The organism is Streptomyces siamensis, assembly GCF_039543605.1.
Lineage (GTDB): Bacteria > Actinomycetota > Actinomycetes > Streptomycetales > Streptomycetaceae > Streptomyces > Streptomyces siamensis.
In genome coordinates, this window is sequence record NZ_BAABKB010000016.1 from 230,687 (window position 1) to 286,964 (window position 56,278).

Annotated in this window: 51 protein-coding genes and 1 pseudogene (2 of these 52 cut by a window edge); 16 read left to right on the plus strand and 36 right to left on the minus strand. The window is 69.0% G+C overall.

All coding sequences use genetic code 11. The annotated features are described in order from the left end of the window. Positions 1–684, plus strand: the 3' portion of a protein-coding gene (locus tag ABEB03_RS21615) for a PP2C family protein-serine/threonine phosphatase (RefSeq protein ID WP_345651645.1). It extends 543 nt beyond the left edge of the window; 684 of the gene's 1,227 nt are visible here — the last part of the coding sequence; the start codon falls outside the window, past its left edge; its stop codon occupies positions 682–684. A 76-nt stretch (positions 685–760) separates the two neighbouring features. Here the strand turns inward: ABEB03_RS21615 and ABEB03_RS21620 are convergent, their stop codons facing one another. Further along, positions 761–1,240, minus strand: a complete 480-nt coding sequence (locus tag ABEB03_RS21620; protein WP_345651647.1) for a hypothetical protein — start codon at positions 1,238–1,240, stop codon at positions 761–763. A 91-nt stretch (positions 1,241–1,331) separates the two neighbouring features. Here ABEB03_RS21620 and ABEB03_RS21625 point away from each other — a divergent pair, with 91 nt between their 5' ends. Further along, positions 1,332–1,757 (plus strand): MerR family transcriptional regulator, encoded by a 426-nt coding sequence (locus ABEB03_RS21625; RefSeq protein WP_345651649.1) that lies wholly within the window; start codon positions 1,332–1,334, stop codon positions 1,755–1,757. Between the two features lie 214 nt (positions 1,758–1,971). On the opposite strand, the gene ABEB03_RS21630 is transcribed toward ABEB03_RS21625, so the two are convergent. After that, entirely contained in the window at positions 1,972–2,331 is a 360-nt protein-coding gene (locus tag ABEB03_RS21630; protein ID WP_028801131.1) for an ArsR/SmtB family transcription factor, read from the minus strand. 185 nt (positions 2,332–2,516) lie between these two features. Continuing rightward, positions 2,517–2,891 carry a globin family protein gene (locus ABEB03_RS21635; protein WP_345651654.1) on the minus strand — a complete coding sequence of 125 codons (375 nt, stop codon included), beginning with the start codon at positions 2,889–2,891 and terminating at the stop codon, positions 2,517–2,519. A 477-nt stretch (positions 2,892–3,368) separates the two neighbouring features. On the opposite strand from ABEB03_RS21635, the gene ABEB03_RS21640 reads away from it, so the two are divergent. Beyond that, entirely contained in the window at positions 3,369–3,572 is a 204-nt protein-coding gene (locus ABEB03_RS21640; protein WP_028801133.1) for a cold-shock protein, read from the plus strand. A 151-nt stretch (positions 3,573–3,723) separates the two neighbouring features. Here ABEB03_RS21640 and ABEB03_RS21645 read toward each other — a convergent pair whose 3' ends face one another. The 9 genes from ABEB03_RS21645 to ABEB03_RS21685 form a co-directional block, all read right to left on the minus strand. After that, on the minus strand, positions 3,724–4,299 hold the full coding sequence (locus tag ABEB03_RS21645) for a GNAT family N-acetyltransferase (protein ID WP_345651660.1): 576 nt from the start codon (positions 4,297–4,299) through the stop codon (positions 3,724–3,726). A 200-nt stretch (positions 4,300–4,499) separates the two neighbouring features. Next, entirely contained in the window at positions 4,500–5,474 is a 975-nt protein-coding gene (locus ABEB03_RS21650; RefSeq protein ID WP_345651665.1) for an antibiotic biosynthesis monooxygenase, read from the minus strand. 6 nt (positions 5,475–5,480) lie between these two features. Continuing rightward, entirely contained in the window at positions 5,481–8,198 is a 2,718-nt protein-coding gene (locus ABEB03_RS21655) for a molybdopterin-dependent oxidoreductase (protein ID WP_345651669.1), read from the minus strand. Then, a complete protein-coding gene (locus ABEB03_RS21660; RefSeq protein WP_345651671.1) occupies positions 8,195–9,022 on the minus strand; it encodes an FAD binding domain-containing protein in 828 nt (275 codons plus the stop codon). The genes ABEB03_RS21655 and ABEB03_RS21660 overlap by 4 nt, the downstream gene beginning before the upstream one ends. A 286-nt stretch (positions 9,023–9,308) precedes the next feature. After that, the gene (locus tag ABEB03_RS21665) at positions 9,309–9,977 is read right to left on the minus strand and encodes a shikimate kinase (protein WP_345651673.1); all 669 of its coding nucleotides are present in this window, start codon (positions 9,975–9,977) and stop codon (positions 9,309–9,311) included. A gap of 194 nt (positions 9,978–10,171) precedes the next feature. Continuing rightward, positions 10,172–11,260 carry a MerR family transcriptional regulator gene (locus tag ABEB03_RS21670; protein ID WP_345652680.1) on the minus strand — a complete coding sequence of 363 codons (1,089 nt, stop codon included), beginning with the start codon at positions 11,258–11,260 and terminating at the stop codon, positions 10,172–10,174. 887 nt (positions 11,261–12,147) lie between these two features. Further along, positions 12,148–12,849: a 2-phosphosulfolactate phosphatase gene (locus ABEB03_RS21675; protein ID WP_345651675.1), complete on the minus strand. Its 702-nt coding sequence runs from the start codon at positions 12,847–12,849 to the stop codon at positions 12,148–12,150. 242 nt (positions 12,850–13,091) lie between these two features. Next, the gene (locus ABEB03_RS21680) at positions 13,092–13,589 is read right to left on the minus strand and encodes a hypothetical protein (protein WP_345651677.1); all 498 of its coding nucleotides are present in this window, start codon (positions 13,587–13,589) and stop codon (positions 13,092–13,094) included. Between the two features lie 88 nt (positions 13,590–13,677). Then, the gene (locus ABEB03_RS21685) at positions 13,678–14,148 is read right to left on the minus strand and encodes a GNAT family N-acetyltransferase (protein ID WP_345651680.1); all 471 of its coding nucleotides are present in this window, start codon (positions 14,146–14,148) and stop codon (positions 13,678–13,680) included. Between the two features lie 424 nt (positions 14,149–14,572). Between ABEB03_RS21685 and ABEB03_RS21690 the strand changes: the two genes are divergently transcribed. Then, a complete protein-coding gene (locus ABEB03_RS21690) occupies positions 14,573–15,301 on the plus strand; it encodes a type 1 glutamine amidotransferase (RefSeq protein WP_345651683.1) in 729 nt (242 codons plus the stop codon). Here ABEB03_RS21690 and ABEB03_RS21695 read toward each other — a convergent pair. Next, complete coding sequence (locus tag ABEB03_RS21695; protein ID WP_345651686.1) at positions 15,277–15,402, minus strand: hypothetical protein; 126 nt, start codon at positions 15,400–15,402, stop codon at positions 15,277–15,279. The genes ABEB03_RS21690 and ABEB03_RS21695 overlap by 25 nt on opposite strands. A 151-nt stretch (positions 15,403–15,553) precedes the next feature. Continuing rightward, positions 15,554–16,237: a hypothetical protein gene (locus ABEB03_RS21700; protein ID WP_345651689.1), complete on the minus strand. Its 684-nt coding sequence runs from the start codon at positions 16,235–16,237 to the stop codon at positions 15,554–15,556. 388 nt (positions 16,238–16,625) lie between these two features. On the opposite strand from ABEB03_RS21700, the gene ABEB03_RS21705 reads away from it, so the two are divergent. Then, positions 16,626–17,468: a COG4705 family protein gene (locus ABEB03_RS21705; protein WP_345651693.1), complete on the plus strand. Its 843-nt coding sequence runs from the start codon at positions 16,626–16,628 to the stop codon at positions 17,466–17,468. Positions 17,469–17,615: 147 nt separating this feature from the next. Further along, entirely contained in the window at positions 17,616–18,512 is an 897-nt protein-coding gene (locus ABEB03_RS21710) for a COG4705 family protein (RefSeq protein WP_345651697.1), read from the plus strand. On the opposite strand, the gene ABEB03_RS21715 is transcribed toward ABEB03_RS21710, so the two are convergent. The 3 genes from ABEB03_RS21715 to ABEB03_RS21725 form a co-directional block, all read right to left on the minus strand. Then, entirely contained in the window at positions 18,490–19,860 is a 1,371-nt protein-coding gene (locus ABEB03_RS21715) for a sensor histidine kinase (protein ID WP_345651701.1), read from the minus strand. The genes ABEB03_RS21710 and ABEB03_RS21715 overlap by 23 nt on opposite strands. Next, positions 19,857–20,516, minus strand: a complete 660-nt coding sequence (locus ABEB03_RS21720; protein WP_345651704.1) for a response regulator transcription factor — start codon at positions 20,514–20,516, stop codon at positions 19,857–19,859. Before ABEB03_RS21720 ends, ABEB03_RS21715 begins: the two co-directional genes overlap by 4 nt. 585 nt (positions 20,517–21,101) lie before the next feature. Further along, positions 21,102–21,761, minus strand: a complete 660-nt coding sequence (locus ABEB03_RS21725) for a TetR/AcrR family transcriptional regulator (RefSeq protein WP_345651707.1) — start codon at positions 21,759–21,761, stop codon at positions 21,102–21,104. A gap of 219 nt (positions 21,762–21,980) precedes the next feature. Between ABEB03_RS21725 and ABEB03_RS21730 the strand changes: the two genes are divergently transcribed. Continuing rightward, positions 21,981–22,958 carry a quinone oxidoreductase family protein gene (locus ABEB03_RS21730; protein ID WP_345651710.1) on the plus strand — a complete coding sequence of 326 codons (978 nt, stop codon included), beginning with the start codon at positions 21,981–21,983 and terminating at the stop codon, positions 22,956–22,958. Positions 22,959–23,093: 135 nt separating this feature from the next. Beyond that, positions 23,094–24,512: an aldehyde dehydrogenase family protein gene (locus ABEB03_RS21735; RefSeq protein WP_345651713.1), complete on the plus strand. Its 1,419-nt coding sequence runs from the start codon at positions 23,094–23,096 to the stop codon at positions 24,510–24,512. Positions 24,513–24,662: 150 nt separating this feature from the next. Here ABEB03_RS21735 and ABEB03_RS21740 read toward each other — a convergent pair whose 3' ends face one another. From ABEB03_RS21740 to ABEB03_RS21760, 5 genes are all read right to left on the minus strand, one after another. Beyond that, positions 24,663–24,884 (minus strand): helix-turn-helix domain-containing protein, encoded by a 222-nt coding sequence (locus ABEB03_RS21740; protein WP_345651716.1) that lies wholly within the window; start codon positions 24,882–24,884, stop codon positions 24,663–24,665. Further along, positions 24,884–25,375: a DUF2975 domain-containing protein gene (locus ABEB03_RS21745; RefSeq protein WP_345651719.1), complete on the minus strand. Its 492-nt coding sequence runs from the start codon at positions 25,373–25,375 to the stop codon at positions 24,884–24,886. The genes ABEB03_RS21740 and ABEB03_RS21745 overlap by 1 nt, the downstream gene beginning before the upstream one ends. A gap of 142 nt (positions 25,376–25,517) precedes the next feature. Then, the gene (locus ABEB03_RS21750) at positions 25,518–26,813 is read right to left on the minus strand and encodes a PP2C family protein-serine/threonine phosphatase (RefSeq protein WP_345651722.1); all 1,296 of its coding nucleotides are present in this window, start codon (positions 26,811–26,813) and stop codon (positions 25,518–25,520) included. A gap of 175 nt (positions 26,814–26,988) precedes the next feature. Beyond that, positions 26,989–28,485, minus strand: a complete 1,497-nt coding sequence (locus tag ABEB03_RS21755; RefSeq protein WP_345651725.1) for an FG-GAP-like repeat-containing protein — start codon at positions 28,483–28,485, stop codon at positions 26,989–26,991. 40 nt (positions 28,486–28,525) lie between these two features. Beyond that, entirely contained in the window at positions 28,526–29,944 is a 1,419-nt protein-coding gene (locus tag ABEB03_RS21760; RefSeq protein WP_345651730.1) for a VCBS repeat-containing protein, read from the minus strand. Positions 29,945–30,815: 871 nt separating this feature from the next. On the opposite strand from ABEB03_RS21760, the gene ABEB03_RS21765 reads away from it, so the two are divergent. Then, positions 30,816–31,115 (plus strand): hypothetical protein, encoded by a 300-nt coding sequence (locus ABEB03_RS21765; protein WP_345651734.1) that lies wholly within the window; start codon positions 30,816–30,818, stop codon positions 31,113–31,115. A gap of 175 nt (positions 31,116–31,290) precedes the next feature. Here ABEB03_RS21765 and ABEB03_RS21770 read toward each other — a convergent pair whose 3' ends face one another. Genes ABEB03_RS21770 through ABEB03_RS21780 form a run of 3 tightly spaced genes read right to left on the minus strand, consistent with a single transcriptional unit; the run spans position 31,291 to position 33,841 of the window. Further along, entirely contained in the window at positions 31,291–31,974 is a 684-nt protein-coding gene (locus tag ABEB03_RS21770; protein WP_345651738.1) for a 3-oxoacid CoA-transferase subunit B, read from the minus strand. Then, the gene (locus tag ABEB03_RS21775) at positions 31,971–32,642 is read right to left on the minus strand and encodes a 3-oxoacid CoA-transferase subunit A (protein ID WP_345651743.1); all 672 of its coding nucleotides are present in this window, start codon (positions 32,640–32,642) and stop codon (positions 31,971–31,973) included. Before ABEB03_RS21775 ends, ABEB03_RS21770 begins: the two co-directional genes overlap by 4 nt. Beyond that, positions 32,639–33,841 carry a thiolase family protein gene (locus tag ABEB03_RS21780; protein WP_345651746.1) on the minus strand — a complete coding sequence of 401 codons (1,203 nt, stop codon included), beginning with the start codon at positions 33,839–33,841 and terminating at the stop codon, positions 32,639–32,641. The genes ABEB03_RS21775 and ABEB03_RS21780 overlap by 4 nt, the downstream gene beginning before the upstream one ends. A gap of 83 nt (positions 33,842–33,924) precedes the next feature. Here ABEB03_RS21780 and ABEB03_RS21785 point away from each other — a divergent pair, with 83 nt between their 5' ends. Then, positions 33,925–34,854, plus strand: a complete 930-nt coding sequence (locus tag ABEB03_RS21785) for a LysR substrate-binding domain-containing protein (RefSeq protein ID WP_345651749.1) — start codon at positions 33,925–33,927, stop codon at positions 34,852–34,854. After that, positions 34,851–35,792 carry a helix-turn-helix transcriptional regulator gene (locus tag ABEB03_RS21790; RefSeq protein ID WP_345651750.1) on the plus strand — a complete coding sequence of 314 codons (942 nt, stop codon included), beginning with the start codon at positions 34,851–34,853 and terminating at the stop codon, positions 35,790–35,792. The genes ABEB03_RS21785 and ABEB03_RS21790 overlap by 4 nt, the downstream gene beginning before the upstream one ends. Positions 35,793–35,807: 15 nt before the next feature. On the opposite strand, the gene ABEB03_RS21795 is transcribed toward ABEB03_RS21790, so the two are convergent. The 3 genes from ABEB03_RS21795 to ABEB03_RS21805 are packed head-to-tail and all read right to left on the minus strand — an operon-like array spanning position 35,808 to position 39,568. Further along, positions 35,808–36,719 carry an intradiol ring-cleavage dioxygenase gene (locus tag ABEB03_RS21795; protein WP_345651753.1) on the minus strand — a complete coding sequence of 304 codons (912 nt, stop codon included), beginning with the start codon at positions 36,717–36,719 and terminating at the stop codon, positions 35,808–35,810. Further along, the gene (locus ABEB03_RS21800; protein ID WP_345651756.1) at positions 36,716–37,771 is read right to left on the minus strand and encodes a maleylacetate reductase; all 1,056 of its coding nucleotides are present in this window, start codon (positions 37,769–37,771) and stop codon (positions 36,716–36,718) included. The genes ABEB03_RS21795 and ABEB03_RS21800 overlap by 4 nt, the downstream gene beginning before the upstream one ends. A 3-nt stretch (positions 37,772–37,774) precedes the next feature. Then, a complete protein-coding gene (locus ABEB03_RS21805) occupies positions 37,775–39,568 on the minus strand; it encodes an FAD-dependent oxidoreductase (protein WP_425589290.1) in 1,794 nt (597 codons plus the stop codon). Positions 39,569–40,038: 470 nt separating this feature from the next. On the opposite strand from ABEB03_RS21805, the gene ABEB03_RS21810 reads away from it, so the two are divergent. Beyond that, on the plus strand, positions 40,039–40,374 hold the full coding sequence (locus ABEB03_RS21810; RefSeq protein WP_345651761.1) for a Rossmann-fold NAD(P)-binding domain-containing protein: 336 nt from the start codon (positions 40,039–40,041) through the stop codon (positions 40,372–40,374). A gap of 365 nt (positions 40,375–40,739) precedes the next feature. On the opposite strand, the gene ABEB03_RS21815 is transcribed toward ABEB03_RS21810, so the two are convergent. Next, positions 40,740–41,366, minus strand: coding sequence for a hypothetical protein (locus tag ABEB03_RS21815; RefSeq protein ID WP_345651765.1), 627 nt, complete (start codon positions 41,364–41,366; stop codon positions 40,740–40,742). A gap of 834 nt (positions 41,367–42,200) precedes the next feature. Between ABEB03_RS21815 and ABEB03_RS21820 the strand changes: the two genes are divergently transcribed. Further along, on the plus strand, positions 42,201–45,473 hold the full coding sequence (locus tag ABEB03_RS21820) for a LamG-like jellyroll fold domain-containing protein (protein ID WP_345651768.1): 3,273 nt from the start codon (positions 42,201–42,203) through the stop codon (positions 45,471–45,473). 204 nt (positions 45,474–45,677) lie between these two features. On the opposite strand, the gene ABEB03_RS21825 is transcribed toward ABEB03_RS21820, so the two are convergent. The 6 genes from ABEB03_RS21825 to ABEB03_RS21850 all read right to left on the minus strand — a co-directional run bounded on the left by ABEB03_RS21825 (position 45,678) and on the right by ABEB03_RS21850 (position 52,974). Then, on the minus strand, positions 45,678–46,241 hold the full coding sequence (locus ABEB03_RS21825) for a GNAT family N-acetyltransferase (RefSeq protein WP_345651771.1): 564 nt from the start codon (positions 46,239–46,241) through the stop codon (positions 45,678–45,680). Positions 46,242–46,647: 406 nt separating this feature from the next. Further along, positions 46,648–47,655, minus strand: coding sequence for an ABC transporter permease (locus ABEB03_RS21830; protein WP_425589280.1), 1,008 nt, complete (start codon positions 47,653–47,655; stop codon positions 46,648–46,650). Positions 47,656–47,678: 23 nt separating this feature from the next. Next, positions 47,679–48,641: an ABC transporter permease gene (locus ABEB03_RS21835; protein ID WP_345651775.1), complete on the minus strand. Its 963-nt coding sequence runs from the start codon at positions 48,639–48,641 to the stop codon at positions 47,679–47,681. Then, the gene (locus ABEB03_RS21840; protein WP_345651779.1) at positions 48,634–50,193 is read right to left on the minus strand and encodes a sugar ABC transporter ATP-binding protein; all 1,560 of its coding nucleotides are present in this window, start codon (positions 50,191–50,193) and stop codon (positions 48,634–48,636) included. Before ABEB03_RS21840 ends, ABEB03_RS21835 begins: the two co-directional genes overlap by 8 nt. Positions 50,194–50,268: 75 nt before the next feature. Next, positions 50,269–51,360 carry an ABC transporter substrate-binding protein gene (locus tag ABEB03_RS21845; protein ID WP_345651780.1) on the minus strand — a complete coding sequence of 364 codons (1,092 nt, stop codon included), beginning with the start codon at positions 51,358–51,360 and terminating at the stop codon, positions 50,269–50,271. Between the two features lie 582 nt (positions 51,361–51,942). Then, a complete protein-coding gene (locus ABEB03_RS21850; RefSeq protein ID WP_345651782.1) occupies positions 51,943–52,974 on the minus strand; it encodes a LacI family DNA-binding transcriptional regulator in 1,032 nt (343 codons plus the stop codon). Between the two features lie 747 nt (positions 52,975–53,721). Here ABEB03_RS21850 and ABEB03_RS21855 point away from each other — a divergent pair. From ABEB03_RS21855 to ABEB03_RS21865, 3 genes and pseudogenes are all read left to right on the plus strand, one after another. Further along, complete coding sequence (locus ABEB03_RS21855; RefSeq protein WP_345651784.1) at positions 53,722–54,150, plus strand: AAA family ATPase; 429 nt, start codon at positions 53,722–53,724, stop codon at positions 54,148–54,150. Continuing rightward, entirely contained in the window at positions 54,147–55,040 is an 894-nt protein-coding gene (locus ABEB03_RS21860; protein WP_345651787.1) for an aminoglycoside phosphotransferase family protein, read from the plus strand. Before ABEB03_RS21855 ends, ABEB03_RS21860 begins: the two co-directional genes overlap by 4 nt. 234 nt (positions 55,041–55,274) lie before the next feature. Continuing rightward, positions 55,275–55,772: pseudogene (locus ABEB03_RS21865) on the plus strand (IS5/IS1182 family transposase); the annotation flags it as partial. Positions 55,773–56,036: 264 nt separating this feature from the next. Here the strand turns inward: ABEB03_RS21865 and ABEB03_RS21870 are convergent. Further along, a protein-coding gene (locus ABEB03_RS21870) for a cupin domain-containing protein (protein ID WP_345651790.1) crosses the window boundary here: on the minus strand, positions 56,037–56,278 show its 3' portion. 199 nt of this gene lie beyond the right edge of the window; the window shows 242 of its 441 coding nt (coding positions 200–441); its start codon lies beyond the right edge, outside the window; it ends in the stop codon at positions 56,037–56,039.

The window sequence follows — 56,278 nt, forward strand, 5'->3', positions numbered from 1 at the left end:
GGCAGCACCAGGTGCGTCTCGACCGCGGCGATGGAACCGGCGTACGACGTCGCCGGCGACGCCTTCGACCACTCGGTGGTCAAGAACATCCTGCACACCATGATCCTCGATGCCATGGGTCACGATCTGACCGCCGGCCTGACCACGTCGGTCGCCATGGCGGCGGCGCGCAACGCCCGCCGCGGCGGTGGCCACCTGGCCGACGTCGTCGGCTCCGTCGACCGGGCGCTCGCCCAGTGGCTGCCCGACCAGTTCTGCACCGGCGTGCTGTGTCGGCTCGATGCCGAGACCGGAGTGCTGCGCTGGGTCAATTGCGGTCACCCGCCACCACTGCTGATCCGTGCCGAGCGGGTGCTCGCCGGGGCGCTGGACAGCCCCCCACAGCCGCCGATCGGCCTGGCAGGCCCATTCGCCCCAGCAGGCCGGCAGGTCCACGAGACGACCCTGGAACCGGGCGATTGCGTCCTGCTCTACACCGACGGTGTCGTGGAGGCGCGCGACGCGGACGGTTCGGAGTTCGGCCTCGAGCGGTTCACCGACTTCATCATCCGCTCCCACGCCGCCGGAGAGCGCCCGGCCGAGGTGCTGCGGCTGCTCATCCAGGCCATCCTCGACTACCAGCGCAACCAACTGCGGGACGACCTGACCATCCTGCTCTTCGAATGGCGTCCGCAGACCCGATGACGCGTGGCATCGCGCGGACACGTCCACTGGCGAGCGGCACGGGGTGGGCGTGCTCGCGTGCTCGCGTGCTCCTACGTCACCGACTCGCTGTGCCGAGTGCGCGTCCGTCGGTCGAGCCGGCATCTTTGCCCGCGAGGTCCGCGCTTCGGACCCACCTCCACGGCACGAGCTGGAGGACGCCGAACGCCACCTCGACGCTGAAGAACAGCCACAGGAGTCGCGACACACCGTGGGCCAGGGCATACGCCTGCCATGCGGCGAACAGGGTGCGCGCGAAGCCGTCGAACAGGCCGTGTTCCGGCAGTGGCCTGACGATCCGCAGAACGGCCCAGACGACCACCACCGAGCCCATCAGATCGGCGTACAGAATCTGCCACGGGTCGAGTTCGGGCAGAGCGCCAAGTCCGAGCGCGCTGCCGCACGACGACAATGCGTCGTGAACCACGGCGTAGGTCCAGGGAGTTGCGAATCCGGCTGTGACAGCCAGGTCGTACCAGGCGCTTGCGCGCACGAGGCGGGGATAGCCGGGGTGCGCGGGGGCGCGAAGACGACTCACGATGAGGCTCCTGCTGGTGTCTCGGCAGCGATGCCTCACGCTAAACAGTGGAGTACGGTCCAAGGTCAAGCCCGACATCCGATGGAGGGGCATGCGTATCGGGGAGCTCGCCGCGCAGGCAGGCATGACCAGGGACACCATCCGGTTCTACGAGAAGGTCGGCCTTGTCGCAGGCCGGCGTCTGCCCAACGGGTATCGCGACTTTCCACCCGAGACGGTGGCCTGGCTGCAATACATCCGCACTGCGCAGGCGCTCGGATTCTCGCTGTCGGAGATCGCGCGGAACGGCGAGAAACTGCGCGAGGCACCGGACACCGCGGTAGCGCTGTCCGCGCTCTTCGAGGAGAAGATCCAGGTCGTCGACGCCCGCATCGCCGAACTCGCCGCTCTGCGGGCCGACCTGGCCACGCGCGTCGGCACTGGATGCCCACTGCGGGCGTCCGACCGGCCCGCAGGAGCGGAAGAGAGAAGTGACGCCGTTCCGACCGGTATGCGACAACCGGCGGGACAGCCGTAGGGGTCATGGGCGGCCGGAGAGCCGGAGCGGCGACAGCAAGGTCCTGCTCATTGCTCGAGAGTGTCGCAGCAGCGCCCGCAAGTCCCAGGGATGCATCCCGAGCCGAGCGGACGGGACTCACAGATGACCAGATCGAGTGCCCGACGAGACGGCAGAGCGCTGGGCCGGCCATCGGCTGGACCGGTTCGGCGGGGGCGAGGACAGCCGCCGCCTGTCAGCCGCTGCTGGACGGCACGGCAGTGGGCGGCTCGGCCTGACGAAGCTCGGCGAGGAGTTCGTTCTGTCCCGCCAGCAGCTCCGTCAGGATGCGCCGGGCGGCCCTCAGCAGCTCGGCGACGTCACCGCCGGCGAGCGCGTAGCTGACCGTGCTTCCGTCACGGATCGAGACGACGATGCCCGACCTGCGCAGGACCGCCAGTTGCTGGGAGAGGCTGGACGGCTCGATGTCGATGTCGGCGAGCAGGTCTCTCACGGAGACGGGACCGTGTTGCAGCAACTCCAGCACTCTGATGCGCACCGGATGCCCCAGCATCCGGAAGAACTCGGCCTTGGCCTGATAGAGGGGAACTTGCAAGACATACGCTCCCTGCGCGTCAGAGAGGACCCCGAGAGGGGATGCCGGGGAGGGGCGGGAGACTCGCGTGTCCCGCCCCGCACAACCGATCGTGCACCTGTACACCGCCCGGTTCCGCGAAATGGCGGAATGCGGATATGGAGAGTTGCAGAACTCTTCACATCGCAGGCACGCGAAGATTTCCGTCACACGGCGAGCTGTTGCTCCACGTTCTTGAGCTGATGCCTGGCCATGGCCAGATTGGACCTGGCCCTGTCCAGCACCAGGTACAGGAACAGGCCGTTGCCGTCCCGGCCGGTCACCAGCCGGATGAGGTGGTACTGGTGCCCAAGAGTGATGAGGATGTCCTCGATCTGCCCGCCTAGGCCCACCTGCTCCATGGCCCGGACCTCCGCGCGGATCACGTCGGTGTTTCCGGCTGCTGCGACCATCAGGTCGAGGTCGGCCCCTCCGCCCAGGGTTCCCAGCGCCATCCCGCTGCTGTAATCCACAACGGCGGCCCCCACCGATCCCTCGACGGCCGTCATCAGCTCCTTGAGCGAAACTTCCACACTGGCCACGGTCTGCTCCCCTCCATCGCTCGGCCGGGCGGATGCCCGCCCGCCGTGGCAGACACGGTAGGAGCGTGCTGCCTTCTCACGTCCCAAGTGCCAACTAGTTGCCAGAACCTGACAGGAAGTCCGCCGAATCACTTCCCTCCCCGACCACTTCGGCAGGCGACGAGGCAGGCCGGCCATCGCCGGTGATGCCCGGCCCTACGGCGACTCGTGCCCGTTATGTCGTGCCGCAGGGACCCGGGGCGAGCGGCCGGGCCCTGTCGGGCGGCGGGTCGGCGTGCACGGTCCTGGGGTCCCGCGTGAGCCGCGCAGAACACCCTGTTTCCTGGCCCTCACCAGCGATCGTTTCAACGTGAGGCATGGACCTGCTGTTATGACGAGCAGTGGGTGGTGTAGAACAGACGCGGGGTGTTGCTCGCTCGCGGGCGTCCCCTTTTCATAGACCAGCCGGGCATTCCGGCTATATCGAAGGACAGCAGCATGGCCAGCGGTACCGTGAAGTGGTTCAACGCCGAGAAGGGCTTCGGATTCATCGAGCAGGACGGCGGCGGCCCGGACGTCTTCGCCCACTACTCCAACATCGCCGGGAACGGTTTCCGCGAGCTCGTCGAGGGTGAGAAGGTCACCTTCGACGTCGCCCAGGGCCAGAAGGGCCCCCAGGCCGAGAACATCGTCCGCGGCTGACAAGACGTAGCCAAAGGCAGTGAACGGGGCTCGGCGCATCGCCGGGCCCCGTTGTGCTGCGGGGTGAGCCGGCAAGGAACGGTGAGCCACCTTGCTGCCACGGACACGGATCGACCTCCGGCCCTGCACCAACGCCGCCGACGTCCCCGAACTACCCCGCCGCTGATGTCCGGGCCCCGTCGTGGCCCGCTGGATCGGCAGACCACACGCCGAACCACTGCTCGGCGCCGTACTCCTCGAACCGCTCCACCTCGGTGAAACCCAGCTTCGCCGCGAGGCGCATCGCGCGGTCGTTGGCGGTCTGGGTGCAGAGCACCACCGGCTCGCCGGGAAACGCGCCGCCGAACCAGTCGAGTGCCGCCGCGCATGCCTCAGCGGCGTACCCGCGTCCCCACGCCCGCGGCAGGAACATGTAGCCGAGTTCGGCCTCCCCGCCATCCGGTCGGACGTGGCCCGGCCGCTCCGCGTCGCGCCGATCCAGCGTGATCATGCCGATCATCGCCCCGTCGAGATCGACCACGAAAAGGCCAGGGCGTCGTCCAGGCACCTCGGGCACCGCGCGCTCGACCTCGTCACGCGATCGAGCGCCTCCGATGTAGGTGCCCACCTCGGGCGAGGCGAACAGCTCGATGAACGCTGCACGGTCCCGGGCCCCGGACTCGTGGAGCACGAGCCGCTCGGTCCGGATCGGGGCAGGTGGCCAGGTGCTGGGTCCGAGCTCAGTCATGGCCCGCAACGTATCGCACCCCTGTCGGTGGGCAGCGGCCCGGGAGTTTCGTACCTCGAATTCGGACCGCCGCCGAGTTCGCTGCCCGGGGCGGCGCAACACCCCACCTGCGGACGTACGCCGGAGAGTTCACACACCGGCATCCCCGCAGGACCTCGCCGACAGGTCTCCCGGCAGGTGCCCGTCCGTGCGGGCGCCGGTCAGGGCAGCGTCCAGAACCGGACCGTGACGAGGTAGAAGACGGCCGCCCAGAAGGCCATGGCCACGGCGACGAGGCCGAGGCCGCGGAGGTTGGTTCTCGTCGCCGATTCGTTCGGGGGTGGCCGCAGCCATCGGCCGAGCAGCGGGTTCACGTAGTAGGGCATGGTCAGGAAGCTCATGAGGAAACTCGACAGCAGGTTGCCCACGAGCAGGCCGATCCAGAGGCGCATGTGCAGTGGGGACAGCGCGAGCGTCAGCAGTACGACGGTCGGGTACAGGCCGACCCATATGGCGAGGGAGGTCCTGGCCTCGGAGGGCGGCGGCGGTGCCTCCTTGCCGTTTCCCTGGAAGGCGAACCAGCTGCCGAACGAGTTGTCGATCGTACGCAGATTGAAGTCGCTGAATCTCTCGCCCTCGGCCAGGATCTGCTGGCGTTGGGGCGATGTCAGCCAGGCGTCGAGGTGCTCGGCGCTGTCGTAGCGGTAGAGCGTGGTCCATTCCTCCTGGAGCCCCTCGATGGGGCGGAAGAGCTCGGTCCCGCGAAACCCCTCGAACTTGCTCTCCTCCTGGACCATGTGGTTCTGCCAGTCGAGGAATTCGTCGACCTGGTTCGGGTGGACGCGGTGGGTGACCACCACGGTGACCAGCGGATCCAGTGACTGGGTGCCGCTGCTGACCACCTGCTGCGTGGCCGGACCGTCGAAGTACTTGGCGCCGACGTCGAGAAACGTCTGCCTGGTCCCGCTGTTGATCCACGCCTGCAGATGTGCCACCGAGTCGAACCGGTACACGATGACCCAGTCGGGCTGCAGAGATGTCGGCGGGGAGATCTCGGCGCCGAGGAAACCGGGGTAGTAGGCGGCCGCGGTGTTGAGGTCCTCCTGCCACGACTCGAATTCCTGCTCCATCCCGGGCAGGACTTTCTGGCCGATGATCGCCGTCGCTGCGGCGGCTACGTTCCGTTCGGCGTTCATGGTGGCTCAACCCGCCGACACCGACTGCTCCGCGGGGAGTCGGCCGTAGACGCGTTCCGGAGTCAGCGGCAGGGCCCGGTAACGGACGCCCGTGGCGTCGTGCACCGCGTTCGCGAGCGCGGGGGCGACGGGGTTGATACAGCACTCCGCCATCCCCTTCGCCCGCATGGGCCCGACCGAGTCCGCCGAGTCCACCAGGAGGACCTCGGTGCGGGGGATGTCGGCGTAGGTCGGGATGCGGTAGTTCCGCAGGTTCGGGTTGGTCATGACGCCGTTGTCGTCGACGTGATGGTTCTCGGTCAGCGCGAAGCCGATTCCCTGGGCGACGCCGCCCTCCACCTGTCCTCGGACCTGTACCGGGTTGATGATCACCCCGGCGTCCGCCGCCTGCACGCTGTACAGGATCCGTATCTCGCCCGTCACGCGGTGCACGGCGACCCGGAAGCCCTGCGTGTTGGAGGTGACGTTCCGGGGCGAGCCGTACGCCTTGCGTGCGGCGGTGAAGCGGATTCCGCGCGCTCGGGCCAGCGCGACGAGTTCTGCCAGCGACACCCGCCGGTCCCCGCAGACGACACCGTCGTCGTCCATCGTGCACATCACGACGTGGACGCCCGTGTGTGCCGCGGCGAAGTGCAGGATGCGGTCGCGCACGGCGTTGGCCGCCCGCAGGACCGCGTTGCCGGCCACGAAGAGGCCCGCGCTCGCGAAGGCACCGGTGTCGAAACCCGTGCGGTCGGTGTCGGACTGCACCAGGCGGATCCGCGACGGCGTCGTGCCCAGCTGATGGGCCGCGATCTGGACGTGGGCCGTGGAGGTTCCCTCTCCGAACTCCACGGTCCCGACGGCCAGTTCGTAGATGAGATCGTCGCCCAGCGTGACCCAGGCCTCGGAGAGGTGCTCCGTCGGGGGCGCGGTCTCGTGCAGGGAACTCGCCACGCCGACTCCGACGAGCCACCCGGGGCCGGGAGGCGGCCGGTCGGCCGTCCGGGCCAGTGCGTCCTCCACCAGGTCGATGCACTTGGCGAGTCCGTCCTCGGTGAAGATCACGTCGTCGGGGCCGTCGTCCATCGCGACCAGGGGATCGCCCGGCCGGACCATGTTGCGGCGGCGCAGTTCCAGCGGGTCGATGTGGAGGGCGCGGGCCAGTTCGTCCATCGCCGACTCCACGGCGAACGCCGGCTGCGTCATCCCGTAACCGCGCAGCGCGCCGCTCGGCACGGTGTTCGTGTAGACGGAGTACGCGTCGTACTGCTTGTTGGGGCAGCGGTAGATCATGACGGCGGCTCCGCCCGCGTACAGCGTTTCGCCGCCGTGGTTGCCGTAGGCGCCGGTGTTCGACACATTGCGTACCTGGACGGCGGTGAGCGTTCCGTCGGCCTTCGCCCCGAGCTTGACCGTCAGAGTCATCGGATGCCGCGGCGAGGCCGTCGTGAACTCCTCCTCACGGGTGTACTCGAGGCAGGCGGGCCGTCCGGTGTCCAGGGCGGCGAGTGCGACCAGGTCCTCGGCGATCACCTCCTGTTTGCCGCCGAATCCGCCGCCGACGCGCTTGCAGAACACCCTCAACTGGTCCGGGCGCAGCGCGAACAGATACTCCAGTTTGACCTTGGCGATCGACGGTGACTGCGAACTGGTGCGGACGTTCAGCCGGCCGTCCTCCATCCAGGCGATCGCACCGTGGGTCTCCAGATGCGCGTGCTGCACCCGCGGTGAGAAGTAGGTGCCTTCGTGGATCACGTCGGCCTCGGTGAATCCCGCCTCCATGTCGCCGACGCGCGAGTGGAGTTCGAGCAGGATGTTGTGCACGGGGTCGCGGACGAACGGATCGTGGGAGCCGTGCAGCTGGGGTGCGCCGTCGGCCATCGCCGCCTCCGGGTCGAACACCGCCGGCAGCACCTCGTACTCGACCGTGAGACGCCGGCAGCCCTCCTCCGCCGCCCCGACCGTGTCGGCAAGGACCGCTGCGACGCGCTGGCCGGCGAAGCGGACCGTGTCGTCGAGGATGCGGGTGTCGTCCGGGTCGACCAGATGGTCGGTGTGGATCGCCGTGGTGAAGCGTCTGCGGGGTACGTCCTGCCAGGTGTAGACCCGGTGCACGCCGGGCACCGCGAGGGCGGCCCTCTTGTCGATCGAGAGGATCCGGGCGTGCGCGTGCGGTGAGTGCAGCACCTTGAGGTGCCGCATGCCGTCCATCTGCGTGTCCATGGTGAACTCGGCGTGACCCGTGACCACGTCGTGGCCCGCGGGCGCGCCGACGCTCGTCCCGACGGCCTTGCCCGGTGCTGCCGTCTCCACCGCGCTGACGCCCTTCACGGCGTCCTCGATCGCCCGATATCCGGTGCAGCGGCAGAGGTTGCCCTTCAATGCCCTCGGCAGATCCGCCTTCTGGTCCTCGGTGAAGGTCGCCGACGTCATGATCATCCCTGCGGTGCAGAAGCCGCACTGGAACCCAGGAGCCCCCTCGAACTGCCGCTGCATGGGATGCAGGGCGCCGGGTCGTCCGAGGCCCTCGATCGTGGTCACCTCGCGGCCGTCCGCGCGGAACGCGGGGGTGATGCAGCTGTGTACCGGCGTGCCGTCCAGCCACACCGTGCAGGCGCCGCAGTCGCCCGCGTCGCAGCCCTTCTTGACGCCGAAGTGACCGAGTTCGCGCAGGAAGGTGCGCAGGCACTGGCCGGGGGCCGGCTCCCGGTCGAACTCCCTGCCGTTGACGTGGTAGTTCATGCCAGGTCCCCAGCCGTGAGTTCGCGGCGGATCTCTTCGGCGAAGTGCCGTGTCAGATGCCGGCGGTGGTCAGGGGTTCCGTTGGGATCGGCGAACCAGACGTCGGCGGGTAGGGCGTCGATGCTCTGCCGCAGGGTTCGGGCATCGGGCAGGGAGTCGAAGGCGATGCGGACCGGCCGCGTGGTGCCGGCGGTGATGGTGAGCAACAGGTCTCTCGCTTCCGGCCGTTGCGTGCCGACGAGGAACACGGTCGAACGGCCGAGCCGGGTCAGCGTGAAACGGCGCCGTACGGTCCGTTTGCGCAGTGCGTGCTCCGGAACGGTGATGCGACGGAGGATCTCCCCGGGCGCGAGGACGTTGCGGTGGTCGCCCGTGACGAAATCGAGGGCGTCGACGAAGCGCACGGAGCCGTCCGACGCCCACAGTTCGTACTGCGCCTCCAGCGCCACCGTCAGCGTGATCATCGGGCCGGCGGGCAAGGACATGCAGATGTTTCCGCCTACCGTCGCCGCGTTCCAGACCTTGAACGAGGACAGGAACGCCTCACAGCTCTCCCGGAAGAGACTTCCGGCGGTCCAGCCCTCCGGCCATGGGAACACGTACAGGTCGCGAATGGTGCAGGTGGCGCTCATCTCCAGTCCCTCGTCCGTCGTGACAAGGGACTCCCAACGCAACGCCGTCAGATCGATCAGCCGTCGCAGGTCCGGCTGCTCCGTGGAGTAGAGCCATGTTCCGCCTGCGAGCCAGGCGTCACCCTCGTGCCAGTCCATACCCGGCCGCTCGCACGGTCGGCGGACTACTTCGGTGATGGTGTTGAGGTCCATGAGAGCCGGCCTACGGGGGAGCGGAATGCGGGAAGACGTCTGTCCCCCGGTGATGTAGATCCTGCTGTTCGAGCAAGCGTTGGCCGCCGCTCCGCACCGGTCGGGGCGGCTGCGCCACGAGGGACCGACGGGCCCCAGGTGCGTTTGCCACAGTTTATCCCAGTATGTTGGTCGGAGCCCGATCGGCCGTGACTGAGAGTGGTCGAAAGATCACGGCACGTGACAGGTGACGCGGCGGGACGTCGGCGACCGCGAGGCAGATCGCCACTCGGTGTGCCGGCCGACGTCAGAGCCGGAACGCTGTGGTCACCTGCTCGGCGAGATCATCTTCCGTCATCGTGATGTCGACCTGAACAGTGCGGAGTTGAAGGCGCTCGGTTTCGTCCCGGAGGCGTTGTGTGAACATGCGATCGCGTTCGGCGAGGTTGCGGCCGGCCCGCGCGGGATCGCTGGTCCTCGATACGAATCCTTCTTCCGCAGCCGACCGACTCAGGATGGCCGCCTCGCGGAACTCCGGGGTGGGGAGGAGCCAGACGGCGTGCTCAGGAGCAGCAAGCAGAGGCTTCACGAGGTGCGGGAGCAGCCGGAACCCCTCGACGACGACGCACGGCTCCTGCGGCAGACGAAGGAGATCTTCGACGATCAGACCGAAACCCTCACCCCGGAACCAGTGGAACGTCTCGAGCATGACCTCCGGAGAGCGGTTCACCCATCGCTCGTCCATGCTCATGCCGATGAACCGGTGCAGGAACGGGGCCTCCTCGGACGTGGTCCGCCCCGCGTGCTCGTGCATCACGTCATCGGTCGCGAAGAAGCGCCAACCGTGGCGGTCGGCAAGTCGGCGGGCCGTCGTCGACTTGCCTGCACCGCTTCCGCCCCCGATCCAGTAGACGTGCCGCAGCCGTGCCGCAATCTCTGCGGCGCCGGTCACCTCTTCATACGGCTGGGGCTGCATTCCGCTCCTGTCCACGAGGACGACGAAGGCGAACCTCATTGTGCTCCTCACCATGGTCGACGGACTCGAAGGTCCGCCGCAGTGAAGCCGGCGTGGCCCGATCGGGTGCGGCTCGGCGGTCGGCAGTCCGAGGTGGCCGCTCGGCTACTGTTTCCGGCGGGTCAGCCCGCTTGCGGCGTCTCGCGCACGACGGTTCAGGCCACGAGCAGGCGGAGGCCGAGCTCCGCCGCGTAGAGATCGACGAGGTCGCGGTTGCGCTCGACCCACCGGCCTGAGGACAGGTCGTCTCGGAGCCTGTCCACCGCCCGCTGCTCGGCCTTCGGCCCGACCCTGGTCCATACCGAAACCGCGCGGCGCACATGTTCGTCCAGGTACGCCTCGGGCCGGCGCCAGTACGCCTCGAAGAAGCCGTCAGCGCAGTCCCACGGGATGAGCACCGGTTCGATGCGAGCCCCGATCGCGCGGGCCAGCTGGTCCACCGAGGGGCGGCCGGCGACGAGGTCGGCGACCTCAGGCAGGTAGTCGCGGGAGAGCCAGAACCTTTGACGCCAGCCGGTGTCACTTGAGTCGTGCGTGAACACCACGACGCGGCGGGCCACGCGCCGCATCTCGCGCAGCCCGGCGATCGGGTCCTGCCAGTGGTGAACGGTGCTGAAGGCCATCGCCGCGTCGAAGGACTGGTCCTCGAACGGGAGGCTCTCCGCGGCGGCGGCCACGCACGGCGCCGCCCCCGCGGGACGCTGTGCCCGCATGACCGCCGACGGCTCCACCGCGGTCACGTCGCGGTCCGGGGGTTCGTAGGAGCCGGTGCCGGCACCCACGTTCAGCACCGTCCGTGCGTCCCCGAGCGCGTCCCAGACCCTCGCGGCGATCCGCGGCTCGGTGCGTCGCGTCGCTGGGTAGGCGGACCCGATGGCTTCGTACAACTGCGCCCCGAACACCTTCAGTTGCTCCTCCGGCGTCGTCCTGATCCCCATTGCCCGTGCCTCCAGTTCCCTGTCTATGGCCGTCACCATGGCGGCCGCGCGGTCGCGCTGTTCCAGCAGCAGACCGCGCAGCCGGTGCAGGCGCGCGACCGCGTCGGTGGCCGGGTCGTCGACCAGATCCGCGATCTCGCGCAATCCGAAGCCCAGCCGCCGGTAGGCGAGCACCTCCCGCAGTCGCTCCAAGTCGTCCGCCGAGTAGGCCCGGTATCCCGCCGCGGTCCGCGCGGATGGCCGCGCGAGGCCGATCTCGTCGTAGTGATGCAGCGTGCGGACGCTCACGCCGGCCAGTTCGGCCACGCGCCCCACGGTCAGATGTTCTTCCACGCCACCGACCATGCGGCATCACGCCACGTGAGGGTCAAGCGCTGCGCCACTGGTACCCCGTCGCTCGACCATCGCGTCGGCCAACAGGCCCGCGTTGTCGAGCGGTCAGGGTGCAGGGCGAGATCGACCACGATTCCACTGGGCGGCTCCACCAGGTCCTGAACACCGGCCATACCGCCTCGCCCCCCACCGCGGATCGCAGGCTGACCTCACCACTCCGGATCGGGAGTCGGACCTGCGGTGCAACTCGGCTCCCGACACCGGCGGCGGTGCATCTCGCAGTCAGGGACAAGGCCGACGACTCCCTCGGCTGTGCCGTCATCTGCTGGCGACGTGTCAGGAGTCCTCAGCAGGCGCGGAGCCGTCCCTCAGAGTCGCTGGCCTTGGAGGGGTATCAGGACATGTCACGTTCCTGATGCGGGTGGACACGTTCGATGGTCGGAACCGACCCTCAGCTCGCGACGTCCGCGCAAAAGGCGGAGGCGTTGTACGTAGCCGGGACGTTCGCCGTGTTGTGGATGTATACCTGCCAAGACGTGTTCGATGGAGTAGGCCCTGAGCTGAACGCGATGTCGGCTTCCTGGCCTGCGGGTTGTGGAGGCGTGGCTGGGCCATGACTCGGATGGCGCAAGGCTGGTCTTTCGCCCGTCGGAGTCGGCGCAGGGAGAGAGCTGGGCGCCTGCAAGGTCATGAAGTCGAATTCCTTGGAGCCGCCGCGACCCCGCGCACCTCACCGGCTGATCGCCAACCCGGGCCATCCACGGTTGCCGCAGGCCACTTGGCAAGTTCAGTGCGGCCCGTCGAGCCGCCCGGAGGTTGACTCCCACATGTGCATGGAGAGAGTCGGACCTCACCAACGATCAGAACGAAGTCTCGTCGGCCGGTGAAGGCGCGGCGCACTGACGCAGGACCATGAGCGGGCCCTCCAAGGCCGCCACCATGGCGAAGGGAAAACGGTCGAGCTCGAGGCAGAGTGCGACGTCATCGGGATGGACTCCTTGACGCACCCCCTCCGTCAGCTCGGCAGCGGCGCGCGACTCGGCAGCGCGGCGAAGGTACTCAGCAGCAGGCGTCCCAGCCTCCGTGGCCCTCCGAGCGATGTACTGAGCACACGCCAGATCCTCATCAGCCTGGCCGTCTTCGCCGGTGACCACGAACGTGACCCTGTCACTCTGGCGCGTCCGCAAGACGCGAGCCGTTGCCTCCGCCACCACGAAGCCGGCGCACAGCACCAGCGACGCCTCCTTGACCGCGAGGGCGCCGACCGTTCCAGCCGTGGTCTTCTGCACCACGGTCCGTCCGCCGAGGTCGACCGACCTCAGCAGGCCCGGCGAGTTGACGGCGCCGAACCCGGGTGCGGGCGGACCGTCCTTGAGTGCCACCCAATCCGGGTGGCGAGCTTTGAGCGCCAGGGCTTCGTCCAGCGACTCGGCAAGAACGATCTTCTCCGCTCCCTGGGCAAACGCCCAGGCGGCCACGGTGAAAGCCCGCATGACGTCGACGACGACCGCCACGGACGGAGTTTCGACCAGCTCAGTGATGCCAAGGAAACGAGCGTCCATCCGGACATGATCGCGCATGCTCAACCCGAAGCACCCGCACGGTGATACGCATCACGTCAATGGTCTCGCCAGGCAACACCTCCCACTGAATCGACAACAACCGGCGCGGTCGACAGCCGTCGCGCGAGGCAGGGACACGCATCCCTGGGCCGCAGGGATTTTCGCCCCTCGCAGCCTCGCTGTTACGGCGTACGGCCGGCCTGCATGAGGCGTGGAGGGATAGTCGTCCCGCTCGTGCTGCGTCAGGTGGCGCGGCGCTGCTCTTGGACGGCCTTCATGAGGTCTTCGATGGCGGACCGGGATTCGCGGTCGTGCCGCTCGTCGATCGCCTTGAGCGCGGCGGCCGCTGCCTCGCGAATGTGATGGGGAAGCCCGTCGGCGGCCGTGAGTTGGTAGGCGGCGTTGCGGCGCGCCCTGCGCTCGGCGGCGTCCACCGCGTCGGGGCCGGACAGCGGAAAGACGGAGGCGCTGTACGCGGATATCCCCAGCACCATCATGTCGGCGATGCCGTCCGCGTACCCGAGGGCGGCGGCCTCCCCTCGGCCTTGCCGAATGGTTGCGACGATGCGACGGCGGGACAGGGCCGTGCCCACGGCGGCGCCGCCGCCCAGGGAAAGGCCGCAGGTGACGGCGAGAAACGGCCCGCCCCAGGCGAGGCCGGTGAATCCTCCGAGGACCGCGAGCGCCACCGTCCATGCGGCGGCGGTCCGGGAGCTGATCTGCTCGGGCGTGGTGTCCATGGGAGCAGTGTGTCAGCAGGGACGGACGGCACCGGTGCGGGGCGAGCCTGGGTCGCGCGACCGTCAGGAGACTGTCTGCCAGCTGTGCTCACTGGGCGGGAAGCGCGAGCCGAAGGACGATCTCGCCGTCGTCGATCTCCCCGGTGGGCTCGAAACCGAACTTCTGGTAGAAGGGCCACGGTTCGCCGTCGCCGGGATCGTAGCTGGTCAGCAGCTCGGTGGCGCCGTCGGCGCGAACCAGGGCGGCGATCTGGGTGAGCGTCTCCCGGCCGATCCCTCGCCGCTGGTGCCGCTTGTCGACCAGGAGGCGCCAGATGAAGTGTCGGCCTTGGTAGGGACCAGCAGGCGGCTTCCACGACAGCATCACGAAGCCGACCGGCTCGTCGCCGACATACATGGCGCGGTACCAGGGATTGGTCTCCGGCTTCTTGGCCGCCTCCTTGAGCGATCTGGACACGGAGGCGACGAACTGCTTCTGGCGGCGTCGGACGCGGAGGGCACGAACGGCGTCCCGGTTGTCGTCGGTGATCTCCCGCAGTTCCACGTCCGGGGACCTCATGGCACACCCTTCCTGCACACGGCGGCTGTGCCATCCGGCCCGACGTGAAAGGCCGTCGCCGTGCGGCCATGCACGCAGTATCAGGGACATCAGGTTGGACGTCCTCGCAGCGTAATGGGCACAGCGGACCTGGAGCGGGACTGGCACGCCGGGCTGTGACCGGTCGGGGGCGGCTGCTTGAACCTGGGTGGAGACGACGAGATCCGCCAGGACTGACCCGTAGAGGCTCCGGGCGATCCAGAGGCAGAAGATCTCCTCGAGTATGTCGGCCTCGCCTCCCTGCCGGGTCGCGATGCGGGACATGGCTCTCGGAGCAGGGTGGCGGATGGACCGTTGACGTCGCGTGTCGCACCCTGATCTGCTGCCGTGATCAGCGTAGAGACCGACGCAGGGAACGCAGATGCCGAGCAGGGGAGCTGAGACGATGACGCCCTCGCACGCACCGGGCCCGCCGACCGCCGTGGTCGTACAGAACACCACGAGCGGCGGCCCCGGACGAGTCGGGACCTGGCTGGTCCAGGCGGGAGTCGGCCTAGAAGTGCTGCGTCCCTACGAGGGTGAGGCCCTGCCCCGGACTCTCGACGGCAGGCCGCTTCTCGTGCTCGGCGGCGGCTTCCTGCCGGACGACGACGAGCGCGCGCCATGGCTCCCCGCCACCCGCCGCCTCGTCGCGCAGGCGCTGGACGACGGCACGCCCGTCCTCGGCATCTGCCTCGGTGGCCAGTTGCTCGCACAGGTCGCGGGCGGCAGCGTGCGGGCGCGTCACGGGCAGCCCGCGTTCGGGACCACGCAGATCCGGCTGCGCCCCGAAGCCGCCGACGATCCGCTGCTGCACGGGCTCGGGGCGACGGTGCCCGCGATCGAGCGGCACGTCGACGCGATCACCGAACTCCCGCCGGGAGCAGCCTGGTTGGCCTCCAGCGCGTCCTGCCCCCACCAGGCGTTCCGGGTCGGGGCGCGGGCCTGGGGTGTGCAGTTCCACCCGGAGGCGGAGGCCGAACGGATCGCGGGTTGGGACAGGGAACAGCTGGCCCGCCAGGGCTTCGACAGGGACCGGCTGCACGCCGAGGCCGTGGCCGCCGAGGACGCGGCGGTCTCGACGTGGTCGGTGTTCACGCGGAGGTTCGCTCAGGTGTGCGCGAGGCTGCCGTGAGCGGCTGCGAGGACGGCGGGCCGGCGGCCCGGCGTCGCCATCAGGCCGATGCCGAACGCGGGCACCACCGCCGAGACCCGGACCCCGCTCCTGTGACGCACGCGATGGCCGCCACCTTCGCTTCAGGGGCTCGGGCCCCTCCTGGTTCTGCGGGTTGTGCGATGTCGCGACCACCGCCAAAGCTGTGGGTGCTGCACTGTCCGTGAATCCGCGAAAGGAGTCGAGTACGGGAACCGTCCGAACGCCCTCGGCTCACGGTTCCCGGAGGTCTGGTGTGTCCTGCATGACGGCATCCGCGGAGGCATAGAGGAACTCCAGGAGCTTGCCGTATGCCTCGCCGTGCGCTCTTTCCGACTCCGCCCCGTGCTGTGGTGTTTCTGTCCCATGGTCAATCGCGTGCAACCAGTCCATGACACCGCTGAAATCCGACGCCAAGGCGCCAGTGGCCGCCTGCGCTGCCGCCAGGGCGCCGCTTGCCGCCTGTGCCACGGCCCGGGCGCTGCTTGCCGCCGGCGCCGCGCCGGCCGTTCGGCTCGGACCTTCGACATAAATGACGTGCAGAAGGCGGTTGAGGTGGCGGTGCAGAGCACGTGCTTCATTCCAGAGGCGACGTGCGGCCTGACGGCGCTCTTCGCGTTCTTCGGGAGGGTCGCTTGGCGCGATGCCTCCCAGTTTGATGGCTGCCTCGGCCAATGTCCCATGGACTTGACTCCAGCCTTCAGCGAAGGCCAGGTAGGCGCTCTTGCGTGATTCGCGAAGACCGCGAGTCCGTTCAGCATCCAGTTGAAGGCGTGCTTGCCCCAACTGCGTCTCGGACTGGATCTTTGCCTGTTGCTCTGCCTTCCTTCCGGTGATCCACGCGGATGCCGTAGCGCCGACTGCGCCTACGGCGGCGCCGATGACGCCACCGAGGAGTCCTGCAAGTCCTGCGTCCATGACGTGATTGTGCTGGCCAGGAGGTGCGCGTTGCCAGTGGGGCGCGATGGTTGTGACTGGCTGCTCAACTCGGCCGCGGTGGGCCTGTGCTGGTGAGGGCGGCGCTGCAGGCGGTCTCGGTCACCGCCTCAACGGGCGTCACTCAGGCTCCGTCTGACGCATAATCAATTGCCTTCGGCTCGCGGGGGTCGCTGCACCCAAAGAATCCAGGCAGTGGTAGGACGGCGGGCGGAGCCCGTGCCGATGGTGCTGCCGTTGAGGGCTTCAGGCGCTGATGCCTGTCTGGCGGGTCTGGCGGGAACGGATCAGTTCGAGGCCGATCAGCCGGGAGACGGCGCTCGGCGGCAGTCAGGATGCGTTCAGGTGCGTGGTGGCACGGTCACGTCCCATGACATATGAGACGTCCAATTCCTCGGCGATAGCCGGGGCGGGAAGCCCGGTTGCCCCGTCTTCCGGTCACCGACTGCGTTGGAACAAGGTGCCCGAGGTCACCGCCTACTTCTGGGTGATCAAAGTACTGTGCACGACGGTCGGAGAGACCGCGGCGGACCTGTTGGCCGAGAAGGCCGGACTGGGCCTGACGGGTGTGTCGGTGCTGATGAGCGCGGTTCTGGCGGTGGTCCTGGTCGTCCAGTTCCGCACGAAGGCCTACCGGGCGGGCGTGTACTGGGCGGCCGTGGCTCTGATCAGCGTCGTCGGTACGCTGATCAGCGACAACCTCACCGACAACCTGGGCGTGCCCCTGGAGACCAGCACCACGGTGTTCGCCGTGATTCTCGCGGTGGTCTTCGCGGTCTGGTACCGGCGTGAGCGGACGCTGTCCATCCATCACATCGACACCACCAGCCGTGAGTCCTTCTACTGGCTCGCCGTCCTGTTCACGTTCGCTCTGGGCACGGCTGCCGGGGACCTGGTCTCCGAGCGCATGGATCTCGGCTACTGGCTGTCCGCGGTGCTCTTCGCCCTGGCGATCGGCGCTGTGGCCGTCGCGCACTTCGCGCTGGGCCTCGACGCGGTGTGGAGCTTCTGGATCGCCTACATCCTGACCCGCCCGCTCGGCGCCTCGATCGGTGACTACCTGTCCCAGCCGTCCGCGGACGGTGGCCTGGGCCTGGGCACCGTGGTGACCAGCGTGCTGTTCCTGGCAGTGATCCTCGCACTGGTGGTGTATCTGGCCGTTTCCCGCAAGGACGTCACCGATCCGGAGTCGGGAGCTCGGCAGGTGGCCTGATCCTCCGACAGGCATTCAGGCCGCGTTCAGGCTCGCTGTGTCACGGTCGACATGCTGGCTGCTATGTGTGGTCGGCTCATCCAAGCAGAGCGCTCGCCCGCGTCTCGGGGCGGGCGCTCTGCCGTTCGGCACGATCAGGAGCATCACGTGGAGAAACCAGAGGTTCTCAACGGCGCCGACGCGGCGAGCATGTCGACCACTGCGGTGATGAAGAAACTGCCAGAGGTCACACTGGCATTCTGGATCATGAAGATCGCCGCGACGACTCTCGGCGAGACAGCGGGCGACCTCTTCGCGCAGACCCTGAAACTCGGCTACTTCCTCACCACGATCGCGCTGTTCGCGATCTTTGTGGTGACCCTGGTCGTCCAGCTGCGGTCCCGCCGCTACAACCCGTTCTTCTACTGGACCGTGATCCTGTCGACCAGCATGGCCGGCACCACGATGTCCGACTTCATGAACCGCGACGCCAGCGCCAGGTACCTCTCCGACGGCGCCACTTCGCTCGGCTGGGGACCGCAGGGCCTCGGCCTGGGCTACCCGGCCGGAGCGGCCATCCTGATCTCGATCCTCCTGGCCATCTTCTTCGCCTGGAAACTGAGCGGGATGACGTTCCAGATCCGTGACATCGTCAGTTTCCGCGGCGAGGCCCTGTTCTGGTCCGCGATCCTGGTGTCCAACACGCTCGGCACCTCGATGGGCGACTTCCTGTCCGACAGCTCCGGCCTCGGCTACGCAGGGGGCGCGCTGCTCGTGACCGGCGTACTCGCGCTGCTCCTCGCGCTGACGAAGGTGCCCACGGTGCCGAACGTGCTGCTGTTCTGGATTGCTTTCGTCCTCACCCGTCCTCTCGGTGCGACGGCGGGAGACTTCCTCACGAAGCCGGTCGCCAAGGGCGGTCTTGACCTCGGTACCGCGGGTTCGTCGGCCGTCCTCGTTGCCGTTCTGTTCGGCCTGATGGTCCTTGCCCAGGCGCAGGAGCGCAGGGGCAGCACCGCGGCGGGCACGAAACGGGGGCAGGTCAGCCGCCGGCGGGCAGACTGACGGTGAATCTGGCCCCGGAAGCGTAGGTGGCGTCGTAAAGGACCTCGCCGCCGACGGCACGGGCCAGGCGCCGCGCGAGCGGAAGTCCGAGCCCCGCCCCGTCGTGTCCGTCATCGGCGTCGGCACGCTGCCCCGGCCGGAACAACTCGCCGACGAACGCCTCCGGCACGCCCGGACCGTCGTCGACGACGTCGATGCCCACTGCGCCGGGCATGGTCCGCGCGGACACGGTCACAGTGGACTCGGCGTAGCGGGCGGCGTTGGCCAGCAAGGGACTGAGGATCCGTTCGAGCAGAGCGGGCGCGACCGCCGCCCGCAGCACCGGATCCTCGGTCTCCAGCATGGTCTTCAGCCGCTTCGGATCCTCGGTGTCCTTGAGCAGGCGCTGCAGGACGGGTACGACGTCGGTGGTGCCGGGAACCGTCGCCGGGTTCAGGGCACTCTCGCGGGCGTCGTCGAGCAGCGTGTCGCAGATCGTGCGCATGGACTGCGCGGCCTCGGCCATTACCACCTGGGCCGCACGGATCTCGTCGGCGGAGCGGGGCCGGGCCTGTAGCCAGTCGAGCTCGATGACGATCCGGGTGAGCGGGGTGCGCAGTTCGTGGGACAACTCCCCGGTCAGCTGTTGCTCGTGCCGCAGCACGGTGCGTATGCGGTCCAGGAGGGCGTCGAGTGAGGCGCCCAGATCGGTGAGTTCGGCCGGTTGGTGCGCGGCGCCGAAACGGTCGTCCGAGCCCACGGCACTCCACTGGGCGGCCTGGTCGGTCATGGTCCGCACGGGACGCAGCGCCCGGCCGACGGACAGGCGGGTGAGCACGTACGTGCACCCGAGCATCACGGCGTCCAGGACCAGGGAGCCCAACAGCAGGGTGTCGGCGGAGCTCCGGTACGGGCCGAGGTCCAGGGCGGTGACGACCTCGGCGGCATGGCGGCCGGCCACGGCCAGCGCGCACAGCCGGACGGGCTGACGGTCCTGGACCGTCGTGCAGGCGTACGGGCGCTGCGCGGCCAGCCGGTCCGCGGCCTCGGTCAGCTGACTGTCGGCCCCGGCAGAGGGCGGCTTCTCCAGCAGTCGCCCGCTTGCGTAGACCCACACGTTCGAGTCGAGGAGCCGGTCGTTGGCGGTCTCCAGGACCCGCACCCGGCTGCCGCTGGTGTCGACGGTGGTGGCCACCGCGTCCGCCCGGGTGTGCAGTTCGCTGTCCGCCTGGTGTTGCAGGTGCCGGTCCATCACCACGTTGAACACCACGGTCAGGACCGTCATCAGCAGTGCAGCGGTGGTCAGTGCCACGAGGGAGAGTCGGCCGCGCAGGGTGCGGGGGGTCAGGTGGCGCGGGGGGTGGTTCATGTCAGGCGGTGTCCGATCCCGCGGGCTGTGCCGAGGGTCAGGGTGCTGCCTGCCTGGCGTAGTTTGCGGCGGAGTCGGGTCAGGTACTGGTCGAGGGTGTTGTCGCTGACGTGTGCGCCGTCGGGCCAGCCGGCGCGGACGAGGTCGATGCGGCGCACGATCGCACCGTCTGCGGCGATGAGTGTGGCCAGGACCCGGAATTCGGTGGGGGACAGGGTGACCGGTGTGCCGTGGGCGGTCATGGTGTGGTTCACGGCGTCCAGGACCAGGTCGCCGGTCGTGGCCGGGGTCGGTGGGGTGGATCTTTTGAGTGCGGCTCTGAGGCGGGCGGCGAGTTCGGCGAGGTGGAAGGGTTTGGGCAGGTAGTCGTCGCCGCCGGCGGAGAATCCGGACAGCCGGTCGGTGAGCTGGTGGCGGGCGGTCAGGAAGATCACGGGGCCTGGGAAGCCGTTGGCTCGCATGGCCTGGCATACGTCGCGGCCGTCTGCGTCGGGCAGTCCGATGTCCAGGACTGCGGCCGAGACGGCGGGGGTCGCCAGGCGCAGGGCCATCGCTCCGTCGGGGGCGGGCAGGGGGTCGAAGTCGTCGGACAGTCCGCGGCGCAGTGCGTCGCGCAGGGCGTGGTCGTCCTCAACGATCAGGATCTTGGAGCGCATGGGGGTCTCCCTCGGCCGGGCGGGGAGTCGTGCCCGCGATGAACGATCCACGCGGCCACCGGGCCGACGCGTGCCGAAGGCCGGCCGCACCGCCGTCGCTCGGTGCGGAGCCCTCAGGGTCGCCGAGGTGATCAGCAGACCGGCGGTGAGGGTGCCTGTGATGCTGTGGCCCGAGGGGGACGACCAGCCGGAGGCGCGCGTGGCCCGGTTCGTGTGCGGAGGCCGGGTCCGGTGTGGCCATAGGGTCAAAATCCTTTCCCGCGGACGACCCGATCAGGTCGAACAGGACGACACGACCGACTACAGATAAGTAGACCGTCTACTGCACTGTAGACGACGCCGGCGCCGGAAACGCTCCCGAACGAGCGCGTTTCGAGGCGTGCCGACGCGTTGACGGTGATCGTGCAGCCGCTTCAGCAGGCCACGGCGGGCGGGAACGCGGGGGAGGAGCCCGGGTTCGATGGCCGGCGCGACGGGTCGCCGATCGCAGTGCCCACAAGCGTGGCAGCCGCCGGATTCTCGACGAGGGCCCTCGCCCGGCCCGGCGGGTGTCCGGCGAGTCGGGGTGGGTGAAGAAGGGCCGGCTCAGCTCCCGTTGCGGGTGAGGCCGTCGCAGAGGGCGGTGAGGAGGCGGGTGAGGGTGGGTTCGAAGTCGATGCCGATGTGCGCGACGGCGGGTTCTTCCCGGTACAGCCGGGCGAGGTTCTCCCCCGGATGCCCGGCCTGCCACAGTGGCGCGGTCAGGGCGATGGTGGCGACGACGAGTTCCTGGGCCTGGTCGCGGTCGAAAGTGCTTGCCGTGCAGATGGCGCCGGTGACGACTGCCACGGCGTTGCCGGCGGCGTGTTTGAAGGTGCGGACGCGTTCATAGGTGACCTCGCGTTCGAGGCTCAGGGTGACATGGGTGAGCAGGTCGCAGAACAGGGGACGCTCGGCGAGAGGCGCGACCAGCGCGCGTGTCAGCTCCGCGCAGGTCAGGTCGCTGCGGCGGGACAGCTGCGCTGTGACGGCTCGTGACCAGTCCTCGTAACCCTCTTCGGCGAGGTTGAGCAGGATCTCCTCGCGAGAGGCGTAGTAGCGGCGTACGGCCGAGACGTGGACGCCCGCGTGCTGAGCGATCGCGGTGAGGGTGACCCCGCGAACGCCGTCGCGGGCGGCGAGGGCCCGGGCCGCCTCCATCAGGTCGGCGGCTCGCTGCGCCTTGTGCTCGGAGGAGTAGGCGCGCTGGAAGCCGGGCTTTGTCATGCCCAATACGGTAACGCAATCGACGTGCGTTGCAGGAGGTCGCCCCCCCCCTTCTCGCAACGCAAGGTCGTTGCGTTGACAACGCAACATGCTTGCGTTACGTTTTCGACGTCGCCACCGAAGAGATGCCAGGGATGCCTCTTGCGGGGCGACGGCCGCCCGGACTGTGAAAGATCCGCAGTGACGGCCGTACGGAAACGACGAAGTACGGAGTGCACCATGCGTGCGATCACCATCAATGAATTCGGCGGGCCGCAGGTTCTCACCGAGACGGAGCTTCCCGAGCCCCGGCCCGGCCCGGGCCAGCTCACCATCGACACCACCCACGCAGCGGTGGGCCTGGTGGACCTGTTCTTCCGCCGCGGGGACCTCGCGGGACGGTCCGGCATGGCGCAGCCGCCTCTCGTGCCCGGTCTGGAGGCCGCCGGGACCGTCCGCGCGCTGGGCCCGGGGGTGACCGGGTTCCAGGTCGGTGAGCCGGTGGTCACCCTGTCGCAGATGAGCCTGGGCGGCTATGCCTCGGTGACCCTGGCCGACGTGGCCATGACCGTCTCCCTCAAGGGTTCCGGTGTGGACCCCGCGCAGGCCGTCTCGGCCTTGCCCAACGCCACCACCGCCTATCTGGCCCTCACCCGGGTGGCGCACCTCCAGAAGGGCGAGAGCGTGCTCGTGCACGGCGTGGCCGGCGGTCTGGCCGCCACCTTCCCCGCGGTCGCCCGGTCACTGGGCGCCTCCCGCGTGGTCGGCACCGTCTCCTCGCCGGCCCGCATCAAGGACACTGAACATCTGGGTCTGGACGAGGTGTTCACCAGCGAGCGGTTCGTCAAGGAGCTGGCCGGCAGGCCGGCCGACGTGGTCGTCGACCCGGTCGGCGGCGATGTACGCACTGCCAGCCTGGACGTCCTGGCCCAGCTCGGCCGCATCCTCCTGGTGGGCCATGCCGCCCGGACCCCCGACACCCCGCTGACCGGCGACGACCTGTGGCATCGAAACGCGGCCATGCTCGGCTTCGCGGTGGGCCCCTACCTCGCGGCCCACCCGGATGCCGCCCGGCCCGCCGCCGAAAAGGTCGTCGACCTCCTCGCCCGCGGAGAACTGACGCTGCGTGTGGACGAACTGCCCCTGTCCCAGGCCGCGGAGGCACACCGCCGCCTGGAGGCGCGCGAGGTCCCGGGACGCCTCGTCCTCACGGTCTGACCAACCCGCCGCTGCGACCGACGCATCGTTCCCTGCTCCGGATCCGTGTACGGCGCCAAAGAAATCCACCGCCCCGCCCGAAGAGCGAACCACCGTGCTCTCTTCCGCCCCACAAAAGACTCAAGGACACCCTTCGTGAAGACCGTTAGCCAGCACCTCATCAACGGACGCTTCGTCGACTCGCACGGCCAGGACACCGTCGACGTCCACAACCCCGCGACCGGTGCACTCATCGGCCGCTCGATCCTCGGTGACGAGGTCGACACCGAGCGGGCCATCGCCGCGGCCAAGGCTGCCTTCCCCGCCTGGTCCGCGACCACCCTGGAGGAACGCAAGCGGTACCTCCAGCGCATCGCGGACGCCCTGACCGAGCGCATGGACGAGCTGGTCGCGATGACCGTCGCCGAGTACGGCGCCCCCGCCTTCTTCGCCGGCTACATGAACGGTCAGGCCCGCGACTTCTTCCTCCTGGCTCAGGACGTCCTCAAGGCGGACAACTTCGAGGAGAGATACGGCAACGCCACCGTCACCAAGGTGCCGCTCGGCGTGGCAGGTCTGATCACCCCTTGGAACGGCAACCCCTGGTTCATCGCCGGGAAGACCGCCTCCGCGCTCGCCGCCGGATGCACCGTCGTGGTCAAGCCCAGCGAACTGAGCACACTCCAAACGCAGATCCTCATGGAGTGCTTCGAGAAGGCCGACCTGCCGCCCGGCGTCATCAACGTGGTCAACGGCATCGGCCCGGTCGTCGGCAACACCATCACCCACAGCTCCGACGTCCAGAAGATCTCCTTCACCGGCTCCACCAAGGTCGGCAAGCAGATCATCCGCGACGCCACCGACACGATGAAGCGCGTCACTCTCGAACTCGGCGGCAAGTCCCCCACGATCGTCCTCGACGACGCCGACATGGACAAGGCGATCCAGTTCGCCCTCACCGCCGGCCTGCTCAACACCGGTCAGGCATGCATCGCCGGAACCCGCATCCTCGTTCCCGAAAGCCGGCTGGAGGAGGCCAAGACCGCCATCAGGACCGGGATCGAGGCCCTGGCGATCGGTGATCCGCAGGCACCCGACACGGTCATCCAGCCGATGGTGTCGCAGGGGCACTACGAACGGGTTCAGAGCTACATCCGCAAGGGCATCGAGGAGGGCGCCGAGATCCTGGTCGGTGGCGAAGGCAAGCCCGAGGGTTATGAGGCGGGCAACTACGTGAAGCCGACCGTCTTCGTCGGTGTCACCAACGACATGGCCATCGCCCAGGAAGAAATCTTCGGCCCGGTCCTGTCCGTCATCACCTATCGCGACGACGAAGAAGCCGTCGCCATCGCCAACGATGTCGCATACGGTCTGCACGCCTACGTCTACGGCGTGAACAAGGAGCGCGCCCGCGCGGTCGCCGATCGGATACTCGCCGGGCGAGTGATGATCAACGAGATCGTCGACGACCCCACCAGGCCGTTCGGCGGCTTCAAGATGTCCGGCCTCGGCCGCGAGTTCGGCATTCACGGCCTCGACGCGTACCTCGAAACCCGTACCGTCTTCGCCGGCTGACCCCACCCGCCGGTGCTGGTGCCCGTCCCCCGACGAGGGCCGGCACCGGCACCGGCGCCATATTTCGGGGCCCACCAGAACGGCCCCGGGGCGCTCGCGGAGTCGGTCGAAGACGGGCGGGACCCGCGATGCCGCGCAGGCCGGGACGGTTCACGCGCCCGCGACGTTCTCGGCCTCCCAGCGCAGCAGGTCGCCCGGCTGGCACTCGAGCACCTCGCAGAGCGCGGCGAGCGTCGCGAAGCGCACCGCCTTGGCGCGACCGTTCTTGAGTACCGCCAGGTTGGCGGGCGTGATCCCCACGCGGTCCGCGAGCTCTCCCACGGACATCTTGCGTTTGGCCAGCATCACGTCGATGTCGACGGCGATCGGCATCAGATCACCTCGTCCAACTCGGCCTGCATCTGCGCCGCTTCGACGTCGCGTGCGACGGCCTGGGTGAGCAGCATCCGCAGCACGTGCACGATGAGTGCGACCCCCAGGATGGCCACGCCGATCCCGCCCATGATGACGGTGACGCCCGGGTCGTCCCGCTGGCCCGGGGCGTTGATGGCCGTGACCGCGAACCACAGGAGGGCGGCCGCCACGATCGCGCCGATCACGCGGTCCACGTATCGGAAGGCGGCGTGGGAGAACACGGTTCCGCGTCGCACCATCGCCACGAGCTTCCATACGCTGACCACGGCGACCTGGGCCGACACCATGCCCAGGATCGTGATCACGCGCAACGGGGTCAGTGGGAGCGACCCGTCCTCCGGGTCGTTCCCACTGATCAACGTCCACATCATCAATGCCTGTACGAGCACGGTGCCGGCGAGCACCACCACGAGCACGGCGCGCAGCGCACGCACGGTCAGCTTTCCCATGACCCACCCTTCCAACGAGTTGCGATAGAAATCTATCGAATCTCGATAGGTAGGGCAAGTGTGAGGGCGAAGCGTGGGGGCGGTTTCGCGCTGTCTCGGGACGCCGTCATGCCGTCTCGCGGCATGGCGTTCACGCGAACCGTCAGCTCTCGCGGGACGCCGTTGCGGGGGAGTGGTCGTCCGGTGGCAGGCGCAGAGCGAGCAGGGCGACGTCGTCGGTGTTGTCGGAGGCAAGACCGGTGAGGAGTTCCGCGCAGAAGGTGTCCGGGGATTCGCGGGCGAGGGCCGCGGCGTGTTGGCGCAGGCGGGTGAAGCCGCGGTCGATGGACTCGCCGCGGCGCTCGATGAGCCCGTCGGTGTAGAGGAGAACGGTGGACTGGGCCGGAAGGGGCACGGTCGCGCTCGTGCGGGGCAGGTCGGTGCTGGCGCCGAGCATGTGCCCGTGGCCGCCGTCCAGGTAGCGGGTGTCGCCGTCCTTGGTGACGAGCAGGGGAGCGGGGTGGCCGGCACTGGAGTGTTCGAGTTCCCATGGGCCGCCTTCGGGACCGTGGATGAGGGCGTAGAGGCACGTGGCGGTCGCTGCGGGATACAGGGCGTGCTGAGCGACGTCCAGGCGCTGAAGGATCTTGTGGGGAGGTTCCTGACGGTCGCAGGCGATGCCGCGGAGCATGTTGCGCAGCTTGCTCATGGTGACCGCCGCCTGGAGATCGTGGCCGGTCACGTCGCCGATGATCAGGGTGGTGTCGCCGTTGGGCAGCAGGAAGCTGTCGTACCAGTCCCCGCCGACCTGCGCGCCGCTGGAGGAGGTGGCGTAGCGGGCGGCCATGGTCAGGGCGCCGACGTGAGGCAGGGGAGGCAGGAGCGAGCGTTGCAGGCGCTCGGCGATGTGCTGGGTCTCCCGGTGCAGACGGGCATTGTCGATGGCGAGGCCGACGCGGTGGACGATGTCGTCGATCAACCGCACGTCGTCGGCAACGAGCAACGGACGATCGCCGCATCGTGTGACGGTCAGGGCGCCGAGTACCTCCCGACGGGCCCAGAGCGGGGCGATGATGGCGCTGACCGCGTCCTGTCGCGTGTATCCCAGCTCCTCGGCGATGTCCCAGGGGTCGCGGTGAGGAGCAGAATTTTGAAGATCGGTACGAGTCAGGAGCAGAGGGCCCGCGCCGCGCAGGACGCGGGCCAGTGGACCGGTGGCAGTCTCCGGCAGAGTGGTTCGCTCCTCCGCCAGCAATGTGGAGGCGGTCTCGGTCCGCGTCGCGCAGATGCGATGCACCTCTTCATCGCCCGCCAGCACGTCGAAGGCACACCAGTCCCCGACGCGGCGCGCCAGAATCTTGCAGACCCGACGCAGCCCCTCCCTCGCATCCATGGTCTCGGCCAGGGCGGAGTTGATGTCCGCCAGCACCCTCAGCCGGGTCAGCGCCAGCTCAAGCATCTGATCAACGTCGTAGCGTTCCACGGAGGGTGCCTTCCCGCATCGATCACCGCGCGACCGCCATCAGCTGCGGATGCCATCGCCTGGGCTACGCACGGCATTCGAGGCGCGCTCCGGCAGACCGGCCCGGCCTGCGCGCCCCGAACGGCCAGAGCGCCTTCGTGTGGGCGACCGGTCAGTCCAGCGACTCGCCGAACTCGGCCTGATGGTTGGGCAGTCCGGCCGTGGCGGCCCCGAACGAGAACGACCCGTCCGCGGTGATCCCACCGGAGCCCGCCGAGAAGACCCACACCGAACCGTTGGAGGCATTCTCGATGGGGTCGCCGACGACCAGCCCGGCCTTGTGGTCGGCATTGGCGTCCACCAGCGCGGTCGAGAGGCCGAACCGGTCGCCCTTCTCGGCGGTGCCGGGCACCCCAGTGGTGTTCTGGCTGAACACCTTGGCGCCGGTGCCGGTCAGCCCGTTCGCGCTGCCGCGCAGCACCAGCACACTGCCGGCATTGGTGATCCCGTCGAAATCCTCCCCGGGCAGACCGGTCGCCACGTCCGGGTAGCCGTCGCCGTCGGTGTCACCGATGGACAGGCCCGTGCCCATGCCGTCGCCGTATTCGCCCACGCCCGGCACCCCGGGCGTGTCCTGGTTGATCCAAACGGGCTTGCGGGTCGTGGACAGGCCCTGCGGGCCGCCGTAGACGACGATCACCGCACCGCCCTTGGTGGGCAGCTCGACGTCGCTGTCGTAACCGTCGAAGGAGTGACCGACGACGATGTCGCCGTAACCGTCCCTGTTCAGGTCGCCGATCGCCAGGTCCTCCCCGCCGATCCGGCCGATGCCGTCCCTGAGCCAGGTCGGACGGCCGAATCCGGTCTCGGAGCCGAGCAGCACAGCCACCCCGCGCGAGTCCGACTCCTCGGAGGAACTCGTGCCGACGGCGAGGTCGGCGATCCCGTCGCCGTTGACGTCGCCGGCGGTGACGAGCGTCGGGTGGATGAAGTCCGTGGAGGCGATGTCCAGGGTGCTGACCGCCCCGCCCGCGCCGGCCCGGGTGAACGGACCCTTCTCGACGGAGACCTGCTGTTCGGGGTGGTCGACCGGGGCGCCCCAAGTGATCAGATCGGGGTGATGATCGCCGTCCACGTCGCCGAGGGTGTAGCCGCTGACGGTGGTGGCCGTCAGCGGCGTCGGTGTGGCGGACAGACCCTTGGGTCCGCCCCAGTTCACCGTCACCCAGTGGCCCGACGCACGGGTGCCACCGCCGGTGGTGATGGAGCCGCCCACCAGGGACAGCAGGTCGGCGTAGCCGTCGCCGTCCAGGTCGGCGCTCTGCAGCGCGCTGCCGTAACTCTGCTTCGGGTCGGCCGTGCCGGTGCGCTGCGACCAGGTCAGCGACTGCTTGCGGGAGGTGGACATCCCGCGCGACGAGCCGTACAGCACGGTGATCGCCCCGGCCTTCTGCTGGGAGCCCAGGGCGGTGCCGGGCGCACCGATCGCGAGGTCGGGGTAGCCGTCGCCGTTGAAGTCGTCGTGCAGAGGGCGGCTGCTGGGCGTGGTGGGGGAGGTGCCCGCCTGGGCGGCGGGCACCCACAGGAGACCGGCGGTCAGGGCGACCCCGGTGGCGATGGCCAGTCGTATGCGGCGAGAACGTACGGAACGGCGCGAGGAAGACTTCATGGCTGTCCTGACGTGGTCAGAAGGAAGGCGGAAGGGCGGTTCAGTCGGGGAGCGCGGCACCGAGTCCGGCGCCCGTCGCGACCGTGCCGAGGGTCCGGGCCGTGACGGCGAAGGAGCCTCGGGCAGTCGTTCGGCCCGGGAACACCCAGAGCGCGCCCGCGCCGGCGTCCTCCCCAGGCGCACCGACCACCGGCTCGGCCCTGCCGTCGCCATTGCCGTCCACCAGGTACGTGGTGGAACCGAAGGCGTCCCCTGACTCGGCGGTCCCCGGCACGTCCGTGCTGTCCTGGCTGAACACCTTGGTGCCGGCACCGGTCGCCCCCGAACGGCCGCCCGGTACGACGGCGAAAGTGCCGGCGTTCCGCACCCGGCCGAAGTCCTCGTACGGGATGCCCGCGACGATGTCCGCACAGCCGTCGCCGTCGACGTCCCGGACAGAAACGGACCGGCCGAACTCGTCCCCGGCCTCCTGGCTGCCCGGAACTCCCGGCGTGTCCTGGGTGATCACCTGGGGAGCGCCGGCGACGAGGCCGCGGGGGCCGGAGTGGACGATCCGCAGGTACGCCCCGCCGACGACGAGATCTGCCCGGTGGTCGCCGTCGAGATCGCCGAGGGCCACGGTGTCGGCGGGCGGCCCGGTCAGGTCCGACAGCCGCACCGGGGCCCGCAGTCCGTCATGGCCGCCCCGCGCGTAGTACACGTAGGTGCCGTAGTCGCCCTCGTCGTCCGGGTCGTACGTCCGGGCCAGCGTCACGATGTCGTCGACGCCGTCGCCGTCGGTGTCCCCGACCGCCGCAGCGACCGTGTTCAGGTCGCCGTCGCTGAAGTCCGCGCCGTCCTGGGTGTTCGCCGGACGGCCGTCGCGCCCGAACGGGCCGAACAGCACACGGCCGTTGTGCGCCAGGTCCTGGTGCCCGTCGCCGTCGAAGTCACCGGCCACGGTCCGATACGCCTGCCCGATACCGGCGCCCTCGGCGGGCAGCAGCGTGCCGGAATCGACGCCCTTCGAACCGCCCCACAGCACCGTCCGGCTGCCCTGCCGGGCGATGCCGCCCTGGCTCCAGCGTTCGTTCCCGGACTCGACGAGCAGATCGGTGTACCCGTCGCCGTCCAGGTCAGCCGTGGTGAGCCGGCTGCCGAACAGGTCGCCCTCCTCGACGGCGCCAGGGACGCCCGCGGAGGCCTGCGAGTACACCTTCCTCGCCGAAAGCCCCACGGCGGACCCGTACAGCACGGCCACGTAGCCCGCGCGGGTCTTGCCCCCGACGGTGGCGTACGGCGCGCCGACGGCAAGGTCCTCGTAGCCGTCGCCGTTGAAGTCGGCACGCACCTCGTGGGCGGCCCGCTGGGGGGCGGCACTCGCCGCGGAGGCCAGCGCCGGCAGGGCTCCGGCGGCCAGGGCGACAGCGGTGGCCGTCGCGAGCGTGCGTGTACGGAAGGGACGAGACGGGGAGGACACATCGGCTCCGGAAGTCGTGGAGACAGAGGAGTGCGGCGTGACGAGGCTCAAGATCCCCTCCGCGCCGCACAGTTCGACCTACCTGAGCGGGACGGGGTTGCCCTGGAAGTGGGCACGATTTCCCCCGCCGTTCACAAAGGCCACCTGTGAACGGGGCAAGACCTACCTCGAACGGGGCGAAATCGTCATACTCCCACACTGCGCAGCCACGCTCGGAGCGCGTGCCCCGTCGCCACTGCGCCGCGGACCACGGCGAGTTGACGCCTCCGGGTGGTGCGGCACCGGAGGCGGAGTTCGGTCAGGAGTCTGAGAGGTGGGGACCAACCGTGTTCGGCCGTTGGGGTGTTCCTCCTGGCCGTCCGACAGTCGTGAGGGGTCGCACGATCACTGGCGCGCGACTCGGTGTGAAGGTATCCGCCCGCCTGGGCCGGCACGAGCCGATCAAAACGGGGATTCACCATGGACGAGTCAGTACGGCAGAACACGTCCCGACGGCGTCCTGCGGTCGATCGGCATCTCGCGCGGAGCGGCGGGCCGGCGGTTCACGCGAATCCGGATCTGACGGTTCATGACGCCTCCTCATGACTGATGAGCCCAGCGTCCTCGTCGACGCGCTTGGACGCATCGTGCCCACGGACGCGGCTCTTACCCTCCGAGCAGGATTTTTCGGCACCCGCCCTCGTCCTTGGGAAGGACAAACAGGCCGGGGGTCGTTCAAATCGGTTCGGACCACGCACCCGTGGACCCGGACTGATCCGAACGACATCCCCGCCCGAGCAGCATCGCGTCGTCCGCCATGGCGGCGCCTCAAAGAACTGCGCAGACGCCACCCGGCAGCGGCCCGAGCACCGGCTCGGTGTTGAATCGGCCGATGGACATGCCCTCCCGAGAGATCCGCATACCCCTCAGTGAAGCCGTCGAAGTACTGCAGGATCTCAACGAGTTCGTCGTCTCCCTCGATCGCCTCGGATCCCGCCAGGCATCCGGAACTGCCGATGAGTACACCGTCGGCGAGTTCATCGCCGACTGGGATGTCGCGCGGCGATTGGCGCGTGCCCGACGCGTCATCAGCGTCGCGCTGGACGCACAACTGAGCCAGGAGGACAACGCCGAGATCGACGCCCTGTGCGACCGAGGGCGGTTCTACGGCACCGGAGCATCTCCGGAGTAGCGCCCCCGTGCTCGGACGCCCTCCGTGTGTCGAAGGCGTCACGGACGCGTTCGACGGCCGGCAGGTGTTCTGCCGCCCACGCCGGCAATACGTCCACGGGATGTCGGGGGGCCTTGTCCAGTGGCGCGACGCGGTGCCTGAGCGCGACACGCCGCACGGCCTCGTGTCGCCGCTGTCAGGCGGGCTGCCCCGGCGACGCGGTCAGCAACGGCAGGCCCAGACGGTCGGTGAGCTCGTGCACGTCGACGCCGAAGGTCTCCCGCACGCTCACACCGTCCGCGGTGATGTCGAACACCGCCAGGTCCGTGTAGACGCGGTTCACGCAGCCGAGGCCGGTGAGCGGGTAGCTGCACTCGGACACCAGCTTGGGCGTTCCGTCACGGGTGAACAGGTTCATCATCACGAAGACCTTCTTCGCGCCGATGGCCAGGTCCATGGCTCCGCCCACCGCGGGGATGGCGTCGGGTGCCCCGGTGTGCCAGTTGGCCAGGTCGCCTCGTGCGGACACCTGGAACGCACCGAGTACGCAGATGTCCAGGTGGCCGCCGCGCATCATCGCGAAGGAGTCGGCGTGGTGGAAGTAGGCGGCGCCGGGCAGTTCGGTGACGGGAACCTTGCCGGCGTTCGTCAGGTCCGGATCGACCTGGTCCTCCCGGGCGGCGGGTCCCATGTTCAGCATGCCGTTCTCGGTGTGGAGGACGACGCGGGAAGTGGGGGAGAGGTGGTCGGCGACCAGGGTGGGCTGGCCGATGCCGAGGTTGACGTAGGAACCGTGCGGGACGTCGCGAGCGATCAGCGCTGCGATGTCGTGCTTGCTCAGCGGGCCCTGTCCGGGCGTCTGTGAGGGTGTCTGGTTCATGTGTGATCGGCCACCTGGACGATTCGGTCGACGTAGATGCTGGGCGTGACGACGGTCTCGGGGTCGATCGTGCCGGTCTCGACGACCTCCTGGACCTGGGCGATGACCGTGGCGGCCGCGGTGGCCATGACGGGGCCGAAGTTACGGGCGGTCTTGCGGTAGACGAGGTTGCCCATCCGGTCGGCTCGGTGGGCGCCGATCAGCGCGACGTCGCCGCTGATGGGGTACTCCAGCACATGGGTGCGGCCGTTGATCTCGCGTACCTCCTTGCCTTCGGCGAGCAGTGTGCCGGCGCCGGTGGGGCAGAAGAAGGCGCCGATGCCGGCTCCGGCCGCCCTGAGCCGTTCCGCGAGATTGCCCTGGGGGACGACCTCGAGTTCGATCTTTCCCGCCCGGTAGAGGTTGTCGAACACCCACGAGTCGGCCTGGCGGGGGAAGGAACAGATCACCTTGCGGACCCGTCCCTTGGCGAGCAGCGCGGCCAGGCCGGTGTCGCCGTTGCCGGCGTTGTTGGAGACGACGGTGAGGTCGGTGGCCCCTTGCCGTATGAGGGCGTCGATCAGGGAGACGGGCATGCCGGCCATGCCGAAGCCTCCGACGAGCACGGTCGAGCCGTCCTGGATGCCGGCGACCGCCTCGTCCGCGTCGGTGTACAGCTGCGCGGTCATCGGCTGTTCCCGGTGACGTTCTCCAGGACGACGGCCAGTGCCTGGCCGACGCCGATGCAGATGGCGGCGACGCCCCAGCGCTGCCCGGACTCCTGCAGACGGCGGGAGAGGGTGCCGAGCAGCCTGCCGCCGGAAGCGCCCAGGGGGTGGCCGAGGGCGATGGCGCCGCCCTTCGCGTTGACGATCTGCGGATCGATGTCCCAGGCGTCCACGCAGGCCAGCGCCTGCACCGCGTAGGCCTCGTTGAGTTCGACGGCTGCGACGTCGGACCAGGAGATGCCGGCACGTTTCAGGGCCCGGTTCGCCGCCTCGACGGGGGCGAAGCCGAACATCTGGGGATCCAGCGCGGAGACGCCGCGGCCCGCGATGCGGGCGAGGGGATCGCTGCCGATGCGTGCCGCGGCGGCCTCCGAGCCGATGAGCACCGCCGAGGCGCCGTCGTTGAGCGGGGAGGCGTTGCCGGCCGTGATGAGGCCGTCGGTGCGGAAAGCCGGTTTGAGTGCGGCGAGCTTTTCCATGCTGGTTCCGGGGCGGATTCCCTCGTCCCGCTGGAGAGCGGTGCCGTCTTCCTGCGGGACGGGGACGACCAGGTCGTCGTAGAAGCCCGCGTTCCAGGCCTCGTCGGCGAGACGGTGGGAGCGGAGGGCGAACGCGTCCTGGCGCTCGCGGGAGATCGCGAAGCGGTCGGCCAGCTGCTCGTTGGCCTCGCCCAGGGAGACCGTCCACTCCTTGGGCATGCGCTCGTTGATCAAGCGCCATCCGAGGGTGGTCGAGACCGCGGTGGTGTTCCCGACGGGGTAGGCGCGCTCGGGCTTGGGCAGCACCCAGGGAGCCCGGGTCATGGATTCGACGCCGCCCGTCAGGACGATGTCCGTGTCGCCGCTCTCGATGGCGCGCGAGGCGATGAGGGCGGCGTCCAGGGACGATCCGCACAGGCGGTTGACGGTCGTGGCGGGCACCGAGGTGGGGAGTCCGGCGAGGAGGACGGCCATCCTGCCGACATTGCGGTTGTCCTCGCCGGCGCCGTTGGCGTTGCCCCAGACGACGTCGCCGATCTCTTGCGGATCCAGGGCCGGAGTCCTGGCCAGAGTCCCGTTGATGATGTGTGCGGCGAGGTCGTCGGGCCGGATGTGGGCGAGAGCGCCCGAGTACCGGCCGAAGGGGGTCCGTGCCGCCGAATAGAGATAGCTGTCGTTCACATCGTCACCGTAGGAGCCCGCTGTACGGCTCGTCCAAGACCTAATCGCAATCGATTGATAAAGAAGCCTTATAGAATCGGGTCATGGAGCTACGGCAGATCCGCTACTTCCTGGCGTTGGCCGAGGAATGCCACTTCGGCCGCGCGGCCGCCCGCCTCCATGTGGCGCAGCCGGCCCTCTCCCAGCAGATCAAGCAGTTGGAGAAGGAGCTGGGGACCGCGCTGTTCACCCGCTCCACCCGGCACGTCGCACTCACCGAAGCCGGTCGGCACTTCATCGAGTACGCACGCTCCCTGACCACGCAGGAGGAACAGGCCCGACGTCACATGACGGAGCTGGCCACCGGCCACATGGGCCGCGTCTCGATCGGCTTCATCGGCACGGCCACCTACGACCTGCTGCCCCAAGTCGCACGCACCGTACGCGCCCACATGCCCAACGTCACCATGGATCTGCGGGGCGAACTCCTCACCCCCGACCTGGTCGACGGCCTGCTCGCCGGCACCTACGACCTCGCGGTCCTTCGCGGCACGGTCGAGCACGAGGACATCCGCACCACGCTCCTGCGCTCCGAATCCCTGGTGGCCGTTCTGCCCTCCCATCATCCGCTGGCGGGCCGATCACACGTCGCGCTCGAAGAGCTGGCCGACGAGCCCTTCGTCATCCACCCCTCCCGCTCCCGCTCCTCCATGTACGACCAGGTCCTGGCCGCCTGCCGACGCGCAGGCTTCCAGCCCCCTTCGCTGATGGAGGTCGGCGAGACGGCCACACTCGTCGTCTTCGTCGCCGCCGGCCACGGCGTCGCCCTCGTCCCCGCGTCGGTCCAGAGCCTCAGCCTCAGCAGCGTCGCCTACGTGCCGATCACCGAGAACGAATCCGTCGACCTGGTGCTCGCCCGCCGCGCCCGGGGCAGCACCCCCGCAACCGAGCAGGTCTCCTCCGTGATCAGACGATGTGCCCACGACCTGGAACACCCGGAGAGCCCGGCCCCTACCCCTACTCTGGAGAAATGACGAGCGGGACGACAGACGCCCCGGTGCGCTTCAGCACCGTCGGCCTTCCCGAGGCACAACGCATCGCCTTGTGGGAAGAGCACAACGCCACGGCCCTCATCGGCCTGCGCTGCCGCGCCCTTCAGGACACCGCCCTGAACGCGACAGAGATCAACCTGCAGCTTCCCCGTGCGCATGTGGCACGCGTGCTCGGCAGCCCGCACGTCGTCGAACGGCCCCAGGCGGAGATCCGCCGCGTCCCGTCCGGAGCCGTGGCCTGCTATCTGACCCTGGCCGGCGACGCGTTCTTCTACCACGACGACGGAGTCCACCTGCTGCACCCCGGGCAGATGCTGGTCTGCGACGCCGACCAGCCCTTCATGCGTGGCTTCTCGCACGGTCTGGAGGAGCTCGCGATCAAGATCCCCCACGAGGTCTGGCGCGAGCTCGGAGGGCCGGTGTCTCTCGCGCAACCGCTCGTCATCGGCGAGGACGCCGTCGTCCAGACCAGGACGCTGGCCACGCTCACCGCCCAGGCACTGCGCCCGGAAAGCTCCGCCGACGTGGACGAGGACGTCCTGCTGGACCTGCTCGCCTCCATGGTGACCGGTCGAACCGCGTCCCTCGCCGCCGTCCATCTGACCGTCGCCAAGGCATACATCGACGAGCACCTGACCGACGTGGGTCTCTCGGCGGCCCGCATCGCCCGCGGCGTCGGGATCAGTGAGCGCCACCTCTCACGGGTCTTCTCCTCGGGCGGCACGACCGTTCCGCAGTACCTGCTCCACCGCCGCCTCGACCGTGCCCGAACGCTGCTGCAGCAGGGCGGAGTGACGACCGTGACCGAAGCCGCCGCGCGCTGCGGCTTCGGATCGGCCACCCACTTCTCCCACCGGTTCAAGCAGCGATTCGGGCTGCGCGCCACCGATGTGCTGCGTCAGGCCCGCGCACAGCCCTGACACAGTCCGGCCCCGTCAACTCCCCTCGGGCGCCAGAACGATGTCGAAGCGGACCTTCGACCACGAACGGTCGCTCAGATCGCGTCCGTCCGGCGCGGGCGTACCCGGCGGCTGCACCTGGAAGTCCTTCACGAGCGACTCCTTCACCCCGAACACTGCGTCGCTGCCGAGGAGTTCGTCACCGCTGACGAAGATGTGCGTCACCAGGGTGCGCAGGGCGGGAGCGCTGACCATGAAGTGCAGGTGCGAGGCCCGCATGGGTGAACGGCCGGTCGCCGCCAGCAGCCCGCCGACCGGCCCGTCGTGGGGAATGGCGTACGGCGTCGGCGTCAGCCCCCAGAAGCGGTAGCGACCATCCGCGTCGGTGAACAGATGTGCCCGCGCCGAGATCCGGTCGTCGCCGTACTGCGTGTCGTAGAAGCCGTCCTCGTCCGCCTCCCACACCTCGATCCGCGCTCCGGAGACCGGCTTCCCGGTGGTGTCGGTGACGGTGCCCTCCACCCAGCAGGGCTGTCCGGGCGCACCGAAGGCGAGGTCTCCGCCGAGATCGATCTCAGGACTGTTCTCGACGAAGAACGGCCCGAAGACGGTGGCCTCGGTGGCGTCGCCGTGCGCCGCGTTGTTGACGGCGACCGTCTGCATGGAGGCGCCGAGCACGTCCGACAGCAGGATGAACTCCTGGCGACGCTCGTCGGTGATGTGACCCGTGCGGGTCAGGAACTCGATCCCCGCATTCCATTCCTGCTCGGTGAGACGGACCTCGCGCACGAAGTCGTGCAGATGGTGGACCAGGGACCGCATGATCTCGCGCAGCCGAGGGTCGGTGCAGCCGTCGAAGGACTCGAGCACCTCGCGGGTGATCGCGGCTTCCCGCTCCTGCTGCTCAGCGGGGACCGGGGCACCAGGGGTGGTGAGGTCGGGGGTCATGGGGCATCGGTTCCTTCCCAGGCGCTTCGGACGAGGTCGGTGATCGCGTCGAGGGTGACCGGCCGGGGGTTGCCGGCCGGGGCAGCCGCCACGACGGCCTGGGCGGCGTCGGCAATGCCGTCAGCAGGCATCCCGAGATCGCGCAGCGAGCGCGGGGCGCGCAGCCGTTCACACAGCCGCGCCAGCCCCTCGCTCGCACTGGGAGCGTCGAGGGCCGCCGCCAGACGCTGCTCGGCGCCCGGCACGCCGGGAGCGTTGAAGGCGAGGACGTAGGGCAGGACGACGGCGTGGGTCTGGGCGTGCGGCAGGTTGAACATGCCGCCCAGCACATGGCAGATCTTGTGGTGCAGACCCGAGCCGGCCGACGCGAATGCGGCCGCGGACAGGTACGCGCCGTACAGCGCCTTCTCCCGGCCCTCCAGCGCATCCGGTTCCGCGGCGACCAGAGGCAGGCCGACGCCCAGGGCCCAGGCACCCTCGATGGCCAGAGCCTGATTGACCGGGTCGGCCCGCGGGGCCCACAGGGAGTCCACGCAGTGCGCCAGGGCGTTCAGACCCGAGGCGACACTCAGCTCGACGGGCAGGGTGAGGGTGAGGGCGGCGTCGTAGACGATCGTGCGCGGCAGGACCTTCGGGTCCGAGCCGGTGGTCTTGACCGAGTTCTCGGTCATCCCCCACACGGCAGTGGCCTCAGAGCCCGCATAGGTGGTGGGCACGGCGATGATCGGCAGCCCCGTGGTCAGCGCGACCGCCTTGGCCAGACCGGTGGTCGAACCGCCGCCCACGCTGACCAGGGCGTCGACGTCCCGCTCGACGGCAGCCGCTCGCGCCCTGTCCGCCACCTCCACGGGGACGTGCATGACGACCTCATGGTGGCGGTGCGCCACGGGCAGGCCGGCGGTGATGCGCTCGGCCGGCTTCTCCTCGGACGCACCCGCGATCACCATCACCCGCCGCGCGCCGAGCGCGGCGACTTCCGCGGCGAGCCCCTCCGCCGCGGCGCCGGAGGCGAACCGCACCCGCTGCGCCAACGTGTCGTGTACGAACTGCACTGGTCAGTCCCTCCCCAGGATCGAGAGCAGGGCGGTGCGCAGCTCGTCCTCAGGACTCGCGGGCAGCTCCATCGCGCGCCAGGCGATGTGCTTGTCGGGCCGCACCAGCAGGACACCACTCTCGCCGATCTCGCGCAGCTTGGCCCAGTCGTAGTACAGGTCGGTGACCTCGCGGCCCGGGCCGATGACGACGGCATCCAACGGGATGCCGAGGTCCTTGCCGACCTTCTCGGCCGCGTCCTGCCACGCCTCTCCCGCGATACCGGTCAGCAGGGTCCAGCGGTCGTAGGGCGCCAGGTCCATGAGCGCCTTGCGGTGCGCGCTGTCGCCCACCCAGGCGTGCGGCAGGTGCGCCCCGGGCACGGTCGACATCTCGTAGTAGAGATCGGCATCGCGCGCAGAGGAAGGCGGCACGGCACCCTCGGCAACGACCGCAGTCGACGTGTAGTGCTGGCCGAGCTCGACACCGTGAGCGTTGAACTCGTAGTTCTTCAGCTCCATCGCCCGCACCAGGGCAGCGCGCTTGGCCGCGCCCGCAGGGGTGTTGGCCTTGCGTTCCTCGATCGCGGCCGTCATCTCCGCCTCGCTCGTCGCGTCGAGGACACCCAACGCCTTGAAGATGTCGATGAATTCGCGGCTGGACTTGTTGGCCCGCTTGACGATGCGTTCAGCGACCGGTGCCCGCTCGGCGCTGTAGGTCTCCAACAGGGCCGGATCCGCATGCCCCTTGAGCACGGCCGCGATCTTCCATGCGAGGTTGTAGGAGTCCTGGACGGAGGTGTTGGACCCCAGGCCGTTGCTCGGCGGGTGCCGGTGGACGGCGTCGCCCGCGCAGAACACCCGGCCCTGCTGGAGCCGGGTCGCGTACATCTCGTTGTTGCCCCACAGGCTCGTGCCGGTGATCTCGACCTCAAGATCCGGGACTCCGAGAAGATTGCGCACGATCTGCGCGGCGGCCTCGTCGTCGACGACCGGGGGTTCCTCCGAGATGTCGTAGCCCCACACGATCAGCCACTCGTTCCACGGGCGCACCATGCGCACCAGACCGGCGCCGATACCACCCACGTTGGAGCCCGGCTGGATGACCCAGTACAGGACGGACGGCCGGTGGGCGACGAGACGGGTGATGTCGGCCTTGAACGTGATGTTCATCGAGCCGGCGATGTCCATCGCGCCGTCGAACGGCAGATCGATGTCCGCGGCGACCTTGGAGCGGGCCCCGTCCGCGCCGATCAGGTACTTCGCGCGGATGCTGTATTCCTGGCCGGTGAGCCGGTCCAGCACCTGCACGGTGACGCCGTCGGCATCCTGGGTGTGGGACAGGTACTCGGTGGAGAACCTGGTCTGGGCGCCACGCTGGGTCGCGTTGCGCACCAGGATCGGCTCCAGATAGGACTGCGGGATGTCGACGGTCAGACAGGGAGACGCGAGGCGGTAGTCGGCCTCCCGGTCGGGACGGGTGCCCCAGGTGTGGATCCGCCCGATCTCCTCACCGGCGATGCTGGTGCAGAACACCGTGTCACCGACCAGACCGTGTTCGGTGGCATCCGCCAGGACCTGGTCCTCGATGCCGAGATCGCGAAAGACCTCCATGGCCCGCTGGTTGGTGATGTGCGCGCGGGGGGTGTTGGCCGTCCACCGATACTTCGTGATCATGATGGTGTCGACGCCGAGTGTCGACAGCAGCAGTGCGGCGGACGCACCCGCAGGGCCGGAGCCGACGACGACGACATCGGTCGTCACAGCCGAGTCGATCGGCAGTTCGGTCTCGGAGATCCCGTCGTTGAATATGGGCATCGTCATCGGCCTTTCATCGATCCGGCATCGTCGCCGAGGACGCCAGTGTGAGACCGACCGAACGGTTGGGGAACGGATCGGCTTCCAGGTTGGCGGGAACACCAGGACATGGCGGATCCACGAAGGCCTGGAGCCGCAGCGACGCTGCCTGGGCGCTACCGCTCCAAGATCGCTCAGCGCGGAGCCGGAGGTCGGCAACGGTGGCAGGCCATGGCGGCTGCCGCGCGCCGATCGGGCAGGACGCAGAGTCCCCGTCGGCAGCAGCTCCTGCACGGGCCGTGCGGCGCACGCCGATCGCCGGCGACACCGAGAGCCATCTCTCCGCCGGCGAAAGTCCAGCCCTCATACGGGGACGGGCGAGAATTGCGTTGACGGCCGCGGCCGGACTCCGCCAGGGTGTGCCGGAATCGGCGCCACAAGGCCGCATCCGAGAGGCCGTCGGCCGAAACGTCCTGGCGAGGGAGAACCGAATGATCGTCGTGTCGGCCGCGTCGGGAGCCAACGATCTCGCCGAAGCCGCAGCCCGCGTCCTGACCGAGGACCACCACGCCGGCAACGCCTACGACTTCACCGGCGCGCTGTGGACCTACCCGCAGCTGGCCGAGACCCTGACCCGCGTCACCGGCACATCGGTCACTGTGCACGAACGGCAGGAGCGTCTGCCAGGTGCCCAGGGCTGGATCGAGGACCAGGTGCGCTCCGGCGCGCTGGAACGGCAGACGGACGACCTCCAGCGGGTTCTCGGCAGGCCCGCGACCTCGCTGGAGGAGGCGTTGAGGGCGCTGTTCGGCGGTTCACCGGCCTGAGGAGCCGGTCCTGCGCCCATGAGCGTGCCGGGTTCGGTGCCGACTCGCCGGGTATCCGCCGCGACGTCGTCCCGCGCGCCGATCACATCGAGGAACGCTCCTACGGCTCCGTCACCACCGGCGGCTTCGACGCCACCGGCCTGGCCCGCCGCGTCGACGCCACCGGCGGAGACGTCACCGCGGCCGTGCACCGATGGCTGGTGGAAACCCCGACGCATCCGTGCGGAGGCCGACATCCTTCACCTCGAAATCCGCACCCGGCGCGGGAGTCGACAGGGGCCGCCGCTACAGCGCGCCAGGTGTTGTGGCGCGCGGCAGCAGCGGGCGTGCGGTCCGACTGCAGTGACCGGGTGAGACGTCAGCGCTCAAGCGGACTGCTGCGTGGCCGGCGTCTCCTGGGCAGGCTCTGAGCCCTCCGGAGCGGTGTAGAAGACGGATGAGCCCTGCTTGCTGCGCTGCGCCTGATTCTTGGCCACCAGTCCTTCGAGCGTGGTGCGTACGACCGTGTTCTTGATGGCACGCTCGGGGTGCTGCTGTCCCAGCGCGGTGGCGACTTCGGCGGCGGAGCGGGGCTCGCCGCTGTCTGCCAGGTGTTCGCGGACGAGGTCGACGAGCTTGGGGAGGGACGACGGCGCGGCCGGCGTCTTGCCCCCTCCCTTCTTGCCGCTCTTCCCCCGCGGCGTGTCCACGGACTTCTTCGCCGCCCGCGGCTTCCTGCCCGTGCCCGATGCTGTCGCCGCCTTCTTGCGAGGAGCGGGCACTGCTGCGGCGGCCTCAGGTGCAGACTCGGCGAGCGGCGCCGGGACGCCCAGGGCCTGCCGGACGTTCACCAGGACGCTCTGGTCGTGCTGCAGCGCACCCAACTGTGCCTGCAACGCCTCGATCTCACCGACAATGCGTTCCTGCTCCTTGAGATTCCGCTCAAGGTCCCCGGCCACCTGCGCGCTGTACTGCGAGGTCAACTCGGTGGTCACGGTGGTGGTTTCGGCCATGATGCTCACACCCCTTCCGGGCGCCGCGGCCGGCGGGCGGCAGGGGCGCGGTGCATGTGAAGTCTCATCGTGTGCTGTTCAGCCTGGTGCGGTGTGGGCAGTGAATGTTGCTACCGCACACCTCGGTTCTAGCGATAGTACGGGAGGCAGGCGCGATGTCCTCAGATGCATGGCTGAAATCCAGCAGATCGAGGACGCCGTGGCCAGTGCACGGACGTGCCTGCGGCGCCGGGACTGCCACGGTGAGGCGAGGCCGAATGCCGGCGCACTCCGTCGGTGTCTCGCCGAAGGTGCCGTGCGGGCAGGGTGTGTCTGGCCACCGAGAATCGAGCAACTCCTCGGCCTGCTGCTGGAATTGCCCCGGCGGGCAGTCAACGGTGCTCAGCTCGGGCGCGGAGGTTGTCGGGCCGCTGTGAGTCGCGAGCCTCAGTGAGAGCAGGCGTTCCCGGTCGGGAACATCCGCTCGCAGGGCCGTTCATGTATTCGACAGCGCGATGTCGACCGGGTGACGCCTGCCCCAACTCGTGAGCCGACGAGGCGTTTTGACGGGGGCAGGACCTACTCGACGACGACTCTGTCGTATCCGGCGACTTCGGGGGCTCCCGGCACCTCCTCATCGTGGCGTCCGGAGACGAAGTGCTGCGCGAGGTCTGGACAGCCTCATGAGGGCGTGCTGTCATACCGCTGGCAGAGGGTTTCCAACGTTGAAAAGGCCGCCTCGCCGAACGTGCCTCAGCCGGTGCGCAGCTTTTCCCTACGGGCTTCCTCACAGGAGCACGTAACCCTGCCCCGGCGGTCGGACGCGGTCACGGCCTCTGTACGAGGAAAGGTTCGATGACACGACACGACACCCGCCCCAGAGCCAGAGTGCTGGCGCTGCTCGCCACCGCGGCCCTGGTGCTGCCCCCGAGCGGATTGCTGCCCACCGCGGCAGCCGCAGAGTCGACGGGCAGTGCCTCGGCGCTCGCCGCCGAACAGGCCGCCGTCCAGACGCATGGTCTGAAGGGCGAGTACTTCAGCATGTCGGCCCCCGGCGCCCGGGACTTCGCCGAACTCGGTGGGACGACACTCGACCCGCAGATCAACTTTTCCGGTCTGACCGACACCTTCAAGGAGTTGACCGGGAAGACGGAGCACACCACCGCCCGCTGGACGGGCCAGATAGAGGCGCCGGCCACGGGTGACTACACCTTCTACGCCATCGGCGACAACGGCTTCCGGCTCTTCATCGACGACAAGCCCGTCATCGACCACTGGGTGGGCGACTGGGACCGGGAACAGACCAGCCAGCCCGTCCGACTGACCGCCGGTGAGAAGCACACGTTCCGCCTGGAACTGTTCCAGGACACCGGCGGCGCCAACATGTATCTGCGCTGGTCGACGCCGACGCTGGCCAAGCAGATCGTGCCGATGTCCGCGTTCACCCCGCCGGCCGACTTCGAGGTCTTCCCTGTGGAGCCGACCGTCGCCGAGAACGGACGGCGGCTGCGCGCCAGGTTCGGGGGCAGAGTGGGAGGCCTCCAGTCGGTCAAGGACCATCTGAAGGTCGAGGCCGACACGACCGCCATGCCGATCGATTCGGTCACCTCCGTCCCCGGGGACTCCTCCTCCCTCTACGTCAACCTCTCTGAGCCCATCCAGAAGAACCAGCTCGTCCGGGTCTCCTACGACGGCGAGGGAGGTCTGACGACCGACGGCAAGGCCGTGCCGAAGGTCATCCGCTACGCGGAGAACGACTCCACCCACCGCCTCACCACCAAGTGGGGCGACGAGGTCGACAAGAACCACCCGCTGCCCGAGTACCCGCGCCCGCAGCAGAAGCGGTCCAAGTGGCAGAACCTCAACGGGCCTTGGCAGTTCAGCGGAGCCAAGGCAGGGGAACAGCCGGTCTTCGGCAAGAACCTGGACGAGAAGATCACCGTGCCGTTCCCGGTCGAGTCGCAGCTCTCCGGGCTCGAGCGGCACGAGGACCACATGTTCTACCGCCGGCTCATCGACGTGCCCGAGAGCTGGAAGGTCGGCAAGAGTGACCGCTCCAACCGGCTCAAGCTCAACTTCGGCGCCGTCGACTACCAGGCCCGCGTCTACGTCAACGGCATCAAGGTCGCCGACCACACCGGCGGTTACAACGCCTTCAGCGCCGACATCACCGACGCCCTGAAGGGCACCGGCAAGCAGGAGATCGTGGTCGCCGTCACCGACACCGGTGGCGCGGACCAGCCCATGGGCAAGCAGTCCACGAACCCGGGTGGCATCTTCTACACACAGAGCTCCGGCATCTGGCAGACCGTGTGGATGGAGCCCGTGGCTCCCGCCTCGATCGATAACGTTGTCACCACGCCCGACATCGACACCGGCACCCTGGCGGTGAAGGTCGACACCGCAGGCGCCTCATCCTCCGCCCGTGTGGAGGCCGTCGCCCGTGATGCCCGCGGCAAGGTGGTCGGCAAGGTCAGCGGGGCGGCGGACAAACAGCTCACCCTGCCCGTGGCGAAGCAACATCTGTGGAGCCCGGACGACCCGTACCTGTACGACCTCGACGTCACCCTGACCGACGGCAGGTCGAGCGACAAGGTCCGCAGCTACTTCGGTATGCGGAAGATCGGCATAGAGAAGGTGGGCGGCTTCAACAAACTCGTCCTCAACCACAAACCGATCTTCTCCCTCGCCACCCTCGACCAGGGTTTCTGGCCCGACGGTCTCTACACCGCGCCCAGCGACGACGCCCTCGCCTTCGACCTCGAGGCGCACAAGAAGCTCGGCTTCAACGCGGTCCGCAAGCACATCAAGGTGGAACCGGCGCGGTGGTTCTATCACGCCGACAAGCTCGGCCTGCTCGTCTGGCAGGACTTCGTCTCCGGCAACATCACCGACGAGACGGGTCAGAAGGCCTTCGTCGACCAGGGCCGGGAGATGGTCAGCCAGCACCACAACTCGCCCTCCGTGATCGGCTGGATCGTCTTCAACGAGGGCTGGGGCGAGTGGAACCGCGAGGAGACCGGCCGGATCGCCGAGGCCGTCAAGGCAGCCGACCCCTCCCGTGTCGTCAACACCCACAGCGGCGTCAACTGCTGCAATTCCAAGGGTGACTCGGGCAAGGGCGACATCATCGACCACCACGACTACAACAACGAGGACCCGCCCTTCCCCGACGACAAGCGGGCCGCCATGGACGGCGAGCACGGCGGCTTCACGCTGCGGTCCCCGGGCCACATGTGGCCGGGAGCCCCCACGGTGATCTACAGCGGTGTCACCACCAAGGCGGAGCTGACCCGCAAGTACGTGGAGAACACCGAGAAGTTCTACCTCGAGCAGGCCGGCGCCGAACTCTCCGGCTCGGTGTACACACAGATCACCGACCTGGAGAACGAGCTCAACGGCCTGTACACGTACGACCGGCGCGACATCAAGATGGACGCTGCCGAGGTACGGAAGATCAACCTCAAGGTCATCGCCGCCGGTGCCGCGGCGGGTCAGAAGGAGCTGAAGGGCGGCGGGCACTGGACCCTCGACGAGGGCACCGGCACCACGGCCGAGGACACCGGCCCCAACGGGACCCCCCTCACCCTGCGCGAGGGCGCTTCCTGGACCGAGGGCGTCAGCGGAAGCGCCCTCAAGTTCGACGGCCAGAAGCAGTACGCGGAGACCTCGGGCCCGGTGCTCGACACCAGCGGCAGCTACTCGGTGTCCGCCTGGGTCCGGCTCGACGGCATCCCCGGCAACTACGCCACCGCCGTCAGCCAGGACTCCCGTGCCACGGCCAACTCGTTCTACCTGCAGTACGGACACGGCAACTTCGCCTTCAGCACACCCGGTGAGCGCCGCGCCCAGATCGCCGTCTCCGCGGAGACGGGCCGCTGGTACCACCTCGTCGGCGTACGCGACGCCGGCACCGACGAGATCCGGCTGTACCTCGACGGAAAGCTCGCGGCGACGGCCACCGGTGGCGCCGCCTTCCCGAGCACTGGTCCGCTGACCGTCGGCCGCGCCCACTGGGACGGCTCCGACGTCGACTTCTGGAACGGCGCGGTGGACGAGGTCCACGCCGTCGACCGGGCTCTGACCGCCGAGGAGGTGAGCGACCTCTACAGCGAGGAGAAGCCGTAGCCGGCAGCGCCCATGAACGTGGTCCCGGTGGCAGGAGGGAGACCTCCCGCCACCGGGACCACTGCTGTGCGGGCCAATACCGGGGCACAATGCTCAGGCCGCCTCCACGGACCCGGCGGTTGCCTGAGTGAACAAGGCGCAGTTGTCCCAGACGTGTGTACGGCCAGGGGTGTCGCTGCCGCTGTTGACGACCTCCGTGAAGAGCTAGGGTTTGTCCGGCCCACCACAAAGAGTCGCCGTCGACAGGTTCTTCATGAGGACGACGCTGTCGTAGTTGGTGACGTTCCACTGCCAAGTGCCTATACGCGTGTAGCCACGTCGGCGGTACCAGTCGACGAGCTCTGTTGCTTGTGAAGAGGTATCGATGACGACTCGCGTCGATCCGAGTGCAGCGATCCGTGTCTCTGCCAGCGTGAGCAGCCGATGCCCGAGTCCAGTACCTCGTTGCGACGGGTCGACTGCCAATTGCCAGAATGAGCCCGCGCCCGCCGGCGCGGGGTATCCGGCCGGAGTGGTGTGAGGAGCTGACACAGTGACGGTGCCGAGCAGTGTCTTCCCGCTCATGGCGACCCAGCACTCGCCTCTGCTCAGGCGGTGTTGTGTGTCCTGCGGAGTTTGGTAGGAGGCGAAGAAGACCCGTCCGACGGCGGCGTGGTCTGCGTAGGCACGATGGAGCAGGAGAGTCAGGTGCTCCACCGAATCTCCTTTGAGGAAGCGCCTGACCTGCACGCTTGCTGACGGGCTTGCTTCGGTCGAGTTGATGTTCATCCGTGCAGTGAAGCGCACTTCTGGGTGGACGAATCCGGCCTGCTGCCCGTTGCTCCGCACTGTCACGCCGGTCGCTGGGCCGAAGTCGAGCCGGACGCGGCGACTGTTCCAGGCCGAGGGGAACGGCTTCGGTGTCCATGCCTGGGGTGCGGCGGTCGCGGAACCGGTGGCCGTCAGTGTCGTGGCGCCCGTCAGGGTGACGCCACGAGCGCGGTGGTTGCCCACCGCGCTCGTCGTCCCAGTCAGGCGAAAGCCCCTCACCCTGTTGGTAGTCGACGCATCGTGCCTCCTCACCCGTGGGGTGAGGCGGCGTGCGCGTGCAAGAGGCGGCCGGGGGAGGTCCGGCCGTCTGGAACCGGACCCGGCGGCCGGGTCATTGGAGCTCGGCCGCCGGGTCCGGGGCCTGTCACATCAGCTGCCGGCGGCGCCCGAGCCAGGTCTGTGCGATGACGACCACGGCGAGGAAGGCGCCGCTGACGACCTGCTGGTAGGAGGAGTCGAGCGAGCCGATCTGGTTGATGACGTTCTGGATCACCTTCAGCAGCAGCACACCGACGAGCGAGCCGCTGACGTAGCCGAGGCCGCCGGTCAGCAGGGTGCCTCCGATGACGACGGCGGATATGGCATCGAGTTCCATGCCGCTGCCGAGGATGGTGACGCCGGAGGCGAGCCAGGCGGCGTTGAGGGCGCCGGCCAGTCCGGCGAGCAGGCCTGACAGGGCGTAGACGAGGATCTTGGTACGGGCCACGGGGGCGCCCATCAGCGCGGCGGCGTCCTCGTTGCCGCCGACCGCGTAGACGTGCTGTCCGAAGCGGGTGCGGCGCAGGGCGACCGCCCCGCCGGCGAACAGGGCGAGCGCGATCCACACCGGGTTGCCGAGGCCGAGGGTGGTGCCCTGGCCGAGTTCGGCGAGGAAGGAGCCCTTGCCGATGAGGTAGGTGTCGGCGCCTTCGTCGGTGAGCGCCAGCATCAGTCCGCGCGCGCCCAGCATGGCGGCGAGCGTGACGATGAAGGGCGCGAGGCGGGAGCGGGCGATGAGCAGGCCGTTGACGACGCCGATCAGCCCGCACACGGCGAGCGGCAGGAGCAGGGCCACCAGGGTGCCGTGTCGCGATCCCCAGGCGGCCAGGACACCGCCGAGGGCGAACTGGGAGCCGACGGACAGGTCGATCCCGCCGGTGATGATCACGAAGGTCATGCCGAGGGCGACGATCGCCAGGAAGGCGGAACTGGTCGCCATATTGGTGATGTTGTCGCCGGTGGCGAAGGAGTCGAAGGACAGCGACGCCACCAGGGAGACGATCAGCAGGACGGCCAGGGCGCCGTGCTGCTGGACGAGGGCGCTGAGGCGTTCGGAGCGGGCGGAGCCCACCGGGTGGGCGTCCTGGGGCGGTTCGATACTCACGGTGGTCACGGGCGCGTCCGTATTCGTGGTGGTCAACGCTTCCCCCGTCCCCGGGCCGCGTAGACGGCGGCGACGATCACGATGGCCTGGGCGATCTGGGTCCAGGAGGGCGGCAGATCGTGCTTGATGAGGGTGGCGGTGAGGAGCTGGATGAGGACGGCTCCGGCCACCGTGCCGGCGATGTTGACGCGGCCGCCGGTCAGCGGGGTGCCGCCGACCACGACCGCGGTGATCGCGGACAGTTCCATCAGGTTGCCCAGTGAGGTGGGGTCGCTGGCCTGGAGACGGGCGGTGGCGAGCACGCCCGCGACCGCCGCGAGGAGCGCGCTGACGACGTAGACGATGATCAGCACGCGGCGGACGGGCAGGCCGGAGAGCTGTGCGGCGGGTCGGCTGTCGCCGATGGCCAGGAGCTGGCGTCCGAAGGTGGTGCGGCGCATCACGAAGGCCAGCAGCAGAGCCAGGGCGGCGGCGATGAGGATCAGGTAGGGGAAGCCGAGGACGTCGCCGGAGCCCAGGGAGGCCAGGGTGGGGTTCTGGAGGTCCTTGAGCTGCGGCAGCAGCACCAGGGCCAGTCCTCGGCCGCCGACCATGAGGGCCAGGGTGGCGACGATCGGCTGCACCCCGACGAAGGCGACCAGGGCTCCGTTGGCCAGTCCGACCACGGCGGCGAACAGGGCGACCACCAGGAGTGCGGGCAGCAGGCCGTAGCCGAGGTAGAGGGCCGTCACGGAGGCCGCCAGCGCCATGACCGCGCCGACCGACAGGTCCACGCCCTCGGTGCCGATGACCAGAGCCATGCCGAGGGCGACGATGATCACGGGGGCGACCTGGACGGCCTGGGTGCGGAAGTTCTCGACGGTCAGGAAGTAGGGAGTGATCAGGGAGTTGACGACGAGGAGCGCCGCCACGCCGGCGTAGACGCCGTAGCGCTGGAGCCAGTTGAGGATGCGGGCCTTGTCCAGCGGGAGGGTGCGGAGGGCGGCTTCAGCCATCGACGGCCGCCTCCTTGACCGTGTCCTGCGCGGGGCCGTTGCCGGCGATGGTGCGCATCAGCTTCTCTTCCGTGACGTCGTCGCCGGCCAGCTCGCCGACGACGGAGCCGTCCTTCAGTACGACCACGCGGTCGGACCCTTCGATGAGTTCCTCCAGATCGGAGGAGATGAGCAGGACGCCCAGGCCGTCGGCGGCCAGTTCGTCGACGAGTTTCTGCACCTCTGCCTTGGCTCCCACGTCGATGCCACGGGTGGGCTCGTCGAGCAGCAGCACCTTGGGGTTCATCGCGAGCCACCGAGCGAGCAGCACCTTCTGCTGGTTGCCGCCGGAGAGCTCACCGACCTTCTGCTGCGGCGAGGATGCCTTGATGCGCAGCCGTTCGATGAACGTGTCCACGATGCTGTCGACGCGGGACTCGGAGACCAGGCCGAAGCGGGAGAGGCGGGGCAGTACGGCGAGCGCGATGTTCTCGCGCACCGACAGACCGGGCACGATGCCCTCGCTCTTGCGGTCCTCGGGCAACAGGCTGATGCCCGCGCGCAGGGCGGCCGGCGTCGACCCCGTGCGCAGCGGCGCCCCGGCCACCATGACGCTGCCCGAACGCAGGGGCAGGGCTCCGGCGATGGCCTTGGCCGTCTCCGTGCGTCCGGATCCGAGCAGTCCTCCCAGACCGACGACCTCTCCGGGACGCACGCTCAGGGAGACACCGTGCAGCTTGTGCGGCACGGTCAGGTCGGCGGCGGCGAGGACGGGTTGGGCATCGGCCGCCGCGTGGTCGCCGGTGAACTTGGTCAGACCCTCCTCGCGCACCTCGCCCAGGTCCCGGCCGAGCATGGTCGACACCAGGGAGAGCCGGTCGAGATCGGCCAGCGGGCCGTGATGGACACGTCGGCCGTCGCGCAGCACGGTGACCGTGCTGCTCACGGCGTACAGCTCGTCGAGGCGGTGGCTGACGTAGACGACGGCGATGCCCGCGTCCCGCAGCCGCCGGATCACCGAGAACAGGGTCTCGACCTCGCGGGGTTCGAGGGAGGAGGTCGGCTCGTCCATGATGACGATCCGCGCGTCCGTGGCGACGGCACGGGCCAGGGCGACCATCTGCTGCGCGCCGACCCCGAGGGTGCGCAGCGGCCGGCGGACGTCCACGCGCACGCCGTAGGTGCTCAGGGTCTCTTCGGCTTCCCGGTTCATGCGGGCCATGTCCAGCATGCCGAACCGGTTGCGTGGCTCGCGGCCCAGGAAGAGGTTGCGGGCCACGCTGAGCAGCGGGATGAGGTTGACCTCTTGGTAGATGGTCGAGATCCCGGCCTTCTGGGCCTCCAGCGGGGTTGCGAAGGAGACCGTACGGCCCTGGAACACGACTTCACCGGCATCGGGTCGGTACACGCCGGTGAGGAGTTTGATGAGGGTCGACTTTCCGGCGCCGTTCTCGCCGATCAGGGCGTGGACCTCACCTGCGTGCAGGGTCAGGTCCACGTCGTCCAGGGCCCGGACGCCGGGGAAGGTCTTGCTCAGCCCGCGGACGGCGAGCACTTCGGCGGGGGGTGCCACCTGTTCCTCCAGGGTGCGATGCGAGGAGTGGGGGAGGACGGAGGGGCCCGCGAGGAGCGGGCCCCTGAGGGAGGATCAGTAGGCCTTGCCGATGTCGGTCTTCGCGTTGTCCGGGGCGTAGGCGCCGTCCTCGATGATGACGTCCTGCGCCACTTCGTCGCCCTTGGTGAAGCTGTCCAGCGTCTGGAAGGCCAGCGGCCCGAAGCGCGGGTTGGACTCGATGACGCCGCTGATCCAGCCGTCCACGATGCCCTTGACGGCGTTGCGGGTGCCGTCCACCGTGACGATCTTGACGGCGCCCGGCTTCTTGCCCGCGCCCTTCAGCGCGGCGACCGCGCCGAGCCCCATCTCGTCGTTCTCGGCGTAGATTCCCTTGATGCCGGGCTTGGACTGGATGAGCTGCTCGGTGACCTGCTGGCCCTTCTCCCGCGCGAAGTCGCCGGTCTGCTCGAAGACCACCTTCAGACCGGGCGCCTTCTTGGCGATCTGGTCCTTGAAGCCCTTGGTGCGCTCGGTGGTGACGTTGTTGCCGGCCGCGCCGAGCAGGATCGCCACCTCGCCCTTGCCGCCGGTCGCCTCGATCATCTGGTCGGCGGCGCGCTTGCCCTGCTCGACGAAGTCGGAGGCGATGAAGGAGACGTAGTCCTTGCACGCGGTCGCATTGATCTTGCGGTCGATCGTGACGATGGGGACCTTCTTGGCCGCGGCGGCCTTGAACACCGGTTCCCAGCCGTCGGAGTTGAGCGGGGCTATGACCAGGAGGTCGGCGCCCTTGGCCAGGAGATCCTGCACGTCGCTGATCTGCTTGGAGAACTGCGACTGGGCGTTGGCCGTCAGCAGCTTGACGCCCCGCTTCTTCGCCTCGTCCTTGATGGACTGCGTCTCGGCGATGCGGAAGGGGTTCGCTTCCTTCTCGGACTGGGAGAAGCCGACGGTGGCGTTCTTGAGGTCCAGCTTCTTCCCGCCGAACGCGTCGATGGTGCAGGTCTTGCTGCCCGGCTTGGGCTCGGCGACCTTCTGCGCGGAGTCGGCGGCGGCCGAGGAGGTGGTGTCGTTCGCCCCGTCGTCCTCCGACTTGGCGCAGGAGGTGGCGGTCAACGCCACGGCTGCGGCCAGGGAGACGACCACGGGACGGGCGATGAGACGACGGTGAGTAGTGCGCTGCATGGTGACCCCGATCCGGGTGACGCTGAAAGGGCACTGGGGAGATGTGAGTAGGCAGAGGTCGAGCATGGTCCAGCTGAGTAGTGCTTCTCCCCTGGCGGGAAAGGGCGTTCGGCCCGCCGCACAGAGTTTTTACATCGTTGGAAGGACTCTGTAAACCCCCTGTGCACGCAGCGTGCGCGGTATACGGCGAACTGCTTTGTTGCCCCACCACGGACGATGGGGCGGAGACCGGCGCGGGCCCAGCGAAGGAGCGCGCTCCGGCAAACGTCGTCAGGGGTACGGCAGTTCGGAGAAGTGACCGGATTCCTCGACGACGGCAGCGTCGTGCGGACGCGTCACACTCGGCCGCGCGGGCCGGTTCCGCAAGCATGCCGGAGCGCAACACGCCCTGCGCTGTAAATCTTTGATGGGGTGTCAGGCGTCTCGGACCAAGAGCGCACGGTGCACCGGCGGCCCTGGGCGGGCCGGGTGGTATGGGGACGCAGAAACCGCGGGCAGGGCAAGCCGGAACGCCACGCACGCCAGGCCTGTCCCGGCAGGTCTGAGTGGGCCCTTGGATTCACACGCGCGCGGTCCGTGGGATCACATCGGGCGGTGGCCGCCCGCCGCGCGCCCCAGGGTGCTCTCGCGTTCCACCAGTCGGTACTCCGCCCATACGCGGTGGGGTTCGGACACTTCGTCGCCGCCGAGTCGTGCCAGCACCGACTCGACCGCCAGCCGGCCGATGGCCTCCTTGTCCGGCGATACGGAGGTGAGCGTGACGGCGCCGAAACGCCCCTCGACCACGTCGTCGAAGCCGACGACCGCGGTGTCCTCGGGAACGCGCAGCCCCCAGTCGAACAGCGTGCGCATCGCGCCGATGGCCATGGGGTCGTTGTAGGCGAAGACGGCGTCGGGACGCCGTCCGGACTCCAGGATGCGTCGCATGGCGTCGGCGCCGTCCGCATGGCCCCATCCGTCGGTGGCCGCGACGAGCCCGTCGTCGGCCGGCAGACCGGCGGCCGTCAGTTCCTCGCGCCAGCCGCGGACACGCAGCTGAGCAGTCTCGCTGCGGCCGCGCCGGGCGCCGATGAACGCCACCTCCCGGCGTCCGAGTCCGATCAGATGCCGGACGGCGGCACGGGCGGCGGCGACGTTGTCGATGGCGATGTGGTCGTACGGCAGGTCGTAGTCGCGCTCGCCGAGCAGCACGAGCGGAACGCTCTCCGCCCGGTCACGCAGGTCCTCGGCCTCCAGCTCGATGGGGCTGAGGATGAGACCGTCGATGACTCTGGCCCGGAAGCCCTGGCTGACCAGGACCTCCTGCTCGCGGTGCCCTCCGGTGTGGTCCAGCAGCACGATGTACTCGTGCGCGGCGGCGGCGTCGATGACGGCGGCCGCGAGTTCGGCGAAGTAGGGGTTGCCGAGTTCGGGCAGCGCGAGCGCGATGATGCCCGTACGGCCCTTGCGCAGATGTCGGGCCGCCAGGTTGGGCCGGTAGCCGAGCGTGTCGATGGATCGCTGGACGCGCTCGCGCATGGCGGGGGTGACGTGCTGGAAGTTGTTCACCACATTGGAGACGGTCTTGATGGAGACCCCCGCGTGCGCGGCAACGTCCTTGAGGCTGACCCGCACGGCATTCCCCTTTTCAGCGTCCCGACCGGTCCGGTCGGTGCGGGTACGGGGTCGTCAGCGTCACCGTCGTGTACCGTGCTCCGACTCTCCGTACGTGATCTTTACAACGTTATACAGGCGTCCTCGCCGCACTGACAAGGCGCCGGGCGACAGCAGTCCCGAGGAGGTTCAGTGGTGTCTGTTCGGTTCGCCGTCCGGGCATCCGATGAAGATCCAGGCCGGCGAGCGGGAGTACTTCCTCGTGATCATTCCGTGGTCGCCGCGAACAGCTCGGCGACCACGGGCAGTTTGGCCTTTGCAGAGCTGAGGCGGGCGTATCCGGTGCTCTGCCACACTACTGACTTCGGCTCGCCAGGGTACGAAGACGTCGGCGCCACGCCACCTCCGCGCCGATGCCGCTTCGACAGGTGCCACGTTCCCAGGGTGCGACCGAACCCTTCTGCAGAGCCTGCGTCGAAGGCAGGATCGGACGGGCCATCGTCGAGGCCGCCCTTTGCAGTGCGGCCACCGTCCCAGCCTCTGGGCTCCGTCAACTGGCGCGGCTCCGCGTCCTCTTCGCGCCGCCGAGCATGCTTCCGTCCTCACTTGGCGATCTCGGTCCTGGGCTCAGGGAACGAGTTCTGATCCCGCTTCTCAGCTGCGGGTAAGGCGATTCTGTGACGGTGTCGGCAGAATTCGTTTCCGTTGCACGCGGTGGTTGCGCGAGCATGCCGGAATGACCTTGCTGTGGTGGCTGGGAGGGGCCTGATGGGTAGTGGTCCCGAGGCCAGGTTGATCTTGCTGTGCGGGCTTCCGGGCTCGGGGAAGACGACGTTGGCCAAACGCCTGTCGAGAGAGATCCCGGGGGTGCGTCTGTGCCCGGACGAATGGTTGGCGGACCTCGGTGTCGATCCATTCGATGAGCGAACGCGTGCCCGGCTTGAGGGGCGGTTCTGGGAGCATGCCCAGGACTTGCTGAGGCTCGGACAGACGGTGATCTTGGAGTTCGGCTTCTGGGGGCGCTCTGAGCGGGATGAGAAGCGTTTGGCGGCACGCGCCCTCGGCGTTCCCGTTGAACTGCACTGCCTAGGAGAGTGTCTCAGTAACGTGGGTAGGCATAGCCGACAGACTTACAGCCTGTTTGCCACACCCGTAGGTGGGCGGGCCAGCCACGTCCTGGCAGGATCGGGGTCGTGATCGACGTTCCCGCAGATTTCGCAACCGCGGCGGTGAACCGTGCGGGTCAGAGCGGAAAGGAGTGGGTCGACTCCTTGCCCGCACTGGTGGAGAGCCTCTGCGCACGGTGGGGCTTGGCGGTGGACGGCTCGCCGCTCCACGGCCACCTGGGCCTGGTCGTCCCGGTGCGGCGTGGCGAGGAGCCCTGCGCGCTCAAGGTGTCCTGGCAGGACGCCACGACGCTGCATGAGGCGCTGGCTCTCGCCGCCTGGGACGGACAGGGGACCGTGCTGCTGCTTGACCACGAACCGGCCGCGGGATCCCTGCTGTTGGAGCGGCTCGATGCTGGCCGCACCCTCTCCGACATCGACGCCGACGAGGCGGTCACCGCCGCCGGGCTCCTGCTGCGGCGCCTGTCCGTCCCGGCCCCGCAGGGCTTTGCTTGCTTGCGAGATCTCGCCGCCAGGCTCCCCGCCCGCTTGAACCTTCAGTGGGAGCAGCTCGGTCGTCCCTTCTCCCGGCGCCTGGTCGATGCGGCAGCCAGCCTCGCTGCCGAGTACGGTCCCACGACGGCTGGTCAGTTGGTCAACGGTGATCTGCACTACGAGAACGTGCTGGCCGGCTACCGTGAGCCGTGGCTGGCCATCGACCCCAAGCCGCTCACCGGCGATCCCGAGTACGCGGTGGCGCCTTTGCTCTGGCGGCGGTTCGCGGACATGGAGGGGGTTGCCGGCATCCGAACCCGCCTGGCCACCCTTGCCGAGGTGGCCGACCTCGATGCCGACCGGGTACGCGCCTGGACGCTGGTGCGCACGGTGGACTACTGGCTGTGGGCCCTGGGGATCGGCCTCACCGAGGATCCGCAGATGTGTCGGACCGTCGCCGGTGCTCTCTTCCCCACCCTCCGGTGATCAATGAGAACCGTTCAACCGAGGCCGTAGTCCGGAGCGGATCAGATCGGCGCCGGGGCCGGAGAGGACGCCGCACAGGCGTGGTGTGTGCCGATCCGGCATGCGGTCGACAGGGCAGTCTCCGTCGCCGCGATCGCTTTGAGTAACGTGAGGAGCGGGTCTCGGTAACCGGCAACCCGCCTGCGGTTCCTGATCATTCATGCGGGATGATCACGTTATGCATGGTGGCGATGGGCTGACGCGGAAGCCACCGATGAAGCCGAGGATGAGATCTTCGGCCCCGACGCTAAAGAGATGGATCTGCCCGACGAACTGGACCGGCGTGAGAAGCGCCTGGCCAGGCCGCGGGCCGCCCGCGCGCAGATCGAGGCCGAGGCCGCCGACAAGGCTCGCGCCCACGCCGAGGACAAGGAACGCCGCCGCCAGGAACGTGCCGGCAGCGGCGAAGAGCGGGCCGTCACCGACGCCGGGGAAGCGGCCGCCGCGAAGGCGCGTCCCAAGCCCAAGGCACAGGCCAACTTCACCGACCCCGCATTGCGGATCATGAAGAACAGCGACGGCGCCTACATCCAGGCCTACAACGCCCAGGCCGTCGTCGACGAAGAACACCAGGTCATCACCGCCGCCGACGTGACGACCAACGCCTCCTACGCACTGAACTACACCACGATGCTCGACCAGTCCGCCCACAACACCGGCGTCCACCTCCGGCGCGACCTCGCCCGCCGCGGGGGCAGAGCCGTGCTGATGTTCGCCCTCGGAGTGGGACACCGGCCGCCGCGCGCGGACAGGTAAGAGCATCGCCCAGCGCGGCACGGCCTGTGATCGGTGTGCTCCTGTCCGTCCCTCTGCCCACGTGCACGAACGGACCCGCAACGGAGTCGAGCGGGTCGCAGGATCACGGTCTGCGCCGACGCGGCAACCCGGCGGATCTGGTGGGCGAAGCCCTGCGCCGGAATCAGGATCCCGGGCTCGCCCACGTGTCGGACTCGCGAGTCAGCCTTCGGAGGGACGCGGAGCGCGCAGATGCGCCCGCTCCTTCAGCTCCTGCTCGTCGACGAACTTGAGCATCGGCTGACCCGGCGCCATCACCATGGTCACGAGGAACTTCGTCGGCGCGTCCGTCAGGGCGTTGCCGTCCTGGTAGTGGATCACGTCACCGCCGGGCTCCCAGAACGTCTCTCCGGCCTTGATCACGCGTTCCGGTTCACCCTCGAGCTCGAACCGGACCGCGCCCT

Excerpts from the sequence above, each read along its gene's own strand:
- ABEB03_RS21815 (WP_345651765.1), bottom strand. The coding sequence starts at position 41,366 with ATGGCCGAAACCACCACCGTGACCACCGAGTTGACCTCGCAGTACAGC.
- ABEB03_RS21750 (WP_345651722.1), bottom strand. The coding sequence starts at position 26,813 with ATGCTTGAGCTGGCGCTGACCCGGCTGAGGGTGCTGGCGGACATCAAC.
- ABEB03_RS21855 (WP_345651784.1), top strand. The coding sequence starts at position 53,722 with ATGGGTAGTGGTCCCGAGGCCAGGTTGATCTTGCTGTGCGGGCTTCCG.
- ABEB03_RS21680 (WP_345651677.1), bottom strand. The coding sequence starts at position 13,589 with ATGGACACCACGCCCGAGCAGATCAGCTCCCGGACCGCCGCCGCATGG.
- ABEB03_RS21640 (WP_028801133.1), top strand. The coding sequence starts at position 3,369 with ATGGCCAGCGGTACCGTGAAGTGGTTCAACGCCGAGAAGGGCTTCGGA.
- ABEB03_RS21675 (WP_345651675.1), bottom strand. The coding sequence starts at position 12,849 with ATGGACGCTCGTTTCCTTGGCATCACTGAGCTGGTCGAAACTCCGTCC.
- ABEB03_RS21755 (WP_345651725.1), bottom strand. The coding sequence starts at position 28,485 with ATGAAGTCTTCCTCGCGCCGTTCCGTACGTTCTCGCCGCATACGACTG.
- ABEB03_RS21810 (WP_345651761.1), top strand. The coding sequence starts at position 40,039 with ATGATCGTCGTGTCGGCCGCGTCGGGAGCCAACGATCTCGCCGAAGCC.
- ABEB03_RS21740 (WP_345651716.1), bottom strand. The coding sequence starts at position 24,884 with ATGCCGATCGCCGTCGACATCGACGTGATGCTGGCCAAACGCAAGATG.
- ABEB03_RS21685 (WP_345651680.1), bottom strand. The coding sequence starts at position 14,148 with ATGAGGTCCCCGGACGTGGAACTGCGGGAGATCACCGACGACAACCGG.
- ABEB03_RS21805 (WP_425589290.1), bottom strand. The coding sequence starts at position 39,568 with ATGCCCATATTCAACGACGGGATCTCCGAGACCGAACTGCCGATCGAC.
- ABEB03_RS21795 (WP_345651753.1), bottom strand. The coding sequence starts at position 36,719 with ATGACCCCCGACCTCACCACCCCTGGTGCCCCGGTCCCCGCTGAGCAG.
- ABEB03_RS21650 (WP_345651665.1), bottom strand. The coding sequence starts at position 5,474 with ATGAACGCCGAACGGAACGTAGCCGCCGCAGCGACGGCGATCATCGGC.
- ABEB03_RS21765 (WP_345651734.1), top strand. The coding sequence starts at position 30,816 with ATGGACATGCCCTCCCGAGAGATCCGCATACCCCTCAGTGAAGCCGTC.
- ABEB03_RS21835 (WP_345651775.1), bottom strand. The coding sequence starts at position 48,641 with ATGGCTGAAGCCGCCCTCCGCACCCTCCCGCTGGACAAGGCCCGCATC.
- ABEB03_RS21645 (WP_345651660.1), bottom strand. The coding sequence starts at position 4,299 with ATGACTGAGCTCGGACCCAGCACCTGGCCACCTGCCCCGATCCGGACC.
- ABEB03_RS21690 (WP_345651683.1), top strand. The coding sequence starts at position 14,573 with ATGACGCCCTCGCACGCACCGGGCCCGCCGACCGCCGTGGTCGTACAG.
- ABEB03_RS21730 (WP_345651710.1), top strand. The coding sequence starts at position 21,981 with ATGCGTGCGATCACCATCAATGAATTCGGCGGGCCGCAGGTTCTCACC.
- ABEB03_RS21655 (WP_345651669.1), bottom strand. The coding sequence starts at position 8,198 with ATGAACTACCACGTCAACGGCAGGGAGTTCGACCGGGAGCCGGCCCCC.
- ABEB03_RS21715 (WP_345651701.1), bottom strand. The coding sequence starts at position 19,860 with ATGAACCACCCCCCGCGCCACCTGACCCCCCGCACCCTGCGCGGCCGA.
- ABEB03_RS21785 (WP_345651749.1), top strand. The coding sequence starts at position 33,925 with ATGGAGCTACGGCAGATCCGCTACTTCCTGGCGTTGGCCGAGGAATGC.
- ABEB03_RS21745 (WP_345651719.1), bottom strand. The coding sequence starts at position 25,375 with ATGGGAAAGCTGACCGTGCGTGCGCTGCGCGCCGTGCTCGTGGTGGTG.
- ABEB03_RS21770 (WP_345651738.1), bottom strand. The coding sequence starts at position 31,974 with ATGAACCAGACACCCTCACAGACGCCCGGACAGGGCCCGCTGAGCAAG.
- ABEB03_RS21660 (WP_345651671.1), bottom strand. The coding sequence starts at position 9,022 with ATGGACCTCAACACCATCACCGAAGTAGTCCGCCGACCGTGCGAGCGG.
- ABEB03_RS21665 (WP_345651673.1), bottom strand. The coding sequence starts at position 9,977 with ATGCAGCCCCAGCCGTATGAAGAGGTGACCGGCGCCGCAGAGATTGCG.
- ABEB03_RS21725 (WP_345651707.1), bottom strand. The coding sequence starts at position 21,761 with ATGACAAAGCCCGGCTTCCAGCGCGCCTACTCCTCCGAGCACAAGGCG.
- ABEB03_RS21820 (WP_345651768.1), top strand. The coding sequence starts at position 42,201 with ATGACACGACACGACACCCGCCCCAGAGCCAGAGTGCTGGCGCTGCTC.
- ABEB03_RS21845 (WP_345651780.1), bottom strand. The coding sequence starts at position 51,360 with ATGCAGCGCACTACTCACCGTCGTCTCATCGCCCGTCCCGTGGTCGTC.
- ABEB03_RS21790 (WP_345651750.1), top strand. The coding sequence starts at position 34,851 with ATGACGAGCGGGACGACAGACGCCCCGGTGCGCTTCAGCACCGTCGGC.
- ABEB03_RS21700 (WP_345651689.1), bottom strand. The coding sequence starts at position 16,237 with ATGGACGCAGGACTTGCAGGACTCCTCGGTGGCGTCATCGGCGCCGCC.
- ABEB03_RS21625 (WP_345651649.1), top strand. The coding sequence starts at position 1,332 with ATGCGTATCGGGGAGCTCGCCGCGCAGGCAGGCATGACCAGGGACACC.
- ABEB03_RS21775 (WP_345651743.1), bottom strand. The coding sequence starts at position 32,642 with ATGACCGCGCAGCTGTACACCGACGCGGACGAGGCGGTCGCCGGCATC.
- ABEB03_RS21705 (WP_345651693.1), top strand. The coding sequence starts at position 16,626 with ATGACATATGAGACGTCCAATTCCTCGGCGATAGCCGGGGCGGGAAGC.
- ABEB03_RS21720 (WP_345651704.1), bottom strand. The coding sequence starts at position 20,516 with ATGCGCTCCAAGATCCTGATCGTTGAGGACGACCACGCCCTGCGCGAC.
- ABEB03_RS21825 (WP_345651771.1), bottom strand. The coding sequence starts at position 46,241 with ATGAACATCAACTCGACCGAAGCAAGCCCGTCAGCAAGCGTGCAGGTC.